The following is a 43,980-nucleotide window of genomic DNA, read 5'->3' as shown; positions in this document are numbered from 1 at the left end:
ATTGGATTGAATATCTCTCAGACTTTGCCTACAAGAGAATTGAGACATCAATATGGCAATAAACTGATCCCACCGGGAAGCCGCTCTAAATTTCTGTCCAACATGGTGCACTTTAGCAAGTTGTTCAGTAAGCGTCCGCTGAATCCCATGCCTATTTTTTAATTTTGGTCGGATTTCCAGCGGTGTGGCAGTAATTCTTCTATTTGGGTCACTTTATGCGTCGGCAGCCTTTTCAGCACATCACTTAAATAGGCATACGGATCCAGTCCATTCAGCTTTGCTGACTGGATTAAAGTCATGATATTGGCAGCTCGTTGGCCGCTGCGCAGCGAGCCAGCAAACAGCCAGTTCTTACGTCCCAACGCCCAGGGACGCATCTGATTTTCAATCCAGTTATTATCTATAGGCAAATTACCATCATCCAGATAGCGGCAGAGTGCCTGCCAACGTTTTAGGCTGTAATTGATCGCCTTGGCAGTTGGAGAACTCGATGGCACCGTCAGATAATGTTGGTTGAGCCATTCATACAGTTGTTGCATCACCGGTTGACTATGCTGTTGCCGATATTCGCGGCGCTGTTCTGCTGTACTATCGGTCTTTTTCCTGAGTTCTGCTTCTATGGCATACAGTTTCTGAATCAGCACTAATGCCTGTTCAGCAACCTGACTTTTTTTGGTCACATGCAGTTCATGGAATTTACGACGTGCATGGGCCATGCAGCCCACCTCAATGACCTGGCCTGATTTAAAGCGTGCTTTATAACCACTGTAATCATCACAGACCAGATGACCCTGCCAGTCTTTCAGGAACTCTTCAGCATGCTGACCTGAACGGCTATCCTGAAAGTCATAGATCACCGCCTGAACTGGATTGTACTGTGTGGTGGCATAGGCCCAGACATAACCTTTCTTCGGTTTTTTCTCATTCTCACCCATCCGCATAATGGTGACTGGTGTTTCATCTGCATGCAGCACCTGCTGTTGCAGCACCACCTCTTTTAAGGCATTAGCCAGAGGCTCCAGTTCCACACCGCAGCGACCAATCCAGTCAGATAAAGTGGATCTGGACAGATCAATGCCAGCCCGCTGATAGATCAGGCGCTGACGGTACAGCGGCAAATGATCGGCATACTTCGATACCAGCACATGGCTGAGCAGTTCAGGTGAAGCAATGCCTTTATCAATCACATAGGCAGGCATCGCTTGCTGAGTCAGGGTGTCACACTGATCACAGACCCATTTGCCACGAACATGCTGTTCCTTGTAGAACTGTGCCGGTCTGAAATGCAGTTTTTCACTGATATCTTCGCCGATACGACGTAACTGGCAGCCACAACTGCATTGGGTTGATGCAGGTTCATGCTCAATACGGATGGTGTGTAGATGATCTGGCAGCAGTCGACGTTTAGGTTTATTGGTTTTGGCTTTCTGTGTCGCTGCATCGGTTTTATCTGCATTTAATCGTTCTAATTCCAGATCAACGGCTGCGATATCTTCTTCGACCGCTTCGTCCCATAGATGGATTTGTTTTGCCGTTAAGTGTTCATTCTTTTGGGCGAATTTATGCTTTTTAAACAGCGCCAGTTCATGCTCGTATTTTTGATTGAGAATAGAAAGATGCTGAACTTTGGCATCCAATTCTTGATTTGATTGTGCCAGAGACTGATGCTGCATCGCCAACTGCCGGGTAAATTCCAGCAGTTGTTCATGGGTCAGTTGGCTTAAGTCAGGCAGTGTATTCATGACCGCAGTATGCCTGAGGTCATGACGCAGAGGAAATAGAACGTTTGGAGAATAGTAGAATGTAGCAGCCTAGTTTAGAGCATTGTGACCACTTGCTGTCGTCCAATGCGCTGCCAGGGCAAACCCTGAATGAGTGCCTGTAACTGTTCTGGACTGAGAGCTACATTTTCACCCTGGTGAACTTTAGCCCAGTGGAATTTTCCCTGTTCCAGCCGCCGGGCACACAGCCAGATGCCCAGTCCATCATGTACCAGCACTTTCATGCGATGGCCACGTTTATTACAGAACAGGTAAGCACAATGCGGTTTGATGTAGCCAAAGGCTCTCACCACCTGAGCCATGGCAGTATCCATTCCTGCACGCATGTCCATGGGCTGAGTAGACAACCAGATTTCATCAATGCGGATCATGTTGCAAGTGCCTTGAGTAATTCTGCTAAAGCAGATATTTCTGATACTTGCCATTTCAAGCCAATTTCTGCTTTTGAGTGGGGTAAGGTAATTTGAACCGTTAACATGTCAGTAGGAGTAGGATCTAATGGTGCAGAGCAAGATAAGGCAATAAATGCAGGTTTATTCGGTAGTGGTGAGCGATTACTCCCTAGCTTAGCATCAATTAAGCGAATCCATTTGGATACAAGATTTGTATTCAATCCATGTTGCAAAGCGACTGAAGCAATTGAAACGTCTGGTGCTTTACAAGCCTGAACGATCTGCTGTTTAAATTCAGCACTGTATGTTCTTCGTTTTTTCGCAAGAGATGCGATGGATGTCTGATTATTTGTAGTCATAAATTTAAGTCCCCACTTGTTTTTAAGTGGGGACTAAATTAAGGCTTATAGGATGAATTCATAAGGTGTGTTCAGCGGACGCTTACGTTGTTCAAAATCCTGTCGCACAACAGGTTTAATTAGCTCATGAAATACGGTATTCTGATGTGACAAAACCTGAATCCTGGTCGTTAAAGTGTTTGTTTGCACTCATATTTTAACTGTTAGGACTCAGGTTTTTTTATTTAAAGCAAACTATGGGACAGCAGTGGCGACCACGCCTCTTTTTTTCGTCTAGATCCATCACACTGATTAAGGTAAGCTGTGCTCAATCGTCAATTAGTAACTGATGTTACGCGCGTAAAAGTAAATACGCATTTTTAAAATAATTTTTAAGCCTATTCGACGGAGTCTTACATCTAGGGCTTAAATAAAGGGATTACCCTTCGGCTGGAGGTACTCTTACGAAACGATGTTTCTCATTAGGCAAAATGAGAAGCAAAGCTTCGCAAGGAAACCATCTTGCGGTGCAATGCACCTCACCGACAAAACTCGTTCACTAGCGTCAAATTATTCAAAGTATTGCAAAAACATTTTTGATTAGAAGTAGTCCTGTCTCAAACACTTGCGGATGAACTTCCCGCGTATCGTACTTTTATTTGAATCAAATTACGCTCCTGATGTTAGTGCGTAACATCAGTTAGTAATAAGACTTACTATTCGATTGAGCATGCAAGAATGCCGGGATCAAACCTGTTAATGCAGCACGAATATCGGCACGTTCATTAATCAGCTGATGTGAACCTTCTTCAAGCATGAGAAGCGTCTGTAAACGGAATTTACGACGTATAAACTCAATGTTATAACGCCAATCCACCGTTTGATCCTGTGCGCCTTGAGCTAACCACACTGGAATACGACACGCAGGTCGTTCTTCCATTTCCTGCATCCATTTTGACATGGCCAAAATCCAATCCATCCCCATCATTCGAGGTTGTAGAGGATCCTTTAAACGTACAAAACGTAAAAACTCAGGGTTGTGATTATTCCGTCTAAAATGACGTGGCACTTCACGTTTAATACGACGAATAATGCCTAATCCAACCGAGTTATGCCACCATGCCGTTTTTGCAGGACGAATCAGCGGAGATAATAATAAAACCCGTTCGACATAAGGGTTTTTGCGATGTTCAGCAAAATCTAACAGATGATGCAGCCAAATCGCACCACCCGTACTCTGCCCAATCCCTAACCACGGTGTCGGTAATTGAGCTGCATGTTTCACATAACGATATACCGCTTCCAAAACTTGTTGGTAATGGTCAAAGTTTTGAATACTGGCTGGCGAGCCATTGCTTAGACCATGCCCCGGTAAATCATAGGTCAAAACACTAAAACCTTGATCTAAGAGCTCACGAATAATCGGCTGATATATTCCACTATGCTCTAAATAACCATGTAATAAAAATACAGTGCCTTTAATGACATCTGTTTCAGCCTTTAGTTTCGGTTGAAACACTTGTACATGTAGTTTGAACAAAGGCATTTCTACATAGCCTTGCCAATGTTCGCAGTTCAAGGCATCTAAGCCGTAGAGTCGTCGATAAGATTGTATTTCGACACTAGGCTCAAACGGCCGATTTAAATTTAGCGGTTCTAATAATTGTGGGGTTAATTCTCGACTTGGAACAGGAAGATCTAATTGTTTAAGGATCGAAGGATTAAGAAATGGGATATCTGACATTATGGGACCTCCCGACAGTCACTTGAGCCAAACCAAACGTCACGTAAGGTAGCTAATAATTCATAATTGGCACGACGACTATGGTCATAATTTTTTTCACTTGGTCGCCATGTGGTTAATGTCGTTGGCATAGGTGCAACAACAGGAACGGTTTCGATACCATTTAATGCAAATAAACGCCGTGTTCGAGGCATATGATATTGGTCGGTGATTAAAATAACCGTCGGTGCGCCGCCTTTTTTCTGTAAAAGTAACGAACTAAAGCGTGAATTTTCGCAAGTATTCATACTCCGGTTTTCAAGCAATTTCGCATCGACATCATATTGCTTTAACCAAGCTTGCATATACGGTGCTTCCACACCACTCAGTACAATCGGTAGCTTATGTGTGCGTTCGACATCGAGTGTTTTTTCCAGTCGAAGTCGTGTGTAGTCATTCACCACGATATCTTTATCATTTTTATCTAAAGTTAAGCCACCACCTAACACCACGATCGCATACGGATCTGCGGTTGGCTGCTTCAGGGTTTTATCTTTCATTTTGGCTAGATCAAGATAGGTTTCATCATCGATCGGTTCTGCTTCTGAAGCAGCTTGTTCAATTTCATGAGTTTTTAAGAACTCTGTATATTGCGTCATGAGTCCTTTATTTTCCGCACTATTGAGTTCGAGCAGCTCTTTCATTTTTTGAGCAGGATTTTCCGCCATTGCTTCAGAGGATGCCGCCTCGGATGCAGAAGGATTCAGCAAAGGAACTTTCGGTATGTCCTTTTGATTATCACTTATTTCTTTTTCATGTTCTTCTTCAATGAGCTGCTGTAAAGCCTTATAACGCGCTTGTATAAGGGTCAAGTCTTGAGGCTCATCAGACTGTATGGCTTGCTCCATGAGTTTTAAATACGCTTGGCGCGCGATCCATAAGTCAGAACCCGGCTCATAATTATCATCATCACTCAAAGCACCGAGTTTTTGACTTTGCGCTGCAAGCTGATTGACTTCTACAGGAACGAAATAATTTAAACTTTTAACGATCAATTTAGAATAAAACGGCGTATAGATAAAAATCATTAGACAGCCCAAAAGTACAAATAGCACTGCGGCAATTTGTACTAAGCGAACCATCCAATGTGTTTTATGCATAAATCTAAAACCTAAGTGTTGTTATTGATCTGAGTGAGATCGAATCAAGCCATTTGTATCAAATAATACAGGCTCTGGATGTAGTTCAATATTAAATTTTTCAAAAACATCATGTTGTACAGCTTTGTAAGTTGTACGCACATCTTGCAGCGTGGCGTCTTGGTAATTGACCAATACCAAAGCTTGCTTATGAAACATTCCCACTGAACCCACAGATTTCCCTTTCCAACCCGCTTGGTCAATCAACCAGCCCGCTGCCAGTTTTACCGCATTATTCGGTTGTGGGTAATGGGGTAAATTTGGAAATTGCAGCGCAATTTGGTCAAAGGCTTGCTGGCTAATCACAGGATTTTTAAAGAAACTTCCGACATTTGGAAATTCTTTGGGATCTGGAAGTTTAGTTTGGCGGATATGAATGACTTGCTGTTGTAGGTTTTCTGCACTTAAGTCTTCGCTTACAGCCTGCTTTAAATCACCATAATTTAATTTTAAATCGGCGTGTTTTAAAAGTTTAAAAGTGACATGCGTAATAATAAAACGCTCTGGCTCATCTTTAAAAATACTATGGCGATATGAAAAATGACAATCGGCAGCGCTAATACTACTTTGCTGTTTTTTTACACGATCATAGACCTGTACAGATTCAATAAATTCACCCGCTTCAACACCATAAGCCCCGATATTTTGGACAGGTGAAGCCCCTACTAAACCGGGTATCAATGCTAGATTTTGTAAGCCATAAAACTGGTGTGCCGTCGTCCAAAGTACAAAGTCATGCCACACTTGCCCTGCACCCACTTTTAAAGTTTGGGTTGCGGCATCGTCTTGTACATATTCAATACCTTGAATATCCATATGCATCACTAAAGCATGTATTTGCTCAGGCAACAGCATATTACTGCCTCCTGAAAGTACCAATACATTTAATTGCTCAGCTTTGGCAAAGTCGAGCGCTGCTTGAATATCTTCTACCGATTGAACGCGTACATAATGCGATGCAACAGCATCGAGGCTTAATGTATTAAATGGCTTAAGCTGAACCTGTGTTTGAATTTGCATTCTTAAACCTTAATTTTTTTGCTGTGCTTGTAACTGAGTTTTTAAATAATTGACCCAAGCCTGACTGCTAGATTCGCATTGATCTAATACATGTTCAAACCCTGCATCACCACCATAGTACGGATCTGGTACTTCTTGTTGTGGATATTGGTGATCATGTTGACTCATCAAAGACACTTGTGCACGTAGTTGACCGAATTGTTGCTGCGCCTTTTGCATGAGGTTTTGAATATTGTCTAAATTTTCGTAGTCCATGGCCAAAATCAAATCAAATTCAATAAAATCATGAACCGTTAACTGACGTGCGCGTAATGCAGATAAGTTATAGCCTCGTAATTTTGCATGCTGTTGGCTACGAAGATCAGGCGCTTTGCCCGGATGATAATTGCTCGTACCCGCAGAGTCGACGTGAATATTGAGTTGCGCTTCATCACAAAAATGTCTGAGAACCACTTCAGCCGTAGGTGAACGGCAAATATTTCCTAAACAAACACACAACACCTTATATGGCGTGCTGGATGACATAACAACCTCAAGACTACTTTTATTTCAAGCGTCTTATGTTAAGTTATTTATAGGATGAATCCTATATCAACACTCAAGAATAATGTTTATTTGGATATAAAAAATTAGGGATAAGCCAATGAGTCAATTTCAGTTTCAAACCGTCAGCAATATTATTTCAGGCTTAGGCTCTATTTCCCAACTGAGAGAGGTCCTAGGCGACTTTCAAGCCAAGCGTGTTATGCTTGTGACCGACCCCGGTATGTTGCAACAACAATTACATTTACCCATTTTGGATATTTTAGAAAGTATCCATCAAGATTATGTAATTTATTCTAGTATTCAAGCTGACCCTGCAGAACATATAGTTTTGGATGCAGTTCAATTTGCCAAGAATGAAAAAGTGGATTTGATTATTGGTTTTGGCGGTGGCAGTTCAATGGATGTGGCTAAAATTATTGCGATCTTGGCTCATCCTAAGCAAACACAACAGATCAGTGATTTATATGGTGTTGCTAATGCAAAACGACCACGCTTACCGCTCATTTTGATCCCGACAACGGCAGGGACCGGCTCTGAAGTCACACCAATCTCTATCGTCACTACAGGTGAAACCACCAAAACTGGTATCGTCTCCCCTGTACTGTATGCCGATGTCTGCATCCTCGATGCGAACTTTACATTAAATCTTCCCGCACATATTACCGCAGCGACAGGTATCGATGCCATGGTGCATGCCATTGAAGCCTATACATCAAAAATCAAAAAAAATCCGTATGCGGATATGCTCGCCAAACAAGCTTTGCGTTTATTAAATAAAAACTTAGCACTGGTTTTACAAGATGGACATAACCTCGAAGCGCGTCAGCACATGCTAGTCGGTTCAATGCTTGCAGGTCAGGCCTTTGCTAATGCTCCAGTTGCAGCGGTGCATGCACTCGCCTATCCACTCGGTGGACACTTTCATCTCTCGCATGGTCATACCAATGCACTGGTTCTCGCTGAAGTGTTAAAGTTTAATGCACCTCAGGCCAAGCAGCATTATGCAGAACTTATGAGTTGGCTAGACCCATACAGTACGGGCTGTACCGATGGTTTATGTGATTTATTTATTGATCATATGCAAAATCATTTAGATCAGAGCGGTTTGGTGCTAAAACTCAGCCAACTGAATGTGCCTGAAAATATGCTCGATCGTTTAGCAGAAGACGCATTATTACAAACACGACTATTACAAAATAATCCGCGAGAACTGCAGTTTGAAGATGCACGCCAGATTTACCAATCAATTTATGCCTAAAGTTCACTCATTTTTGAAATAAAGAAAATACCAACGATGAAACCTGAAACTAAACGCCGCCAAAACTATCGATTTTTATTTCCAATCCAAACGCGTTGGGCAGACAACGATATGTATGGCCACGTCAATAATGTCACCTATTACAGCTATTTTGATACCGCTGCAAATGCACTCTTGATTCAACATGCCGGTTTTGATTTGCAAAATACCCCGATCATCGGTTTAGTGGTCGATTCAGCCTGCAGTTTTTTACAAGAACTGTCCTATCCAGAAATCATTGAAGTTGGGGTTGCGATTGAAAAAATTGGTAATTCTTCACTGCGCTATGACTTGGCTATTTTTAAACAAGGACAAAATGAGGCTGCAGCCCAAGGACATTTCGTGCATGTGTTTGTTGACCGCCAAACACGAAAAAGCACCTCGATACCCGATGAAATGCGAGATGCTTTAACTCAGTTTTTACTTTAATTTTTATATCCAGCTTAAAACTTATTTGAGCTGGATATTTTGCAACTCACCATCAAAGCTTTTGAGCAAATCTTTCACAACAGGCTCTGCATGTAATAACTCATTTGCACGTGCAAAGGCCTTTTCCTTGCGGACATGTTGTAAAGCATATGGTGTGGTTTCTTCGACATCTTCAAAGCTGATATGGAAACGACATTTTGACCATTGCGTATGAATCGCTTGTTCCAATACATGCTGTAATTGAGTCACTAAAGCTTCGTACCGCTTTGGAATATGGAAAGTCGATTCACCGTCAATCGTACCTCGCATAATGCCATGCTGCGCCAACTCTTGTACCGCAGGTGAAAGTTGACTATTTCGGAACCAATACTCCCACTTTTCGACCGTCCACTCACCTTCAAGGGTTTGAGGCTGTAAAGTCAAAATATCTTGTGGCATCAAGGTAGAGGATGAACCCGTTTGAACAGCATCCGAAGAAACGGAACTTTGCGTAACTTGTGGTGATGCTAGATCAAAACCATTGTCGCCTTGAGCACCCGAAACTGATTCATTCACCACATGTTGTGGTTCAACAGCATTTATCAAATGTGGCTGAGCTGTTTCAGGCTGTGTACTTGTTGGCTCTAAAGCTGTTGGTTCTAAAGGTGCAATATCTTCAAAATTTATAGCGCTCACATCAACTTCTTCAGTTTCAGTACTCGGCGTCGGATCTAAATCAAATAATGTATCTTCTGCCACGGCATCCATAACAAGCGTGTCATTTTGCTGTGTCGATACAGACTCAACCGGTGCAACCTCTTGCGTATCTAGAGTGCCATTTGCTGTAGATGCTGTAGAAGTTTGGCTAATCACATCCTCTTCAGGATCATCTAAAAAATCATCAGATGAAGGTTCGTCGGCTGCAGGTGCAGAAACATAGCCATCATCGTCATCATAATGTGAATCATCAAAATCATCGAAAGCTGGCGATGTGTCTACAGCGGGTACAGCTTCAGGCTGCTCAACAGTGGCAACCTGTGCAGCAGACTCAACAACGGTATTGGGTTGCTGCAAAGACTGTGTTTGAGTCGGCTGAACTGTTTCGGCCTGATTTTGAGCAAGCTGTGGCTGTGCGGCTGACTCTTGCTGTACGGCAGAGACCAACATTTCGTTTGGCTGTAATGGTCGGAATGCTAATAGACGCAGCACACACATCTCAAAACCTTGCTCTTGCGTGACTGCCAACTGCAAGTCTGCCCGACCTTTGCATGCGACTTGATAATACAGCTGCAAATCTTGAGCTGAAATCAACTGCGACAATTGCATAATTTTTTGATTGATCTCAGCGCTATATTTCAACGCTAAGTCTGGCAAGTATTGTAATAATGCCAGTTCATGTAACGTTGAAATCAACTGATCTAATACCAGAGAAACATCCAGCGCTTGTTGACGGAATTGCATGAGTAAAGCACTCACGCGTTCACGCTGATTTTGATGAATGGCTAAAATCAAATCATAAATAATGGTACGGTCAATTAGGCCCAACATGTCTTTAACATCTTGGTGCTGAATTGAACCCTGACCATAGGCAATGGCTTGGTCAGTCAGTGACAATGCATCACGCAGAGAGCCTTGAGCCGATTCAGCAATTTGCCAAATCGCATCTTGCTCGGCTTGAATTTGTTCTTTTTGTAAAATATCAGTCAGATGTGTGGTGATTTCATCCACGGCTAAAGGACGCAAAGTAAATTGCAAGCAACGTGAAATGACAGTAATCGGTAATTTTTGAGGATCTGTAGTAGCAAATAAGAACTTCACATGCTCTGGCGGTTCTTCTAGAGTCTTTAATAACGCATTAAATGAATGCGTAGAGAGCATATGCACTTCATCGATTAGATAAACCTTGAAGCGACCTTGGGTTGGAGCATAAGGAACGTTGTCGAGAAGTTCTCGAGTATCTTCAACTTTGGTCCGTGATGCAGCATCGATTTCAATTAAATCAATAAAACGGCCTTCATTTACTGCTTTACACGTTGGGCAGACTTCACACGGCGTTGAAGTAACACCCGTTTCACAGTTCAGACATTTTGCCAAAATACGGGCAATGGTGGTTTTACCCACACCTCGAGTACCTGTAAATAAATACGCATGATGTAACCGACCACGTTCTAAGGCACTGGTAAGTGCGCGTGACACATGGTTTTGCCCCACGAGTTCAATGAAATTTCGTGGACGGTATTTTCGTGCAAGTACTTGATACATGTATGCTCCTTTTTACAGGTGTAAGCATACTGTTTTTTTGTCTAATAGTGAAATAAATGGCAGAGTTTGGACAATAAAAATCCGATCTTGAGCTATCACAATGATCAGGCAAATTTAATATAAATTACGAATGCTTAAACTGCTTTATTTAAAACGAAATCACTCTGCATTTGATAGCGTTTCGCCGTCTGGTCTTCACGAATTTCTAGCAATTGCTGATCCAAATCTACATACAATAGATTGCGCGTTTGCACATTCATAAGTTCTAGCTGCTGCTTTGATTCATCTTTAAAACGAATTACACCTTTTAGCACTTCTACTTCGTTATGACCACTTAGACTTTCACGAGTGAGTGTATAAGTTTGATCTTCATGTAGCACTAGGGCCACAGCCATGCCGGGACAATCTTCACAACGGGAAAGACAGCCCATACACGGCGTGGTACCTTTAAAATCACCGACCCATGCAGCTTGCTGTTTTTCGGCAGTAATCGCTTCTATCTCTTTTGCTTTCGTTTGAGTTGAATCCTGACAACCCAACATTGCCGACGTTGCTACTAAGGGAATCAAAACAACTTTTTTCATAGGGATATCACAGCAGTCTAAAACTGCGTGGGAAAATAGCATATTTTTCACATTTCCCCAATTTCTGTTCTATCCCGAAGTATCTTAAAGCCAGCCCTTACGTCCTTTAAGTGCTTTGTCTGCACAACGTAGCGTTTCTTGAGTTAAGCCCCATAAGCGATAATCGCCGGTGATTGAACCCGTCGCAAAGTTATGTGTATATGCAAAACTTAAATCACGCTGCGGATCACACCAGGCCCCAGAACCATTAAAACCTATATGTCCAAAACCTTGACTAGATTTGCCTAAAGTTAAAATTCGATGATATCCCAAACGCCAATTCATTGGTAAAGGCATAATACGATCACGCTTTTTATATTGAATTTTACTTAAAGATTCAAAAACTTGTGGCGTGATTAAGGTCTGTCCTTGCCACTGCCCATGATTGGCCAACATTGCATAGATTTTCGCTAAACTATTGGCACTAAATACGCCTGTTGCCGCAGGAATAATGGCTTGCAAACCCTCATCACTAAAAAATGAAAACTTGCGCATTCCTTTAGGAATCATACCATCTTGAAAGTCTTGCAAATTTTGTCCCGAAAGTTGCAAAAGTTGATCAAAGATTGATGGTTTTCTTGTCTCTGTTCTTTTTTTCATTGCTTGTATTTGAGTATTTTCTTGTGCAGATGTATCTACGGCACGTTCTACTTGTTTCTTTTTCGGAATCAAGCGAGCAACCTCACTAAGTTGATGCTCTGGTACGCCAAAAAAAGCATGATCCAATACTAAAGGCTCAACCAAATACTGTTGCATTAGTTCAGCAAGCGGTCGACCTGTGGCCTTTTCAAGTACACCACCCACTTGCCAACCGAAGGTTAAAGGTTGATATGCCGCATCAGTTGTCGGCTCAAAACGTGGTTTAGCTTGTTCAATGACTTTAAGCATATGCGGCCAATCTGCCATTTCAGATGCCGTTTCAATGATATTACGGATATCGTATAAACCACTTTGGTGACTCAGCATATGCCTTAATGTGATATCCGACTTGCCATTTTGAGCAAACTCCGGCCAATATACAGCAACGGGTGTATCGTAATCAACAAAGCCTTCGCTCACTAAGATATGTGCAAGCGTTGCAAGTACGCCTTTACCCGTGGAATAACAGACCGAGGGTGTATTGGACTGCCAAGCTTCTTCAGCTGACTTTTTACCGGTCCAAATATCCACGACTTTTTGACCTTTAAAATATACCACTAAGGCTGCTCCGCCTAAGTGGCTTCGAGCATCCTGCATCCGGCTAAATTGCGCCGCCAAATCTTGAAACGCCTCGTCAACCGTACCTTGATAATTATTCTTCTGTGCAAATAGATATTCTTTGAGCGCCTGCATCATCATTCCTTTGAATATGAATCGCTTGAGATTAAAACAAAAAAGCCTAAACCGATATCGATTTAGGCTTAAGTCTTAAAGTGCCTTCACATTTCCCGCGACATGCGGTTTTTTGTTCTTACTATTTCGAATGGCAAACTCTGTATCTTTACCCGTTTGTGCAGTAAGGAACTCAACTTGAGAAGGCAAATACATGGGTAATTTAAACCAGACATCCGCTTCATAGGCATCTGGCAAAGTTAAGCTCGACAAGGCTTTGGCTTTACTCCACATACCATGTGCAATGGCTTGTTTAAAACCAAACGCTTTAGCGGTTACAGCATGAATATGAATCAAGTTAAAGTCACCAGAAGTCAACGCATAACGGCGACCGGTATTTTCAGAAACATTCCATTCAGCTTGAACTTGCAACTCTACTGCCTTTGTTTCAGTAGATTTTGACGCAGCCTTATTGTCAGTTTTTTGACGTGCTAAATACGTGGTTAATGATTCTACAATCACTTCATCGCCCACTTTTGCAGTAGTAATAAAGTCAAATTGCACACCTTTATCATGTGGCTGTAATTCACCAAATTTGCATGACAATGACAGTGTTTCATTCACACCGACTTTGCGATATTGCTTCACTTGGTTACGAATATGTACCAAACCTAAGATCGCAAATGGAAAAGCTTCCGTAGTCATCATATGCATTTGCAAACTTTGAGAAAGCACAGCCAAATAAATCGCTGGGATATAACCATTGTTTTTAAAGCCACATACTTCGTTATAGGCTTTTAAATGTTTTTGATCGACCTTAAATGAATCCACCACATATTCAACTTGCGGCAGCACTTTTTTAGCTTTAGGCTTTTTAAAAATCAAGCCTTGAATCACTTTTGGATAGGCTAAATAAGGTTTTGGAAGTTGACTAAAATGGCGAGTATTCATACTAAACCTTTGGAAGTTTTATCTTTATAAAGTTCCCTTCCTTTTAAAGAAGGATATTTTAAATCCCCCTCATCCCCCTTTGATAAAGGGGGACTTCTCCTCTCTTTTTCAAAGGGAGGTCGGGAGGGATTAATTAAGCCCCTAACAAGCTTTGACCACACACACGTACCACGTTACCGTTCAAGCCAGTCGACGCAGTTGAAGCAAACATCGCAATCGTTTCAGCAACATCCACAGGTAAACCACCTTGACTCATCGAGTTCATACGACGACCTGCTTCACGGATTGCAAATGGAATCGCAGCAGTCATTTGCGTTTCAATGAAGCCCGGAGCAACAGCGTTAATTGTTACGCCATTTTTCAATAATGGAGCAGTAAATTTAACCACACCAATTACACCTGCTTTAGAAGCAGCATAGTTGGTTTGACCTAAGTTACCTGCGATACCTGAAATAGAAGATACGCACACAATACGACCATTTGCATTGAAGCCATCATTTTCAAGAAGGTATTCATTTACACGCTCAATCGCAGACAAGTTAATGTTAATCACCAAGTCCCAAAGCTCAGGCTTCATATTGGCCAAAGTTTTGTCACGGGTAATCCCTGCATTGTGCACGATGATATCCAAACCACCTTGAGCAGCTGCCGCCGCTTTGATTTTTTCACCGGCATCGCTTGCAGTAATATCAATCGCGAGCGTAGAACCGCCAATTTCACCTGCAACACGGTCAAGGTCTGCTTGCTGCTGTGGAACGTCTAAACAAATCACATGCGCGCCATCACGTGACAATACATGTGCGATTGCTTCACCAATACCACGGCTTGCACCTGTTACAACAGCTGTTTTGCCTGCAAGCGGCTTATTCCAATCAACATCCACAACATCTGCTTTAGATACACGAATCACCTGACCCGATACATAAGCTGAACGTGGTGAAATTACAAAACGTAATGCAGATTCTAAGTTTGCTTCAGCACCTTCGTCCACATAGACTAACTGTGCAGCAATCCCTTTCTTAAACTCTTTACCGACTGATTTTACAAAACCTTCTAATGCACGTTGTGCAATGGCTTGTTTCACAGTTTTCGCAGTTTCTGGTGTTGTACCAACAACGACAACGCGACCAGACGCCTGAATTTGACGCGCGATTGGGTTAAAAAATGCATATAAGGCATGCAGTTGTTCTGAGTTTTGAATACCTGAAGCATCAAATACCACAACTTTAAACTTAGACTCTTTATCGCCTTCGTTAAATGCGCTTAAGTTCAGACCTGATTTTGCCGCAGCTTGTTGTAATTCAGCATTATTACCTGCATAGCTATTGGCATGAATATTTGCCAAGACTTGTGCAATTGCACCAGACAATGTTGAAGCAGGCGCTGCACCGAATAAAACCGCACCTTTAACTACAGGTGTTGCAGACTCAAAACGCTCTAAAAAAGTCGGTGATGGTAAACCTAAATTTTTGATGACAAATTTACCAATAGGAGATTTTGCAAATGTTTGGTATTGATCAGTCATGTTTATTATCTCTCATACAGATTAATTTTTGATGGATCTGAAGATATCCCTTTAACTTCAAGATGATGTCAGATACTTATATTTCAATAGTTCCATCAGTTTCCATGGAATCATACTTGAGTTAAACCGCAGATGGCTTGACCTGAATGCTTTAGCGAATGTCATTTTAGTCAATTTACCCCTTTGGTGAATATGCTAATGTAGCCGTCAAGAAGATCATCAACATGCTTGGAAAAGCCTTATGAGCAAAACAACTCAAGAAAATCCAGCAGTCGAAAGTCCGACTACGGAAACTGTGTCAAATACATCAAAGAGTACGCCACGTACCGCTAAAAGTACGGGCACAGCAACCAAGTCTACAAGTGATGTCGCTAAAACGAGCCGTCCTCGTCGTGCATCTACACGTACTAAGACACCCGCTTCAAACCCTAAAACAGCTTTAAAATCAACAACTCAAACGTCTGTTCAACAGGATAATACCATGAGTCAAAACACAGTTCGCCGCGTTGCTATTATCGGTGGTAATCGTATTCCTTTCGCTCGTTCTAACGGCGCTTACTTCACTGCATCAAACAGCGATATGTTCACCGCTGCATTAAATGGTCTTGTTGAACGTTTCAACCTTCAAGGTCAACGCCTTGGTGAAGTTGTTGCTGGTGCCGTGTTAAAACATAGTCGTGACTTTAACATGACCCGTGAGTGTGTACTCAATACCGAACTTGCTCCTGAAACACCTGCTTACGATATTCAACAAGCATGTGGTACAGGTTTACAAGCAGCTTTCTTGGTTGCTAACAAAATCGCGTTGGGTCAAATCGAAGTGGGTATTGCTGGTGGTGTAGATACAACCTCTGATGCACCAATCGCTTTTGGTGATGGCCTACGTAAAGCTTTACTTGAATTGAACATTGCAAAAACGGGTAAAGACCGCCTAAAAGCATTAACTAAAATTAATGTTAAAGATTTGATGGATGCGCCGAAAAACGGTGAACCACGTACAGGTCTTTCTATGGGTGACCATCAAGCAATTACAACGCTTGAATGGGGTATCTCTCGTGAAGCGCAAGATGAACTTGCTGCATCTTCACATCAAAAAATGGCAGCTGCATATGAAGAAGGTTTCTTCGATGACCTGATTACGCCATTCCTTGGTTTAGAGCGTGACAACAATTTACGTGCAGACTCATCAGTAGAAAAACTAGCGAAGTTAAAACCAGCATTTGGTAAAGGCGATGCGCGTACCATGACTGCGGGTAACTCGACTCCACTGACTGATGGTGCGTCATGTGTCCTTCTTGCCTCTGAAGAATGGGCAAAAGCAAACGGTCACGAAGTTCTTGCTTATTTAACTTTCCAAGAAACAGCGGCGGTTGATTTTGTAGAGAAAAAAGAAGGCTTATTGATGGCGCCTGCGTATGCAGTGCCTCGTATGCTTGAACGTGCAGGTATTACGCTACAAGATTTCGATTACTATGAAATTCATGAAGCGTTTGCATCTCAAGTATTATCTACACTAAAAGCGTGGGAAGATCCTAAATTCTGTAAAGAACGTTTAGGCTTAGATGCCCCATTGGGTTCAATTGATCGTTCTAAATTGAACGTGAAAGGTTCATCTCTTGCTGCAGGTCACCCATTTGCTGCAACAGGTGGTCGTATTATTGCGACTGCTGCAAAATTGCTGAACCAAAAAGGTTCAGGCCGTGTACTCGTATCAATTTGTGCTGCGGGTGGTCAAGGCGTAACAGCGATTATTGAAAAATAATCCTTTATGCTTTAAAGCAAAAAACCGCTCTTATGAGCGGTTTTTTATTTCAGAGATTTCATAATTTTTAGAAACGATAACCGACACCTAAATAAGTAATGATGGGATCAATATCGATCTTTGTCGTTGCATGAATTAACTGTTCACCGGTCGTTTGGTTAATCACATCGATCTTGGTCTTATTATTTAACTTTGCATAAGACACTGAAGCTGCTGTAAACCAATTTGGGGTGAAGTCATAGGTAAAACCGAGTGTGACAATTGGAGCAATCGCATCATCCGCATCGACATCGACCACCATTTTTCCAGATGATTCTTTACCATCGAGTGCTGCACCTGCATTATTATCTTTAATGTTTTGAATCATATGCCCTGCAGCAATTAAGTCAGATTCAATGCCCCTTTATTGAGTTCAATATCATTAAAATAAGCATACATGATCCCTGCGCCCACATAAGGTCTAAACTTATTTACACCCGACTGACCAAATTGGTACTGTGCCTGAAATACCGGCGTCCAAGCTCTCGCACTCGCCGCTTTACCATAAGATGATAAATCCGTAATGGGTACTGCGTAATCTAGTGGCAAACCATCAGGGAATAATAAACCGCCTAGACCACCTGGCTCTGCTAGACCAGATAATGGCGCGGTAATCATACCCTTACCTTTAATATCTACCTCAGGTGGGATGCCGCCAATCACTTGCAAAGAAACATTATCATTAATATGGTAGTTAAATGTTAAACCTAATGTATCAACATCTTCTGCTTCAAGCCCCGTACCTTCAGCTGACCAATTATCTAGTCCATTGATCGTTGCGATCCCTGCAATCTCTGACTTGATATTGCCATCTTTATCTTTAATTAATCCTCCCAAAGGGCCATTCACAAGGTCGGTTAAAGTGTCCTTAAGATTCGCAGAATTACTCCCTTCATTATAAATTGCATTCGGATCAATCGCTTTTAGAAAACCTTCAGTACTAATTGTGCCTACTTCAGCCTGTGTGCCATTTGCTACCGCAGTATTAATATTAAATGGATTTGCCTTTCCTTGCGGCATCACATGCATCCAACCCGCAGATACAGAAAAACGTTTAAAGTTACCATCTGCAAATGTAAATTGTGTAAGCCCAAGTAAAACAACAGGTGTGACAATTTTTATCAATTTCATATGCTAACTCCTTGTCTTGCATATTTTTTTAATCAACTTATAAAAACATTCTTTGTTCTTATATTTAAAAGTTATGTAATTAGTATAATTTTCTATAGTTATATTATGTTTTTATATATTGTTATTTGTAAACTTATGCCCTATTTTAATGCAAAAAAGGCCTGTACTTATCAATACAGGCCAATGTGATTTTCTTGTTGAAATTTAACGATATTGTGGTTGGTAACCCAAGTGCGCCTCGATCTGGTCATAGCACCATTGGAAAATAAATGTGTAGACTAAAATACACATGGTCATACTAAAATCGAGCAAAATTGCCTGCCATAAGGTCATATTCATGGCATAAGCCACCATTGGGATGGTTGCAAGCATTAAGCCGCCCTCAAATCCAATCGCATGTAGAACACGTACACCAAAGGTTCTTTTTAACTTTCTTTTTGCTTCAAATTTTTCAAAATAATGATTAAAAATCATGTTCCAAATCACAGAAGTGACCGCCATCGCAATACCTAGCGTACCTGTCACCTCCATCGGAACTTTAAAAATAAAACTTAACGCAATAGCAATGATCACCAATAGGATGATCTCATAGCTTAGCGCATGAATAATCCTTCTCTTGGAAATCGTCATTTTGAAACACTCTATTATTTGTAAAAAACTTATTTTATTTTTATATTATTGATTAATCGAGTCAGGTTCTTTCAATATTATTGAAAGGTTGTATTCCTTTATTTTTCTATATGCACATGAATATTAATCAAGAACAACTACTGATTTTTAAAACAGTCATGGAAACAGGATCATTTTCCGCAGCTGCCAGACAACTCGGCAAAGTGCCTTCAGCGGTCAGCATGTCCATTGCCAATTTCGAAATTGATCTCAACCTTAAACTGTTTGAGCGCGTTGGTCGTGAGCCTGTGCCCACCGCTCAAGCGCTTAACCTGTATGAAAAAACTGAACAATTATTGATAGAAATCAATCAGTGGAAACAGCATGCAATTGCACTGAGTCATGGTTTAGAGTCTTCACTGAATATCGTGGTGGTATCAGAACTGCTTCATACTCAGTGGACCGACTATATCTCTTTGCTAGAAACTCATTTTCCATCTTTGCAAATCAATATTTTTTCTGCGCCTCAAGAAGATGCCCAAAAGATGCTATTACAAGGTCAAGCGCAGCTTGCTCTAATGTTTGAACGTGAACAGCTTGAGAGCTATGAACAATTTGTCGAATTGAAGCGTGAAGCATTGGTTCCTGTTGCTGCGACAAAACATGCCCTGTCGAAATTTAAGCAAGTCAGTTTTGAGCAAATTTTGCAAAGTCGACAAATCGTGGTCGCGAGTCGTGATAAAAGCATCAAACCAGAGTTGTTATTTTCCAAACACAATTGGCGTACAGATAACCACCACTCTGCTTGTTCGATGATTATTCAAGGTCTGGGTTGGGGTGTGCTTCCATTAGAGATGTTTAATGAAAATCCAACACTCAAAGATCAACTCAAAATCTTAAGCTTTCAAGATTTCACACCCAAATTTGAATATTTCGTCGACTTGGTCTGGAACCGTGAAAAACCTCTCGGCTCGGCTGCTCATTTTTTGATTAATCACATCCGAAATTCACGAAAAACTACGATTTAGACCGCCTAATTGGGCGGTTTTTGGTTGGGTTCTAAACAGATTGTGTTATAAAAGTATGTACACCAAGAACATTAAGAACTAGATTTCAAATGACTCAAAATGCGTTAAACCAATTAAAAAGCCTAACAACGATTGTTGCTGACAGCAGTGATTTAGCTGCGATTAATACATTCCGTCCATTGGATGCGACCACAAATCCATCTTTAATTACAGCAGCGGCAAATCAACCTGAAAATAAAGAACTGATTGAAAGTGCTTTTGAACAAGCGCGTAAAGAAGGTTATCAAAACGATGAGCTGGTTGAGCGCACCATCGATATTCTTACGGTCAAATTTGGTGTAGAAATTTTAAAATTGATCGAAGGACGTGTATCTACAGAAGTCGATGCAGCCTTGTCTTATGATACCGATGCCACCATTGCAAAAGCCAAAGAGTTACTGGCTTTATATGCACAGTATGGTATCGATCAAAACCGTATCTTAATTAAAATTGCCTCAACATGGGAAGGCATTCAAGCCGCTAAAGCCCTTGAAGCCGAAGGCATTCACTGTAATCTGACGCTATTGTTTGGCTTACATCAAGCTCAAGCCTGTGCAGATGCTCAAGTCACACTGATTTCACCATTTGTCGGCCGTATTTTAGATTGGTACAAAAAAGCTGAAAATGTGGATAGCTACCCGATTGAGAAAGATCCAGGCGTTTTATCAGTTAAGCAGATTTACCACTACTACAAACAACATGACATCAAAACTGAAATTATGGGTGCTAGCTTCCGTAGTATCGATCAAGTGCTTGGCTTAGCAGGTTGTGATTTATTGACGGTTTCACCGAATTTATTGGCAGAACTGGAAAAAGATCAGCGTACCGTTGAAGTGCAATTATCTAATCATCATGCGCATGCACACTGTCAACACGACGTACAAGTGCTCGACAAGCAAACTTTCAAAGCTGAAGTTGAAAAAGACTTAATGTCTTTCCAACTATTACAAGGCGGTATTGATGGTTTTATTAAAGCCCGTGAGCAATTAAGTAGCTTACTGCGTCAAACTTTTGGCTTAGATGCTGAAATAAAAGCATAAATTAGAAATTTTCAGTTTCATCTAGAACCGAAGTTGTATACTACAGCTTCGGTTTTTATTAGAGTGTCTTCAGTGTTTGGAATCACAGACTTAACGACCTTTATTATTGGTACGATATTAATTGTGATTTTACCCGGGCCAAATTCACTTTATGTCATGTCTGTTGCTTCTCGCTATGGCATTAAGGTCGGCTATTTAAGCGCTTTTGGCGTTTATACTGGCGATTTGATCTTAATCTTACTCACTGCTCTCGGTGCTGCATCCTTACTTCACGCCTTCCCTTGGTTATTCTTATTATTAAAAATTGTCGGTGCGCTGTATTTAAGTTATTTAGGTATCAAACTTTTCAAGGCTGCCTACCAAACATGGAATGCCGTTCAAACGCCAGAACAACTCGACACTAAACAACTGAGTTTGAATGAATTGAAACCGTTTAAGACTGCATTAACCATCAGTATTTTAAACCCGAAAGCCATTCTTTTTTACTTATCGTTCTTTGTACAATTCGTCGATCCTGCATATCCATATCCAGCGATTACATTCACCGCACTCGCGATCGTGCTGCAAATTATCAGTATGAGCTATTTAACGATTTTGATCTTTTCGGGTGCAAAACTGGCCACCTATTTTAGCCATCGTTATAAATTTACGGCATGCTGCGTGACAGCGGTTGGTCTTCTATTTTGTGGATTCGGTCTAAAGCTTGCGACATCTACCATGTAACTGACATGGGCAAAGTAGTACTGTTTTTTCTTAGGAAATTCCATATCCCTTTAAAGTTTTGAATGGATAAAACATCCTCAATGTGGGTTGTCGATTCGTTCTATTAAAGTGCCTTTTGTTAAAGTGTCGTTTGTGAATAAATAAAGTATTTCCATAATATCTCGATGAGCACTTTTACTGTACAGGACTTGAGCGTATCATCCTGAAAAATGTCATCTTAAATCTGCGCCAACAATACTCATAGCTCGATCATTATGCAAAAACTACTCCAAGACTTTTCCATTCCAGCCGCTTTTGCAGGTTTTATTACATTCTTAGTCGGGATCAGTGTCTCGGCTGTTTTGGTGATCCAATCCGCACAATTGCTCGGTGCCAACACTGCAGAAATAACCTCTTGGTTTTGGGCTCTAGGTTTGGGTATCGGCTTAAGCGGGCTGATTCTGTCTTGGAAATTTAAATATCCCGTTGCGACTTCATGGTCCACTGCAGGACTGGCACTGATTTTAGCGACTGCAAATGGTTACAGCATGAATGCCGCCCTAGGTGCTTTCTTGGTCTGTGGCCTATTGACAGCAGTACTCGGATTTTTAGGCATTTTTGAAAAAATACTGCGCTATATCCCGCAAATTCTAACCAGTGCAATGTTGGCGGGCGTACTTCTAAAATTTGGCATTGAGCTATTTGTCAGTTTACAAAATGAATGGGCATTCGTTCTTGGTTTACTGGCGGCTTATGTCCTCAGTAAACGATTATTACCGCGTTATAGCATTGTCATCACAGTGATTATTGGCATCATGCTTTGTCCATTATTACTTGACTTTCAATTACCGGCGCTTAATTTAGAACTCGCACAGCCGGTTTGGGTTACACCTGAATTTTCGATCTCAGCAATACTGGGTTTGGCGTTACCACTCTTTGTAATCAATATGGCCTCTCAGTATTTACCGGGTTTAGCTATGATTAAAAGTTATGGTTATCAACCCCACGTTAATCAACTAATTGGTTGGACTGGGACAGCCCAAACGCTACTCGCGCCATTTGGATGTTTTAGTGTCAATATTGCTGCGATTAGTGCGGCCATCAGTCTAGATGACCAAGCCCACCCCGATGAGAAAAAACGTTATATCGCAGGTATGACCTGTGGCTTTTTTTATATTTTGATGGGCCTGTTTGCAGCCACTTTGGTGAGTTTCTTAACCGCTTTTCCACTGGTGTTTATTACCGCTTTAGCAGGGATTGCCCTACTTGGCACCATTGGACACAACATCGTCATTGCTTTCCAAGAAGCTAGCGAACGTGAAGCCGCTCTACTCACCTTCTTGTTTAGTGCATCGGGCGTACAGTTTTTTGGTATTGGCTCTGCATTTTGGGGTTTGGTCTTTGGTTTAGTCGTGCATGCTATTTTCAAATATAAAAGAAATTAAGTCCTCAGTTAAATAATTTGCTTCAAATAAAAGAATGATACACGGTAACGTCATCCGCAAGTGTTTGAGATAGGACTACTTCTAATCAAAAATATTTTTGCGATATTTTGAATAATTAGACACTAGTGAACGAGTTTTGCGGTGGGGAGCAATGCTCCGCAAGATGGTTTCCTTACGAAGCGCGCTTCTCATTTTGCCGAATGAGAAACAACGTTTCGTAAGAGTACCTCCAGCCGAAGGCTAATCCATCTATTCAATCCCTAGATGTAAGACTCCGTCGAATAGACTTAAAAATCATTTTAAAAATGCGTAATTACTTTTACGTTTATAACATCAGTTATTTAATCTATTTCGCTCGATACGTTCGGGCGATCAGTTCTTGTTTTAATAATTGGGTTTCACTTTCGTCTTCCACTTCTGTAAAAGCGGTGAGCCAAATACCATCAGCTGCATAACGAACAATTTTGAGTTTTATATCCGAATCGGTCTGATGATGTCGCTCTAAACGTGAGTTCATCCATTCGATCCAATATTCATTAAAAGTTTTATCAGTCAGCATGGTCATCGAAATCGCGGACCATGACTGTTGCAAACCCATGATTTGTTTTTCTAAGGTAATTTCAATATAAGCACGGGTAAAACGACCGTATGGCTCAGGGTCTTCGTCAATTAATCGGTCAACGACCTCGTCTAATTGAGCCAAAAGCATCACAATCATGGACTCTAAGAGCTTTTGCTTATTTGAAAAATGATGAAATACACCACCTTTTGTAACCCCAACTAAATCCGCAACGGCTTGAATCGACACCCCATTAACACCTTTATCAGCAGCAAGACGGATTGCGTGCTGCAAAATACTTTGGCGTATCAGTTGAGGCTCTTTCTTGCGCTGATGCGGATTATCCATATTAATGTCCAGCTGAAGTTGAAAACAGGTTGATCACGACCACACCTGAAACAATCAGGCCTATCCCTAACATGGCTGGGAGGTCTAAACTTTGACGAAAGATAAAGTAGCCAATTAGTGCAGTTAAAACAATACCAACACCCGCCCAAATGGCATAAGCAATACCAAGTGGTATGACTTTAATCACCTGAGACAATAAATAAAATGCCAAACAGAATAAAACTGCGACAGCCAATGAAGGCGCAAGTTTGGTAAACCCTTCGGACTTCACCAAAAATATCGAACCAATTACTTCTGAGATAATCGCCAATGACAGTAAGCCATAGGCCAATGTTACCGAATTCATTAATCATTCCAAAATAAACATACCAACTGGTAGGTATGTTATTAAGTTAGAGATTATTCTGCAAGCATTTTAAGCCTATTTTTAATTTTTAACGGACTGTACGTGTTGTTGCAAAAATTCTAAAGTGCGATCAAAGGTCTGCTGACTGGCCTTTTTACTCATCATAAATTGATATTCATGTACCAAATATTCTTTCGAATCTGGATAAAAAACCGCTGTCACAGGTACATTATTTGCCTTCAATTTTTCTACAAAAGGCTCAGATTGCGTTTTGGTTAAAAAATCTTTATTGCCACCGCTGATAAGTACAGGCGGATAATTTGCATTAATATTTGAGGCTGTTGAAATATGCGTTAAAAACTCGGCATCATCTTTTTTGTCTCCGGTATACGCCTGAACTAAGTTATAGACGCCCCACTCGATCAGTCCAATCTCTGCGGGTGCAGTATTTACAAAGCTGTTTAAATCATAAATACCACAATGCAAAATCAGCCCTTTAAGCTGTGAAGGCTTTAATACAGGTTGAATCTTTGACGCTTTCGCAAAATCTGGATTCGTAACCAAGGCGGCATAATGACTGGCCATATTTGCACCTGCAGAATCCCCTGCCAAATACATATTTTGCGAATCAATGCCATATTGTGCTGCATGTAGATTCAAAAACGTCAGTGCTGCATCTATTTGGTTGAGCTGTGTGGGATAAATGGCGTCAGGTGCAAACTGATATTGAACAGAAACCACATTATAGCCTTGGGCTGCGAGCCGTTTAAAATATCCCCCTGCATGTTCTTTTGAGCCAGAGACCCAACCGCCCCCGTGGATCCAAACAATTGTTGGTCTGGGTGCAATAACCGTACTTGTTTCAGGTTGATAGATATCCAAGCTTAAATTTGGATTTAGTAGATATTGAATATTTGACTGCACAATAACATTGTCAGGTGCATGTAGGTTGATAAAGGTCTTTTGGACTTGTGTCGATAAGTTAAATGCACCTGCAATCACTTTGGTACTGCTTTGCGTGTTTTGACAACCAGACAAATGCAACACTGAACACATGCTGAGTACAACCAACCCTACTTTATATGACATATCTAACTATCCAATCGCATCAATTCTGTTATAAATCTAAGATTTAAAACTGTATATAGTTTAGGCTTATTTTTATAAAGTTCATATTGATCTTTTAGGCTCAAAATCCGAGAAAATTAGTCGATTTTATTTTAATATTTTTTGAGCAAAGTCCGAGTTTTTCGCTCAGATTTATTTGACGACTTATCGACATTAATTTATGTAATTTTATGAATTTACAATATTTTTTAGATTAATAAATTGAACCATTCACGACAATGTGTTATCAATAATCTATAGGGTTTAAAAGCAAAATTACAGGAGATTGTTCCATGTCATATCAAAACATTTTAGTACCTGTCGATGGTTCAGAAATCTCGTTTTCTGCAGTTAAAAAAGCTGCAATTATTGCCAAGGCGTTTAACAGCCAACTCACTTTAATCAGCCTTGTTGCTGAAGACCCATTTACCGATGCAGACTTCTATTATTCTTCATCAATCATGAAAGAATATTTCGTACAAGCTTATGCAAATGCAGAATCCGCATTAAAAGAAGCTGTGCAAATTACAACTGAAGTGGGCGTAGAAGCACAAAGTAAGATTATTAAAGGCCAAGTTTCTGCTGAAGGTGTAGTAGATGCAGCCAATGAAGTCAAAGCTGATTTGATCGTGATGGGTTCACATGGTCGCAAAGGATTTAAGAAAATGCTGCTCGGCAGCTTCGCACAAGATGTACTCAGCAATACTGAATTACCCGTGTTGGTTGTAAAAGCTTAAGATGACCAAGCCCACACAATGTGGGCTTTTTTGTATTCAGCACACCCTTCACTAATAAGCTTACCCTTTTGTCTAATTCATACAATATCGTGAATAGAGCAAGATTAGATTGATAACATTTAAAATATTAAGGAAGCAGATATGAGTCAATATCAACAAATTTTAGTCCCTGTGGATGAATCTCCAATTTCATATTCTGCTGTTGAACATGCACTCAGCTTGGCTAAAAGTCAAAATGCACAAGTGACCATTGTCAGTGTTGTTGCTGTTGATCCATTTGTTGGTGTCGATTTCTATGCTGTTGCACCCGCAATCACTGAATATTTTATGCAAGCTGAAAAAAGTGCTCAGCTGCGTTTAGAAGATATCAAACAAACCTTTGTACGCGATGGTATCGAGGTTAAAACCCGTTTGATTCATGGTGTATCGCCAACTGAAGGGATTTTACAAGTGGCTGATGAAATCTCTGCAGACTTAATCATCATGGGTTCGCATGGACGCACAGGTTTGAAAAAAGCCATGCTGGGCAGCGTAGCACAAAATATTTTAACGCAGTGCCCAATTCCTGTTTTGATCATCAAGCAATAAACTAAGATTCAAAGAAAAGCCCTCAATTGAGGGCTTTTCTTCTTTTAGATCAATTAAAAACGTTGTTTAAATATACAATTCGTTCTGTAGTTTTCTGATTAAAGCATTTGGTATATTGCAACTCTTGATTTTGCGTATTCATCGCCTCATCCCAGTATTGCGAATGCTTTTGATAAGTCTCTTTTTCACTTTCATTTAATGAATAAACACTTTTTTGTGCAAGCACTTTACAGTCGATATCACGCTTTTCAAACCAGTCTGCTTGATCTTGCTGCAACTGCGCCTTTTGTTCATCACTAAAACGATCCCACGTCTGATTGAGACGGTCCACCACTTTGGCATTATCCTGATCTAGCTCTTTCTTACGAATATCCATCGCCTTTTGTGCAAGGCTCATTTGTTGAGATTGACTCTCCATCCCTTGCTGATAGGATTCTTCGTCTCGCTTATTTTGAGCACTATATGCCGCATATAGCACCGCATGACGTGTCACTGTTACAACGCTATCAATTACGTCATTTTGACTTGGGACACTTAAACTTAAACCATCTTTGTCCGTTTTAGTGATGCTATAGCTAAAGTTCCCTTTGAGCTGATCATTGTCCATGCTTAAGCCTGACTCACCATCTTCGAGAGAATCATTCAAAGTATAATTACCACGCTCTTCACAGCCTTCATCACATGGTCGTTCAGCAAAGGCATTTTCAGCACGCTTTTGTAATCCTTTAGGGAAAACCACCAACAATTGACTGCTACATTCCAATGTTTTGGCTTTATTAGGGTCTTCAGTTAAAGTCGTGACATTTTGAATGTTAAATTTTAGATTTTTTACAATCAGATCCATGAGTTGCTGATCAGCTTCATAATCGGACTGACGTATTTCTTTGTTTAATTCTTTGAGATATTCGTTTTTTAAGTGATCTTGCAATTGGTCAATATTGGCTTGTGCAGTACAACTCCAATCTTCCAAAGCAGGCGCTTCCGTTTTGGCTTCAGTATCTTTTTTATTTTTAAAATTATCACAGCCGGATATCAATGCCGCAGACAACATGAGGCTCGTGATGACTATTTTTTTCATTGTATAAGTACCATTATGATTTTATTCTTCGGGCGTATTTTACTCAAAATTACAGCGCTTTGACGAGAAAAATCCCCGCATGTGCAGGGATTTTTTATATATCATCTCATTTAGTACGGTTTTAATTGGTCTTTTCAGTCACGCCTTCATTGGTAACATCTCGTACTTTGCCATTCTCAGTATTTAAAACTTCAAACTCAATACGTCGGTTTTTGAATTGACCTTCTTTGGTGCTGTTTTCTGCTACCGGTTTTTCTTGACCATAACCCACCGCTTGAAGCTGTGCAGGATCAACGCCTTTCGACACCAAATAATCCACCACAGCTTGTGCACGCTCTTGCGATAAAGCTTTATTCGCTTCCGCATTACCCACAGCGTCGGTATGACCTTGTACAGTCAGATGTACTTCTGTAGCGCGCTGCATTAACGCTGCCGCTTGATCCAAAATCGATTTATTCACGTCAGGAATATCAGATGAACCTGTCGCAAAATTAATAATTTGTAAGTTCAGCGCAGTCGCAACATCTAGCGCACGAACTTGTTCAGGGTTAATACTCGCTAATGCTTTTTGTGCATCAGTAATACTGTTATCTACTGCAGTTTGTTCGCTCACGCCTTCTTGAACCAATACCGTCATATTTTTTGCTAAAGGCTTAATTTGATTGGCAAGGTTTTGAGCATCCGCAGGATTTTGCGACAAAATCGATAACTGATTTTCGGTCCAGGTTAAAGTGGTATTTGGCACACCTTTAAGTTTTTGCAGAACCGTTGGAATGGTATCTTGATCAATAAATTGAGTATGGTAACTGGCATCGGATGTTGCACCACAGCCCGTATTAAAGTTAAAGATCTGTTTGACTTGTTGCTGCAAAATTTCAAGATAGTTTGAATCACCTGTTTGAATTTGACAGTTGGTTAACTGCCCATCCGCACCAGTGCTAAATTGCAAATGTGCTGGCTGAGATGCCGCAGGCTGTGCAACCGTTGTTGCAGAGGTGGTTGGTTCTTGTTTATTGGTACAAGACTTAAACCAAAATGCGATCAGACCCAATAATATAAGCAGCGCAATAATCGGCAATAACCAATTCGAGCGTTTTTCTTCAACGATAACAGGCGTTGGTTCAACGGTAGGCGCTTGGTGTAATGTACGACCGGCTGCTGTGTTTATCCCTAAACCTGCGAGTAAAGGTACAGCCCATTGTGGGAGTGCTGCCAAAATGCTATCTGCATGACTATCGAGTAAATGCGTGATTGCGACGGGATCAGATGAACCCGCTTCATTTTCAAGCACCCCTATGGTTGGGGCGATCGAATGATTCAAGGTCTGCTCTATTTCTGACGCTGGAGCAGCACCGCCACCAAGATGTTGCAGAAATTGATCTTTTAATGTGGGATTCGCCGAGAAAATATCACTAATTCGTGGATTTAACTGTTTTTGAAAGGCATCAATAAATTCAGGTTTGGATCGAAAAATATTTAACAGGAATGGAATAAATTGGCTAATGGCTGAATTTTTTTCAGTTAAATATTGTGTATCACCGTCCAGCACAATCGAGGAGACGTGCTGCTTAATCAGCGCTAATAAGTCTATATTCATATTTGTACTCCATGCAGTTGTCATTATTTTCATGTGTACTTTAGTTTATATGCTTATTTTTTGATCAAATGTAATAATTTGTTCGGACTTATCAGCGCGTTAATTTCTTTTTATTTTCAATATATTAATTTCAATCCTCATAAAAAAAAGCCAGCTGAAGCTGACTTTTTAGATATGAAATTAAAATGCTAGGACTCAACATTTTCCATGTTGAGCTTCAGCTTAAACAGCATAAAAAGCTTGAAGCACTTTGCCTTTGACTGTGTGCTGAATTAATGGTGTGTTCTTACCATTTGACACAATCGTGTCTTTATTGATGGTCCATTCATGCTCTGGATCAACCAGTACCCAGCCCGCTTCATCCGCCCAACGTTGTTGCATATTGGCTACTTTAGCAGGTGCGAGTGTAACTTTCTCAACCCATTCCAGTGGGCTTAATAGGCCTTCTTGAATCAATTGAATACCAAAAGGTACATAGGTATCAAATGCAGTAAAACCGGGCTGTGTTTCAGCAAATGGCGCCATTTTCGCTGAGCTGCTCAGCGGCTCATGATGCGTACAAATTGCATCAATCACACCGTCTTTCACTGCTTGGCGGAGCAAGTCTTTATCTTGCTCAGAACGCAGCGGCGGACGCACATGCGCAAGTGAATTAAAGCCGTCGATCAACTGATCAGTTAAATGCAATTGGTGCATGGCTACATCGCAAGTCACCGGTAAGCCTTTTGCTTTGGCATGTTTAATCAATTCAACAGATGCGCCTGATGACAACAGACCAAAGTGCGCACGCACTTTAGTAGCTTCAATCATCAGTAAATATTTTGCAATGGCTACGGTTTCCGCTAATGCAGGGATCATCGGTAAACCTTGACGAGATGCGACAAAGCCTTCATGCACACAGCCATCTTTGGCAATCTGCGGTTCTTCGGCATAGAACACAACGGTCATGTTCAGACCCGCAGCATATTCCAAGGTACGAATCACCACATCATCGTCCATAAATGGCGCATTAGCATTCGATACCGCAGTACAGCCACCTTTTTTCAAACCCGCCATATTCGCAGGCTGCTTGCCTAACAAGCCTTGAGTTTGCGCGCCAATCACCTGCAGATAAATGCCACCATCAATCATGGCTTTTTCTACCAGGCCATGAATCAATGCACCATTGTCTTGCACAATCGGTTTAGAGTCAGGCGGCGTAAACACATGCAAAATACCATTCGCACGCGCAGCCTTACCTTCTGACTTTAAAGTACCGTGTTGCTGCTGACCCGGCTCTCGTAAACGCGCGCAAAGGTCAACCATACTTGGCATCAGCCATTTGCCTTGACCATCAATGGTTTCAGCGGCATTGCTTTCGGCAACCAATCGGCCATTTTCAATATAAACTGTCTGTACGCTGTCAGTTTGATTGATTGGATCTAAGACACGTACATTTTCAACTTTAACAATACTCATGACTATCCCTTAAACCGCAATCGCTTCAATTAAACCTTTTTCTTGCAACTGACCTTGCATTGCCAAAGCCAGTACTGCCATACGCACCGCAATACCATTGGTCACCTGATGTAAAATCACTGACTGAGTGCCATCGGCAATACTTGAGTCAATTTCAACACCACGGTTCATTGGTCCCGGATGCATCACGATGCAGTCAGGTTTAGCCAAAGCCAGACGCTCTTTATTCAAACCATACATTTTGTAGAATTCGGCTTGAGATGACAGCGCAGGAGAATCAATACGTTCGTTTTGAATACGTAAAGTAATAATCACATCGCAGTCTTGAATGCCGTCTTCCATATTGTTGAACAGACGAATGCCTTCGCCATAATCATCAAAACCGTAAGGCAGCAAAGTATTTGGCGCAATCACACGAATATCTTTACAGCCTAATGTTTGCAATGCAGCGACATCTGAGCGGGCAACTCGAGAATGCTTAATATCACCAATAATGGCAATGGAAATGTCTTCAAAATTCTTTTTGGTTTCGCGGCGAATCGTCAACATATCCAACATGGCTTGCGTAGGATGCGCATGACGGCCATCGCCAGCATTGATGATTGCCACATGCGGACATACATCTTTCGCAATAAAGTGTGGCGCACCTGACGATGAATGACGAACCACAAAAATGTCGGTCGCCATCGCTTCTAAATTCCACAAGGTATCGCGTAGTGTCTCGCCTTTTGATGTACTTGAACGTGCAATATCAATGTTCAATACGTTTGCAGACAGACGTTTTGCTGCCGCTTCAAAAGTGGTACGGGTACGTGTTGAATTTTCAAAAAACAGGTTCATTACCGTACGACCTTCTAAAAGGTTGTTGGTAATCAGCTGATTTTGGTCATTAAAAAAGGACTGTGCAGTGTCCAATATTTTTGTGAGAGTTTCTTTAGAAAGGCCTTCGATGGTGAGGAAATGTTTTAAGTTACCATCTTGGTTGAGTTGAATCTGGCTCGGTGTATGCAATGCCGCCAAGTGCATGAGAGATTCCTTATCGTTAAGTTAACGCATTATACAGAGAATCTTGGCAAATGGCAGTTGAAGTTTTCAACGTTCAATGCAAACGTATGATGTTATTCAAAATGAATTTTCAAATTCCTATCTATCATTTCAATTAGATAAATTAAACGTTTTAAATTAAACTTCACCTTTACCCTTTCAAAAAGCCTTCAAACAGGACTTCAATCCACCTTTATTTTTAATTGAATTGGATACTTTCAAAAAAAATAAAGTTCAGCTATAAACAACCGTCTTCTGCACAGTTCAACAACTCCTGAAACATGAAAGAAGGTTGATACGTCAGGCTGCGCGCAGCAGGAAATATATGCCGCTGCTCACAGCAGGATTGAGTTAACGCAATGCGCCAATATAACGATGCGCAACCTGCGCTTTACAGATGTCTTCCGCAGTCGGTTCGCTCATTAAAATTTCAGCTGTTTCAGATTGAACTGAGCTAACTATTGGTTCTTCTGGTGCTGAAACTGCAACTTCATGCAAATTCAACTCACTATATAAACGTGCAACTAAACGAGATAATTCAGGATCAGCCGTTTCCAAAGCCAAGTTAGAAACAAAGCGTGCATATTCTGCGTTCTCTACCACATATAACGCGTCAATAACCCGACCTGACACACGACGTAAACGCGCGTAAATTAAAGTGGCGATTGAAAATGCGTTTGATTGACTATTGATTGCCAGCCCTGTCATAAATACCCCCAATGATATCAATATTATAAAGATCGAATTTTGATCAGAGTTATAGCAATTTTTGTACCATTAAGTGATATTTCTCACAATGTACACAGAATAAATTTGATAAAGTCATTCAAATCTACCGATATTTCTCCAGTTTCAGCGCAATATCGTCCGCCCAAATCCCCGAAAATACGTTAAAATATGCGATTGCTTTTTTGCCTTTGGAAATTTACATGAATTCGAAACCGCGTCTTTCTACATATTGGGTTACCTGTGCAGATGGACTGGAAACCTTACTCCGCGAGGAAATTGAAGGTTTAGGTGTTCAAAATATTGAACAGTTCCCGGGTCGTCTTGTATTCAAAGGCACACTTGAAGATGCATACCGTATTTGCATGTGGTCACGTTTGGCTTCACGTGTACTCACCCCCATTCATACACATGAATTAGAGTTCACACATGATGCACGTGATGTAGCGGAAGAGCTCTATGAAGGTGCAATAAACTTTGACTGGTCACTTATTTTTGCACCACAAAGTACATTTGCCGTTCGTTTACATATCGAACGTGACATCAAAGTCAATTCTCAGTTCGCAACTTTACGTGTCAAAGATGGTGTGGTCGATTCCTTTATGGAAGCTGTGGGCAAACGTCCTAGCATTGACATTAAGCAACCTGAAATTACATTGTATGTATTAGCTGGCAAAACTGAACATACTTATTGCTTAGATTTATCAGGTGACTCTCTGCATAAACGCGGCTACCGTCGCTACATGACAGATGCACCGATTAAAGAAAACTTAGCGGCTGCCATCTTACAGAAAGCAAAACTTAAACAGCATCAACCCGATATTATCTTGGACCCAATGTGTGGTTCAGGGACATTTATCATTGAATCTTTAATGATTTTGACTGACCGCGCGCCAGGCCTTGTTCGTCGTTTTGGTTTTAATGGTTGGAATGGTCATGACCATGAACTTTGGATGTCGATCAAAGGCGAAGCTGCTGAACGTCATAAAGCTGCACTTGAAAACCCTCTCCCACAATTCTATGCATTTGATGCCGACTGGGAAGCGGTAAAAGCGACTAAACAAAATATTATCGCGGCAGGTTTCGAATCTGTACTTGATCAAATTAAGATTGAAGAACGTACACTTGCGGACTGGCCAGATTTCCAAGCGACGGGTAAGAAAAGCTTTGTTGTCACCAACCCTCCATACGGCGAGCGTTTAGGTGATAAAGCCTCTAACCGCGCACTGTATTTAGGTCTATCAGCATTATTACAAAAAAACTTTCCGAACCAGCCTGCTGCGATTATTGCAGCACAAGTTGAACAGGCCGATGTCCTTGCCTTTAATGATCCGCAAATTTTGCGTTTGATGAATGGTAAGCTGCCAATTTACGTCCGTTTTGGTACAGTCAAACCTGCGGCAGTTCAAAAGCCTTTCCTCGAGCATTGGGAACCTCAACAATTTGAAAAAATTGAAGGTGCAGAAGACTTTACTAACCGTCTGCAAAAAAACATGCAGAATCTTAAAAAATGGGCAGTTAAAGAAAATATTTTCTGTCTACGTTTATATGATGCCGATTTGCCAGACTTTAATGTCGCGGTAGATTTGTATGGTGATCGTTTACACGTACAAGAATACGCACCACCGAAAAAAATTGACCCGGAAAAAGCCAAAAAACGCTTTAACTTAGCACTTCAAGCGATTCGTGCAGTGACAGGCTTAGGTCGTGATGCGATTTTCATTAAAACACGTGCCCGCCAAGAAGGTAAAAATCAGTACACCAAACAAAGTACCGCGTCTAAACGTTTTATCGTTCAAGAAGGCAAAGCAAAGATTTTGGTGAACCTAACAGACTACCTCGATACAGGTTTGTTCCTTGACCATCGTCAAATGCGTCTACGTATTGCCAAAGAAGCCAAAGGTAAACACTTCCTGAACTTATATAGCTATACCTCTACAGCGAGCTTACATGCAGCGCTTGGCGGTGCAGCAAGTACGACCAGTGTCGATTTGTCAAATACCTACCTAAACTGGTCTAAAGAGAACTTTGTACTGAATGGTTTGACAGTAGATCATGCAGATGAACAACATCAGTTCTTCTCTAGCGACTGTTTTGAATGGTTGAAAGAAGGTCACGAGCAATATGACCTGATCTTTATTGACCCACCAACATTCTCTAACTCTAAAAAGTTCTATGGTACGTTTGATGTCCAACGCGACCATATGTCTTTGCTTAAACGTGCCATGAACCGTTTAACCACTGACGGAACGCTTTACTTCTCAAACAACTACCGTGGTTTTGAGATGGACGATGTGATCATGGCAATGTTTGACGTTGAAGAAATCAGCAATGAAACCATTGGCCTAGACTTTAAACGTAATACCAAAATTCACCGTGCATGGAAAATCACTCATCCACAAATCTAAGGTTTAACTTTAGAAATTCCTGATCTATGAAATGAAGCACGTCAGTGCTTCATTTCAACCACGACGCCATCTGGATACGTTACTCGAATATTTTCGTGTCGCTCTTGCAGCACGATACGGTTAATCGGTGCTACTTCTGGAGATTGTATTAACCCGACCTGATCCGCTGCCCTTTTCTTTTGAAGCAAATAATCACTCATAGTTGAACCTTCAAGCTGGGCCTCCTGAATGATCTTATTATTACGATTAGATTTATGATTTGAATTTTGCTGCTGCTCTTCTTTGGGTTTAGCTGCCTCACTCTCAATAATATCTAAGGTTTCTTCACTAAACTGTTTTTTACCTTGCGTTTCATTCGACAAACGCTGATCTGAAATTGAAGTACCCGCAAAAGCGGTAGACTGAACAGCGATCAGAAAAATGCTACTAATAAGACTATGTTTTACCCAAGAACATTTAGGCATGGATGATTGAACAAGTTTCCGTCTAAAAAAATAATCGTGTGACATCGTGTCTTTCCTATTGTTGTTTTGATTGGCTAGTTGCCCATTGACGCTAGCAACTTTTCAACTGTTCAACAATGGCTAGGCCGCTGTGTTCCGATAAAGTGAACATCATGATTCCGCAGCTAAAAATATGAAACCGTCAATCAATGACGGTTTTATATTTTCAAACTAAACGACTAACGACTTGTTGCTTATTTCTTTTGTATGGCTTGACCAAAAAGCTTTTGACCGAACTTATATTGCATACTCATGACCATGTTATCGCCATCGCGCTTGCCTTGCCCTGATGTTTCAAAACCAGCAAACATGGCTTCAGCTTCCTGTCCTGACAAACTTTTGCCCTGTAATTGCAAAAAGTTATTCATGATTGCAGTCATCATATTTTTATCAAAACTTAAGTCTGCTTGAAAATCCAGTAAGCTCGGCACCATTTTAATAAAAGACTCCATTGAGGCATGGTGACCCGGCATGACTTTCCCCACGACATTTGCAGAGGCTTTACCTCCACCAATACTGATCGAGTTATCTTTAGACTCAAAATCAAAACCTTGGCTTGCGATAGCTAAGAAAGCTTGAGTCATTTCTTCACTTGATTCACCCACTGCATCACAGGAATTTTCCACCTGATGCAAAAGTTCACTAAATGCACGAACTTTATCTAGATTAACTTTATGCAATGCCAAATTCAGTGCGAGATCTTTGGTGACCGGTGAACCTGGGAAATCCATCTCATCAGCTTTTAAGTAGCCTTCAAAGTCCACATCATGTTTATTTAGTTCGGTCTCCCAACGCAGTTGCATACCACGCATGCCGCCTGAGAACTTTTGATCTAAACGTTTGATAGAAGCCGCTTGGATTTCAAGAAAACCATTTTCAAGATTTTCCTGATTTAAACCTTGATTGGTCTTCATCGAAAAATTTTGCACCATGGTTTGCATTGGACCTTCACTCAACCGAACCACAGGTAAATGGATTGAAAGCTCAGATACCTTAGTGGCTTGCCCTGGTAAACTATTGATTCGAATTTGCAATTGGCTGGCATCAGCTTGTACCGTTGCACCTTGTGCAGTCGTTTTAAATGCAGGAATCTGTAAATCTGTTTTACTTTGACCAATCCAATTGACCAAGGTTTTTGCCGTTAAGTCCGTACCAAAAAGCTTGGCATATTCGGACGTACTTTGTTGTTGAACAATCTTAAAGTTAGAGTTGATGTTATAGCCTTTCAACCCACGTTGAATCTGATCGGTTCCCTTCAACACAATCACTTCTTTGGGTTTACACGGGTCTGTTTTCAGGGTTAATACCCAATCGACTGTTCCACCCATCAAGCCCATTTGATAATTGCTGTACTTTACATCAACATCTTGTACAGCTGCGGACCAATTATTCTGTGTATAAAATTGGGCAAGAGATTTATCTGCATATAAATTCCCTCCCACCACTGCTGCTGAAAGCACCGCTAAACTGCCAATTCCCCACATCAACTTCGACATGTCTTTCTCATTCTGATTATTCTTTGCGCAGTATACTGAAGAACTCAGTTACATAAGTACACAATTAGAATGATTTTAAATGATTGATTTGGCAGTTTTAATTGATTTTTTGATCGTTATCACTTCCTCTATATACGCCCAACTTCAAAATAACTAATACGTTTACGATCAAAAGCAGCGTATGGATTGGCTTTAAAACTATGAAAATAGTGCTTGGCTTTTAACACATGTGAGGTCGTATTTTTCATCCACTCAATACGCGGGTCCTTCTCTGCCAAAGTAATACAATAGGTTTCTTTACCACGTTGCTTTGTCTGCTGTTTTGCATGAAAAATCAAACTTGCAAATACGTCCAGATGTTCAGGATGACATAGCGGACTATGCAACATTAAATAATCAAAGGTTCCATGAATTTTTGGCAGTAATAAAACACCACGCACACTGGCATAGGCATTATAAAAAGGTTTCATCAACTTTAATGACCTTGAATAATCGATCACTCGAGTTTGTTTAAAACTTTTTTGATTCCATAAGCCATAAAGTCCAACCAACTGATTGTGCTGATCGTAAATCAAATAGAAGTCATCTAGATTTAAGCATGCCCAAAATGGATTTTGACCATCTACTAAAGCATTAAAATCATAGCTAGGTAAAAAATTATAATGGTCTTTCATTTTTAAAATGAAATCATTCGCTTCATCTACACGTTCAGCAGTCAGGGTTTTAAATTGATATTGATTGAAAGTTTTTGGTTTCACTGCCTGTGAAACGGTAAAGGTTCGAATTTCATCATAAAAATATGGCAGCGGAAATCCAGATCTTTCATGATGTAAAATACTGGCAGCGACAATATTGTCGTTTAAAACCACACTTTCAAAAATCGTGTCTTGTGGTATTTCATCATGGAGATAGTCCATCAATAAGCGCATGACTTTAGCACCACGATACGCTGGATTCATTCTTAAATCGGCGACATAACGCATCAGGTCAGGCTGACCATTGATATAACAATAACGCCATCCCAAATTCATCATCGCAATCACGATAGATGGATCTTCCACAGGGACAACCACTTTTAAATCTGGACGATTATACTGTGCGTGGCTGGCATCAAAATAACTGGGGTGACGCGCATAAGATAATGTGATGCCATTGCTTGGCATAGTCTCTGCACTAATTTTCATTAGTTGCTCATCATCTTCGACAGTCGCATTTCGAACCGCAAACTTAGTCTCATTCTTTGAATGATATAACGCCGTTTCGTCGAACGGTGCATCTAACACATCGATATCCATCTCAATACTCAATTATTTTTGTTTTCATTTTCTTAAGCGGCTCAGGCTTAATATTCCCTTCAATCATGCCATTGTTCATGGCTAGTGTTTTGTAGTAGTCCCAAGCATCTTGTACATGTACCACTTCAGGTTCATCCAACTGCCCTAGATCGCGTGCCAATTCATAATGAAAATTATGTTTAAGCAAACGGTCTAGTGCTTGAGCGGATGGTTGTTTATCTACATTGCCTTCACTGAGTAAAATATAGTGCGGTTTTTTAACCGAACATTGTTCGATACCCAAGATACTAATCGGCAAATAATCCGCTTGTTTAAACTCTGCAAGCACTTTAACTGCAGCATTGTGGTCGAGCTTTTCTCCGACCAAATCTACTGTCATTTTACGACCTAAAAATTCGAAACATGGCACTTGCTGATAAAAGTCTGTGACTTCTAATTCATCATCAATCACATAACGAATTAATCCTGAACCTGTCGTGATCACAGGACTAACAATATCACCTACTTTCAGTTGCCACGATGGCACCACTTTTTGGCTGTCTTGCAAAATAAATTCATAAAAATGTGACTGATAACTTAAGGTAAAACGCTCTGCAAATGGAATCGTCACTACGCCTTCAGTTGCCCATAAACCTTTACCCTCAAATGCCACCCCTGCAATTCGTTGCTGTAGCTGTACTGCCCATTGCTCTGCGCTCGCTGTATCCCAACTCGAAACCAGACTGAGTTTAGGCCACAGTTTTTTCCACGCCGTTGCTTGGGTTAAATCCAAGTCTTGTAAGCGATAGCATTGTTGACAAGATTTAGGAACTTGCAGAAAACTCAAACCCTCACGTTGCCATTGTCCAGTTTTCAAGACCTGCACAATTTCAGCTTGATGTTCTTGAATGATATCCAACAATTGCAAAGCAAATGTAGGACTCCATACCGAAATCATGCCTAAATGCTTATCTGCAACGAGATACACCGCGGTTGCAAACATGGCATCTTCGGCTGAATTTGCCATCGCAATTTCAGTCGGTACCGATTGAGTAATTTTACTCAACACTCGCTTCGACAGATTAAGCAGCGCACTGTCATCATTTAAATTACTATTTTCTAAAAGCTTTCGCTGGCTTTCAGGCAACCATGAAACCGACCAATAATGCGTTGAATTTTTAAGTTGTGGGTGTGTCAGATATAAATTAGTCAGCCATAAACCAATAGCCTCATCCAGTTCATCTAAAAAAGCCTGAGTATAGGGAATGAATTTAATTGCTTCACTCGACCCACTGGTCGGTTGAAACCGTACAATTTTTTCAGGCCCCAAACTATTTTTGCCACTTTGTCTGGATTGTTCAATTTGGCTTTTCCAATTGCTATAACGAGAAAGCGGATACTTTTTGGCAAATTGCTCATAGCTTAAATTTTGCGAAATGTGCTGCTTTAAAAAATGGCTTAATTTTTTACGTTGCACATTTTCTAGCTGATTTGCCTGCTGTGTATAGCGTTGAAACGCTTTGCGGCAGGCAATATTCAAAACTTGATGTGCAGTGGTGAGAAGCAATCCCATTAGGCCACCTTCGAGTCAGAACCTGTCGCAATATGTAATGTACGTGATTTATAACGTAACTTGCTATCATGTTTGCTCACACTGGTGGTCTTGGTTAAGAATCGATTCACATAACGGTATAAATCGCTCCAGCGTAATTCACCAATGCACGGAAGTTCTGTTCCATCGACCCAAGTTGGGTTCTTATCTTCAAAGAAAGCTATCTTGGTATTATTTTCGCGCATTTCATGGGTGATGGGCGCAACATCTGCTTTGAGTGGTTGATAGTCTTCGCCACAATTCAGCAGACCCGTTTCGTGGTTATAATATTCTGAGAAGTATTCTTTACAGTACGATTCAACAAAGTCTTTGAGATGAGCATTTTTCTCACCATAGTGTGGATAGTAGCTGTAGTAGTTATTGGCTAAGAGCAGATAAGTTTTAAAGCCTTTAGAGATTAAAATCCAATATACAGGGGTTCTTGGATGACGAAATTTAAAACTAATAATATAACGGAACATTGCTCTAGTTAATGCACGATTTCCCCAATACTCTTTCTCAATAATGGTATCTCCACTGAAAAAAGCATGTCGGGCTTTACCATCAACAACAAAGTCACGTTCCATAACCGTCGAAAATCCGACAATTTGATTATTTTTCGGTTCAATAATAAAAAAAACACCGGTTTTTTCTAAGAAGTCGCGTTCAAAAATTTCATAACGGGTATTGGCATAATACTTTTGATAAATACCATACATGCATTTGAGTTCTTGAACAGTGATGTCACCAGTATGTTTATATAAACTATAAGGTTCTTTTTTGATCTGCCTAAGCAGTTTAAATTCCATCATAATCATAATTTCCTGTTGCCATTCATTCTTGATGAACGCGCGATATTGTTTTTGTTTTACAGAACACAGCCATCTCGTTGGATGCGTGCGGGCGTCATATTAGTGGGTGAAAATGATGAAATGCAATGAACTTTACGTATTTAAACGAAAATTACGACAAGCGTAAAATTAAAAAACCCGGCCTAAACCGGGTTTCTGTTTTTACAACTGGATGTAGCAGATTTGTGCTTTTTAGTTGAGTTTTAACTTTTCAAAAGTTAGGTGATCTCCTTCCGCTTGAACGACAATCGTATCGCCCGGTTGGAAAGCACCTGATAAGATTTTCTGTGCCAATGTATTTTCAACTTGTTGTTGGATAGCACGTTTCAGAGGACGTGCGCCATACACAGGGTCAAAACCAGCATCGATAAGTAATTCAAAGGCACTATCTTCAACCGCCAGACTCATGTCTTTATCTGCCAAACGAGAACGTAAGCGATCCAACTGAATATCCGCAATGCCACGAATTTGCGCTTTTTGTAAAGAGTGGAAAACCACCAACTCATCAATACGGTTCACAAATTCTGGACGGAAATGTTCCGAGACAGCAGCCATCACCACAGCACGAACTTCGTCTTTCGACGGGTTTTCACCTAATTCACGAACATCGGTTGAACCTAAGTTCGAGGTCATCACGATCACGGTGTTTTTGAAATCAATCACACGACCTTGTGAGTCTGTTAGTCGACCATCATCCAACACTTGAAGCAAGATGTTAAAGACGTCTGGATGTGCTTTTTCAACCTCATCAAACAACACCACACTATAAGGTTTACGACGTACAGCCTCAGTTAATACACCGCCTTCTTCATAGCCCACATAGCCCGGAGGCGCACCTACCAAACGGCTCACCGAATGCTTTTCCATAAACTCTGACATGTCGATACGAATAATCGCATCATCACTGTCAAATAAGAAATTACCTAGCGCTTTGGTTAACTCAGTTTTACCTACACCTGTAGGCCCAAGGAATAAGAATGAACCACTTGGGCGGTTTGGATCGGATAATCCTGCACGAGAACGACGCACCGCATTCGACACTGCTACGACAGCTTCATCTTGACCCACTACACGGTTATGTAAGAACTCTTCCATATGTAAGAGTTTTTCACGTTCACCTTGCAACATTTTCGCAACAGGAATACCTGTAGCCGCACTTACCACTTCAGCGATTTCATTTTCTGTGACTTTGGTACGAATCAGTTTCGGTTCTTCGTTCACCTCGGCGACTTCTTCTTCATTCAAGCGTTTTTGCAACTCAGGAATAACGCCATATTGCAAACGGCTCGCTTCTGCTAAATCACCTTCACGTTGTGCTTTTTCAAAGGCAGTACGTGCTTTATCTAGCTCGATTTGAGCCTGATTCGTGCCGTCAACCAAACGTTTTTCCGCAATCCACACTTCTTCCAAATCACTATATTCTTTTTGAACTTCAGCAATTTGTTTCTCTAGGTGCTCAACTTCAGCTTTTGAGACTGAATCTGCATCTTTTTTCACGGCTTCAAGTTGCATTTTCAATTGAATTAGGCGACGATCTAAACGGTCTAATGGCTCAGGTTTTGAGTCAATTTCCATTTTAATTCGTGATGCTGCTTCATCAATCAAATCAATGGCTTTGTCTGGTAACTGACGATCTGTGATGTAACGGTGCGACATTTTTGCCGCAGCAATAATCGCTGAGTCTAAAATTTGCACACCATGATGGGTTGCATATTTGTCTTTTAGACCACGTAAAATCGCAATGGTATCTTCCACACTCGGTTCATCAACGATCACTTTTTGGAAACGACGTTCTAGAGCCGCATCTTTTTCGATATATTGACGATATTCATCAAGTGTCGTCGCACCTACACAGCGTAGCTCACCACGCGCTAATGCAGGTTTAAGCATGTTACCAGCATCCATTGCACCATCGCCTTTACCTGCGCCAACAAGCGTATGTAATTCGTCAATGAAAAGAATAATCTCGCCATCATATTTGGCTAAATCTTTTAGAACTGCTTTAAGACGTTCTTCAAATTCACCGCGGTATTTTGCACCTGCAAGCAATGAACCTAAGTCAAGTGAAAGTACACGTTTACCTTTCAGACTTTCAGGAACTTCGCCATTGACGATACGCTGTGCTAAGCCCTCAACGATTGCAGTTTTACCCACACCCGGCTCACCAATCAATACCGGGTTGTTTTTACTACGACGCGATAAAACTTGAATGGTACGACGAATCTCTTCGTCACGACCAATAACTGGATCTAACTTGCCTTCTAATGCACGTGCATTGAGGTCTAAGGTATATTTGTTGAGTGAATCACGTTGATCTTCGTGGTTATTACTCATGACTTGTTCACCGCCTCGTATTTGTTCAATTGCATTGCGTAATTTATCTGTCGTTACGCCTACACTATTTAATAAGGTTTTGGTTTTACCCGTTTCAGCTAAACCTAGAATCACCCAATCTGTAGAAAGAAACTCATCTCCAGCTTTTTGAGCAAAACTGTCAGCTAAATTCAGCGCCTTGACTGCTTCAGGATTTAGGTTGATGTCCCCTGTCGGCGTAGCAATGGTGGCGGTATCCTGTAGGGCTTGCTGAAGTTTGGTTTTTAACTCAGGAAGATTAGCACCTGCCTGTTGTAACAAGCTTTGGTTCGAAGGCTCTTCAAGCAATGTCGAAAGAATATGGATTCCTTCAATGGCTGTATGGTCTTTCCCCATTGCTAAAGATTGGGCATCGGATAATGCTTGCTGCAAACGGTTTGTGAATTTTTCGAATCGCATTCTTGTTATTCCTCACAACAAATTCTGTACTTGAAGCATATATGGGAGTCATATTTAAAATTTCAAATACATTTTTTAAATATTTTTCAATGAGTTAATTTTAAGATAAAGATAAATCTCAATTATAATATTGGTATAAATAGAATACTTTTCAAGTCATTTATTGAAGAATTTAGTACTTTATTCTTTGTACACGACAAAAAAAGATAACTCATTGAAATAATGGCATAATACTTGTTTTCTGACGACGAATATGATGACACATTTCAATGAGTTACATCTCATCTTAAACAAATATCTAAAGTGGAACAAGTCACATGCAAAAT

At 40.8% G+C, this 43,980-nt stretch carries 38 protein-coding genes and 1 pseudogene; 10 read left to right on the top strand and 29 right to left on the bottom strand.

The genetic code is table 11. The annotated features are described in order from the left end of the window. The 8 genes from FTV03_RS09410 to FTV03_RS09375 form a co-directional block, all read right to left on the bottom strand. Positions 1-180: DUF4372 domain-containing protein (locus tag FTV03_RS09410; RefSeq protein WP_180041172.1), on the bottom strand; the 180-nt coding region annotated here is incomplete at its 3' end. Then, positions 159-1,742, bottom strand: coding sequence for an IS66 family transposase (locus tag FTV03_RS09405; protein WP_180041170.1), 1,584 nt, complete (start codon positions 1,740-1,742; stop codon positions 159-161). The genes FTV03_RS09410 and FTV03_RS09405, both read right to left, overlap by 22 nt. Before the next feature lie 74 nt (positions 1,743-1,816). Beyond that, complete coding sequence (gene tnpB, locus FTV03_RS09400; protein WP_043974827.1) at positions 1,817-2,152, bottom strand: IS66 family insertion sequence element accessory protein TnpB; 336 nt, start codon at positions 2,150-2,152, stop codon at positions 1,817-1,819. Continuing rightward, the gene (locus FTV03_RS09395) at positions 2,149-2,532 is read right to left on the bottom strand and encodes a transposase (RefSeq protein WP_180025687.1); all 384 of its coding nucleotides are present in this window, start codon (positions 2,530-2,532) and stop codon (positions 2,149-2,151) included. The genes tnpB and FTV03_RS09395 overlap by 4 nt, the downstream gene beginning before the upstream one ends. A gap of 679 nt (positions 2,533-3,211) precedes the next feature. Continuing rightward, positions 3,212-4,255, bottom strand: a complete 1,044-nt coding sequence (locus FTV03_RS09390; protein ID WP_168377747.1) for an alpha/beta hydrolase — start codon at positions 4,253-4,255, stop codon at positions 3,212-3,214. Further along, entirely contained in the window at positions 4,255-5,394 is a 1,140-nt protein-coding gene (locus FTV03_RS09385) for a YdcF family protein (protein ID WP_168377748.1), read from the bottom strand. The genes FTV03_RS09390 and FTV03_RS09385 overlap by 1 nt, the downstream gene beginning before the upstream one ends. A gap of 21 nt (positions 5,395-5,415) precedes the next feature. Further along, positions 5,416-6,453, bottom strand: a complete 1,038-nt coding sequence (gene murB / locus FTV03_RS09380) for a UDP-N-acetylmuramate dehydrogenase (protein WP_180041168.1) — start codon at positions 6,451-6,453, stop codon at positions 5,416-5,418. 9 nt (positions 6,454-6,462) lie between these two features. Next, on the bottom strand, positions 6,463-6,978 hold the full coding sequence (locus FTV03_RS09375; protein WP_111884272.1) for a low molecular weight protein-tyrosine-phosphatase: 516 nt from the start codon (positions 6,976-6,978) through the stop codon (positions 6,463-6,465). 118 nt (positions 6,979-7,096) lie between these two features. Here FTV03_RS09375 and FTV03_RS09370 point away from each other — a divergent pair, with 118 nt between their 5' ends. Further along, positions 7,097-8,257 (top strand): iron-containing alcohol dehydrogenase, encoded by a 1,161-nt coding sequence (locus FTV03_RS09370; RefSeq protein ID WP_180022007.1) that lies wholly within the window; start codon positions 7,097-7,099, stop codon positions 8,255-8,257. A 36-nt stretch (positions 8,258-8,293) separates the two neighbouring features. After that, positions 8,294-8,725: a thioesterase family protein gene (locus FTV03_RS09365; RefSeq protein WP_180041166.1), complete on the top strand. Its 432-nt coding sequence runs from the start codon at positions 8,294-8,296 to the stop codon at positions 8,723-8,725. A gap of 21 nt (positions 8,726-8,746) precedes the next feature. Here FTV03_RS09365 and dnaX read toward each other — a convergent pair whose 3' ends face one another. From dnaX to FTV03_RS09340, 5 genes are all read right to left on the bottom strand, one after another. After that, complete coding sequence (dnaX, locus tag FTV03_RS09360; protein WP_180041164.1) at positions 8,747-10,966, bottom strand: DNA polymerase III subunit gamma/tau; 2,220 nt, start codon at positions 10,964-10,966, stop codon at positions 8,747-8,749. A gap of 134 nt (positions 10,967-11,100) precedes the next feature. Continuing rightward, positions 11,101-11,550, bottom strand: a complete 450-nt coding sequence (locus FTV03_RS09355) for a copper resistance protein NlpE N-terminal domain-containing protein (RefSeq protein WP_180041162.1) — start codon at positions 11,548-11,550, stop codon at positions 11,101-11,103. Positions 11,551-11,634: 84 nt separating this feature from the next. Then, positions 11,635-12,921, bottom strand: coding sequence for a serine hydrolase (locus FTV03_RS09350; protein WP_180041160.1), 1,287 nt, complete (start codon positions 12,919-12,921; stop codon positions 11,635-11,637). Positions 12,922-12,996: 75 nt separating this feature from the next. Then, the gene (locus FTV03_RS09345; RefSeq protein WP_180041158.1) at positions 12,997-13,851 is read right to left on the bottom strand and encodes a MaoC/PaaZ C-terminal domain-containing protein; all 855 of its coding nucleotides are present in this window, start codon (positions 13,849-13,851) and stop codon (positions 12,997-12,999) included. Positions 13,852-13,984: 133 nt separating this feature from the next. Continuing rightward, entirely contained in the window at positions 13,985-15,376 is a 1,392-nt protein-coding gene (locus FTV03_RS09340; protein ID WP_180041156.1) for a 3-oxoacyl-ACP reductase, read from the bottom strand. Between the two features lie 241 nt (positions 15,377-15,617). Here FTV03_RS09340 and FTV03_RS09335 point away from each other — a divergent pair, with 241 nt between their 5' ends. Further along, positions 15,618-17,138 (top strand): acetyl-CoA C-acetyltransferase, encoded by a 1,521-nt coding sequence (locus FTV03_RS09335; RefSeq protein WP_180023489.1) that lies wholly within the window; start codon positions 15,618-15,620, stop codon positions 17,136-17,138. A 67-nt stretch (positions 17,139-17,205) separates the two neighbouring features. Here the strand turns inward: FTV03_RS09335 and FTV03_RS09330 are convergent. Continuing rightward, a pseudogene (locus FTV03_RS09330) lies at positions 17,206-18,308 on the bottom strand (OmpW family protein). A gap of 204 nt (positions 18,309-18,512) precedes the next feature. After that, positions 18,513-18,938: a chlorhexidine efflux PACE transporter AceI gene (gene aceI, locus FTV03_RS09325; protein ID WP_180041154.1), complete on the bottom strand. Its 426-nt coding sequence runs from the start codon at positions 18,936-18,938 to the stop codon at positions 18,513-18,515. A 116-nt stretch (positions 18,939-19,054) separates the two neighbouring features. Between aceI and FTV03_RS09320 the strand changes: the two genes are divergently transcribed. From FTV03_RS09320 to FTV03_RS09305, 4 genes are all read left to right on the top strand, one after another. Then, positions 19,055-19,945, top strand: a complete 891-nt coding sequence (locus FTV03_RS09320; RefSeq protein ID WP_180041152.1) for a LysR family transcriptional regulator — start codon at positions 19,055-19,057, stop codon at positions 19,943-19,945. 89 nt (positions 19,946-20,034) lie between these two features. Then, positions 20,035-21,024: a transaldolase gene (gene tal / locus FTV03_RS09315; RefSeq protein WP_078191801.1), complete on the top strand. Its 990-nt coding sequence runs from the start codon at positions 20,035-20,037 to the stop codon at positions 21,022-21,024. Between the two features lie 72 nt (positions 21,025-21,096). After that, complete coding sequence (gene leuE / locus FTV03_RS09310) at positions 21,097-21,747, top strand: leucine efflux protein LeuE (protein ID WP_180007890.1); 651 nt, start codon at positions 21,097-21,099, stop codon at positions 21,745-21,747. A 254-nt stretch (positions 21,748-22,001) separates the two neighbouring features. Further along, the gene (locus FTV03_RS09305) at positions 22,002-23,171 is read left to right on the top strand and encodes a benzoate/H(+) symporter BenE family transporter (RefSeq protein WP_180041150.1); all 1,170 of its coding nucleotides are present in this window, start codon (positions 22,002-22,004) and stop codon (positions 23,169-23,171) included. Between the two features lie 346 nt (positions 23,172-23,517). Here the strand turns inward: FTV03_RS09305 and FTV03_RS09300 are convergent, their stop codons facing one another. The 3 genes from FTV03_RS09300 to FTV03_RS09290 all read right to left on the bottom strand — a co-directional run bounded on the left by FTV03_RS09300 (position 23,518) and on the right by FTV03_RS09290 (position 25,513). After that, positions 23,518-24,078: a TetR/AcrR family transcriptional regulator gene (locus FTV03_RS09300; RefSeq protein ID WP_180041148.1), complete on the bottom strand. Its 561-nt coding sequence runs from the start codon at positions 24,076-24,078 to the stop codon at positions 23,518-23,520. Between the two features lies 1 nt (position 24,079). Further along, a complete protein-coding gene (locus tag FTV03_RS09295; RefSeq protein WP_180041147.1) occupies positions 24,080-24,424 on the bottom strand; it encodes an SMR family transporter in 345 nt (114 codons plus the stop codon). Positions 24,425-24,505: 81 nt separating this feature from the next. Then, positions 24,506-25,513 (bottom strand): alpha/beta hydrolase, encoded by a 1,008-nt coding sequence (locus FTV03_RS09290; protein WP_180041146.1) that lies wholly within the window; start codon positions 25,511-25,513, stop codon positions 24,506-24,508. Between the two features lie 311 nt (positions 25,514-25,824). Here FTV03_RS09290 and FTV03_RS09285 point away from each other — a divergent pair, with 311 nt between their 5' ends. Both FTV03_RS09285 and FTV03_RS09280 read left to right on the top strand, forming a co-directional pair. Further along, positions 25,825-26,268 (top strand): universal stress protein, encoded by a 444-nt coding sequence (locus FTV03_RS09285; RefSeq protein ID WP_180041145.1) that lies wholly within the window; start codon positions 25,825-25,827, stop codon positions 26,266-26,268. 141 nt (positions 26,269-26,409) lie between these two features. Continuing rightward, positions 26,410-26,856, top strand: coding sequence for a universal stress protein (locus FTV03_RS09280; protein WP_078188616.1), 447 nt, complete (start codon positions 26,410-26,412; stop codon positions 26,854-26,856). Between the two features lie 49 nt (positions 26,857-26,905). Here FTV03_RS09280 and FTV03_RS09275 read toward each other — a convergent pair whose 3' ends face one another. The 5 genes from FTV03_RS09275 to FTV03_RS09255 all read right to left on the bottom strand — a co-directional run bounded on the left by FTV03_RS09275 (position 26,906) and on the right by FTV03_RS09255 (position 32,741). Beyond that, the gene (locus tag FTV03_RS09275) at positions 26,906-27,934 is read right to left on the bottom strand and encodes a DUF1311 domain-containing protein (protein ID WP_180041144.1); all 1,029 of its coding nucleotides are present in this window, start codon (positions 27,932-27,934) and stop codon (positions 26,906-26,908) included. Between the two features lie 121 nt (positions 27,935-28,055). Next, the gene (locus FTV03_RS09270) at positions 28,056-29,531 is read right to left on the bottom strand and encodes an OmpA family protein (protein WP_180041143.1); all 1,476 of its coding nucleotides are present in this window, start codon (positions 29,529-29,531) and stop codon (positions 28,056-28,058) included. 222 nt (positions 29,532-29,753) lie between these two features. Beyond that, positions 29,754-30,989: a dihydroorotase gene (locus FTV03_RS09265; RefSeq protein WP_180041142.1), complete on the bottom strand. Its 1,236-nt coding sequence runs from the start codon at positions 30,987-30,989 to the stop codon at positions 29,754-29,756. Between the two features lie 9 nt (positions 30,990-30,998). Next, positions 30,999-32,015: an aspartate carbamoyltransferase catalytic subunit gene (locus tag FTV03_RS09260; RefSeq protein ID WP_180041141.1), complete on the bottom strand. Its 1,017-nt coding sequence runs from the start codon at positions 32,013-32,015 to the stop codon at positions 30,999-31,001. 369 nt (positions 32,016-32,384) lie between these two features. Next, positions 32,385-32,741, bottom strand: coding sequence for a hypothetical protein (locus FTV03_RS09255; protein ID WP_180041140.1), 357 nt, complete (start codon positions 32,739-32,741; stop codon positions 32,385-32,387). A gap of 221 nt (positions 32,742-32,962) precedes the next feature. Here FTV03_RS09255 and rlmKL point away from each other — a divergent pair, with 221 nt between their 5' ends. After that, entirely contained in the window at positions 32,963-35,167 is a 2,205-nt protein-coding gene (gene rlmKL / locus FTV03_RS09250) for a bifunctional 23S rRNA (guanine(2069)-N(7))-methyltransferase RlmK/23S rRNA (guanine(2445)-N(2))-methyltransferase RlmL (protein ID WP_078188622.1), read from the top strand. Positions 35,168-35,208: 41 nt separating this feature from the next. Here the strand turns inward: rlmKL and FTV03_RS09245 are convergent, their stop codons facing one another. The 6 genes from FTV03_RS09245 to clpB all read right to left on the bottom strand — a co-directional run bounded on the left by FTV03_RS09245 (position 35,209) and on the right by clpB (position 43,654). Beyond that, positions 35,209-35,631, bottom strand: coding sequence for a hypothetical protein (locus tag FTV03_RS09245; protein WP_168377771.1), 423 nt, complete (start codon positions 35,629-35,631; stop codon positions 35,209-35,211). Between the two features lie 233 nt (positions 35,632-35,864). Beyond that, on the bottom strand, positions 35,865-37,166 hold the full coding sequence (locus tag FTV03_RS09240) for a DUF945 family protein (protein ID WP_180041138.1): 1,302 nt from the start codon (positions 37,164-37,166) through the stop codon (positions 35,865-35,867). A gap of 128 nt (positions 37,167-37,294) precedes the next feature. Then, entirely contained in the window at positions 37,295-38,461 is a 1,167-nt protein-coding gene (locus tag FTV03_RS09235) for a GNAT family N-acetyltransferase (protein ID WP_180041137.1), read from the bottom strand. A gap of 1 nt (position 38,462) precedes the next feature. Continuing rightward, on the bottom strand, positions 38,463-40,013 hold the full coding sequence (locus FTV03_RS09230; protein ID WP_180041135.1) for a GH3 auxin-responsive promoter family protein: 1,551 nt from the start codon (positions 40,011-40,013) through the stop codon (positions 38,463-38,465). Beyond that, entirely contained in the window at positions 40,013-40,843 is an 831-nt protein-coding gene (locus FTV03_RS09225) for a hypothetical protein (protein ID WP_180041133.1), read from the bottom strand. The genes FTV03_RS09230 and FTV03_RS09225 overlap by 1 nt, the downstream gene beginning before the upstream one ends. A gap of 231 nt (positions 40,844-41,074) precedes the next feature. After that, positions 41,075-43,654, bottom strand: a complete 2,580-nt coding sequence (clpB, locus tag FTV03_RS09220) for an ATP-dependent chaperone ClpB (RefSeq protein ID WP_180026445.1) — start codon at positions 43,652-43,654, stop codon at positions 41,075-41,077. Between the last annotated feature and the right edge of the window lie 326 nt (positions 43,655-43,980).

Origin of the sequence: Acinetobacter sp. YH12218, from assembly GCF_013417925.1 — a bacterium.
Lineage (GTDB): Bacteria > Pseudomonadota > Gammaproteobacteria > Pseudomonadales > Moraxellaceae > Acinetobacter > Acinetobacter amyesii.
This window is presented reverse-complemented; position numbering and strand designations above follow the sequence as displayed.

Bases quoted from the DNA above. Each gene is read 5' to 3' on its own strand.
- FTV03_RS09405 (WP_180041170.1), bottom strand. From the start codon at position 1,742: ATGAATACACTGCCTGACTTAAGCCAACTGACCCATGAACAACTGCTG.
- tnpB (WP_043974827.1), bottom strand. From the start codon at position 2,152: ATGATCCGCATTGATGAAATCTGGTTGTCTACTCAGCCCATGGACATG.
- FTV03_RS09395 (WP_180025687.1), bottom strand. From the start codon at position 2,532: ATGACTACAAATAATCAGACATCCATCGCATCTCTTGCGAAAAAACGA.
- FTV03_RS09390 (WP_168377747.1), bottom strand. From the start codon at position 4,255: ATGTCAGATATCCCATTTCTTAATCCTTCGATCCTTAAACAATTAGAT.
- FTV03_RS09385 (WP_168377748.1), bottom strand. From the start codon at position 5,394: ATGCATAAAACACATTGGATGGTTCGCTTAGTACAAATTGCCGCAGTG.
- murB (WP_180041168.1), bottom strand. From the start codon at position 6,453: ATGCAAATTCAAACACAGGTTCAGCTTAAGCCATTTAATACATTAAGC.
- FTV03_RS09375 (WP_111884272.1), bottom strand. From the start codon at position 6,978: ATGTCATCCAGCACGCCATATAAGGTGTTGTGTGTTTGTTTAGGAAAT.
- FTV03_RS09370 (WP_180022007.1), top strand. From the start codon at position 7,097: ATGAGTCAATTTCAGTTTCAAACCGTCAGCAATATTATTTCAGGCTTA.
- FTV03_RS09365 (WP_180041166.1), top strand. From the start codon at position 8,294: ATGAAACCTGAAACTAAACGCCGCCAAAACTATCGATTTTTATTTCCA.
- dnaX (WP_180041164.1), bottom strand. From the start codon at position 10,966: ATGTATCAAGTACTTGCACGAAAATACCGTCCACGAAATTTCATTGAA.
- FTV03_RS09355 (WP_180041162.1), bottom strand. From the start codon at position 11,550: ATGAAAAAAGTTGTTTTGATTCCCTTAGTAGCAACGTCGGCAATGTTG.
- FTV03_RS09350 (WP_180041160.1), bottom strand. From the start codon at position 12,921: ATGCAGGCGCTCAAAGAATATCTATTTGCACAGAAGAATAATTATCAA.
- FTV03_RS09345 (WP_180041158.1), bottom strand. From the start codon at position 13,851: ATGAATACTCGCCATTTTAGTCAACTTCCAAAACCTTATTTAGCCTAT.
- FTV03_RS09340 (WP_180041156.1), bottom strand. From the start codon at position 15,376: ATGACTGATCAATACCAAACATTTGCAAAATCTCCTATTGGTAAATTT.
- FTV03_RS09335 (WP_180023489.1), top strand. From the start codon at position 15,618: ATGAGCAAAACAACTCAAGAAAATCCAGCAGTCGAAAGTCCGACTACG.
- aceI (WP_180041154.1), bottom strand. From the start codon at position 18,938: ATGACGATTTCCAAGAGAAGGATTATTCATGCGCTAAGCTATGAGATC.
- FTV03_RS09320 (WP_180041152.1), top strand. From the start codon at position 19,055: ATGAATATTAATCAAGAACAACTACTGATTTTTAAAACAGTCATGGAA.
- tal (WP_078191801.1), top strand. From the start codon at position 20,035: ATGACTCAAAATGCGTTAAACCAATTAAAAAGCCTAACAACGATTGTT.
- FTV03_RS09305 (WP_180041150.1), top strand. From the start codon at position 22,002: ATGCAAAAACTACTCCAAGACTTTTCCATTCCAGCCGCTTTTGCAGGT.
- FTV03_RS09300 (WP_180041148.1), bottom strand. From the start codon at position 24,078: ATGGATAATCCGCATCAGCGCAAGAAAGAGCCTCAACTGATACGCCAA.
- FTV03_RS09295 (WP_180041147.1), bottom strand. From the start codon at position 24,424: ATGAATTCGGTAACATTGGCCTATGGCTTACTGTCATTGGCGATTATC.
- FTV03_RS09290 (WP_180041146.1), bottom strand. From the start codon at position 25,513: ATGTCATATAAAGTAGGGTTGGTTGTACTCAGCATGTGTTCAGTGTTG.
- FTV03_RS09285 (WP_180041145.1), top strand. From the start codon at position 25,825: ATGTCATATCAAAACATTTTAGTACCTGTCGATGGTTCAGAAATCTCG.
- FTV03_RS09280 (WP_078188616.1), top strand. From the start codon at position 26,410: ATGAGTCAATATCAACAAATTTTAGTCCCTGTGGATGAATCTCCAATT.
- FTV03_RS09275 (WP_180041144.1), bottom strand. From the start codon at position 27,934: ATGAAAAAAATAGTCATCACGAGCCTCATGTTGTCTGCGGCATTGATA.
- FTV03_RS09270 (WP_180041143.1), bottom strand. From the start codon at position 29,531: ATGAATATAGACTTATTAGCGCTGATTAAGCAGCACGTCTCCTCGATT.
- FTV03_RS09265 (WP_180041142.1), bottom strand. From the start codon at position 30,989: ATGAGTATTGTTAAAGTTGAAAATGTACGTGTCTTAGATCCAATCAAT.
- FTV03_RS09260 (WP_180041141.1), bottom strand. From the start codon at position 32,015: ATGCACTTGGCGGCATTGCATACACCGAGCCAGATTCAACTCAACCAA.
- FTV03_RS09255 (WP_180041140.1), bottom strand. From the start codon at position 32,741: ATGACAGGGCTGGCAATCAATAGTCAATCAAACGCATTTTCAATCGCC.
- rlmKL (WP_078188622.1), top strand. From the start codon at position 32,963: ATGAATTCGAAACCGCGTCTTTCTACATATTGGGTTACCTGTGCAGAT.
- FTV03_RS09245 (WP_168377771.1), bottom strand. From the start codon at position 35,631: ATGCCTAAATGTTCTTGGGTAAAACATAGTCTTATTAGTAGCATTTTT.
- FTV03_RS09240 (WP_180041138.1), bottom strand. From the start codon at position 37,166: ATGTCGAAGTTGATGTGGGGAATTGGCAGTTTAGCGGTGCTTTCAGCA.
- FTV03_RS09235 (WP_180041137.1), bottom strand. From the start codon at position 38,461: ATGGATATCGATGTGTTAGATGCACCGTTCGACGAAACGGCGTTATAT.
- FTV03_RS09230 (WP_180041135.1), bottom strand. From the start codon at position 40,013: ATGGGATTGCTTCTCACCACTGCACATCAAGTTTTGAATATTGCCTGC.
- FTV03_RS09225 (WP_180041133.1), bottom strand. From the start codon at position 40,843: ATGATGGAATTTAAACTGCTTAGGCAGATCAAAAAAGAACCTTATAGT.
- clpB (WP_180026445.1), bottom strand. From the start codon at position 43,654: ATGCGATTCGAAAAATTCACAAACCGTTTGCAGCAAGCATTATCCGAT.